The sequence below is a fragment of the Mesorhizobium sp. M1273 genome (genome assembly GCF_040318195.1).
GTDB lineage: Bacteria > Pseudomonadota > Alphaproteobacteria > Rhizobiales > Rhizobiaceae > Mesorhizobium.
Window position 1 is genome coordinate 1 of the sequence record NZ_JAMYLV010000032.1, and the last position, 56,429, is coordinate 56,429.

Annotated in this window: 51 protein-coding genes and 1 tRNA gene (1 of these 52 running past the window's edge); 24 read left to right on the top strand and 28 right to left on the bottom strand. The window is 63.2% G+C overall.

Going from position 1 to position 56,429, the window contains the following annotated elements; genetic code table 11:
- Nucleotides 1-206: 206 nt before the first annotated feature.
- From NKH30_RS25745 to NKH30_RS25765, 5 genes are read right to left on the bottom strand one after another with little or no spacing between them, the layout of a single operon-like run.
- Entirely contained in the window at nt 207-1,262 is a 1,056-nt protein-coding gene (locus NKH30_RS25745) for an aldo/keto reductase (protein ID WP_352997479.1), read from the bottom strand.
- Nucleotides 1,263-1,281: 19 nt separating this feature from the next.
- Nucleotides 1,282-2,229, bottom strand: a complete 948-nt coding sequence (locus tag NKH30_RS25750) for an ABC transporter ATP-binding protein (protein WP_352471355.1) — start codon at nt 2,227-2,229, stop codon at nt 1,282-1,284.
- Nucleotides 2,207-3,205: an ABC transporter ATP-binding protein gene (locus NKH30_RS25755; RefSeq protein WP_352471356.1), complete on the bottom strand. Its 999-nt coding sequence runs from the start codon at nt 3,203-3,205 to the stop codon at nt 2,207-2,209. Before NKH30_RS25755 ends, NKH30_RS25750 begins: the two co-directional genes overlap by 23 nt.
- 2 nt (nt 3,206-3,207) lie before the next feature.
- Nucleotides 3,208-4,206 (bottom strand): ABC transporter permease, encoded by a 999-nt coding sequence (locus NKH30_RS25760; protein WP_352471358.1) that lies wholly within the window; start codon nt 4,204-4,206, stop codon nt 3,208-3,210.
- Nucleotides 4,206-5,192 (bottom strand): ABC transporter permease, encoded by a 987-nt coding sequence (locus NKH30_RS25765; protein WP_352449708.1) that lies wholly within the window; start codon nt 5,190-5,192, stop codon nt 4,206-4,208. Before NKH30_RS25765 ends, NKH30_RS25760 begins: the two co-directional genes overlap by 1 nt.
- A 314-nt stretch (nt 5,193-5,506) precedes the next feature.
- Here NKH30_RS25765 and NKH30_RS25770 point away from each other — a divergent pair, with 314 nt between their 5' ends.
- Genes NKH30_RS25770 through NKH30_RS25790 form a run of 5 tightly spaced genes read left to right on the top strand, consistent with a single transcriptional unit; the run spans nt 5,507 to nt 11,913 of the window.
- Nucleotides 5,507-7,117: an ABC transporter substrate-binding protein gene (locus NKH30_RS25770; RefSeq protein WP_352540160.1), complete on the top strand. Its 1,611-nt coding sequence runs from the start codon at nt 5,507-5,509 to the stop codon at nt 7,115-7,117.
- Between the two features lie 60 nt (nt 7,118-7,177).
- Nucleotides 7,178-8,362 carry an LLM class flavin-dependent oxidoreductase gene (locus NKH30_RS25775; protein WP_352471360.1) on the top strand — a complete coding sequence of 395 codons (1,185 nt, stop codon included), beginning with the start codon at nt 7,178-7,180 and terminating at the stop codon, nt 8,360-8,362.
- Nucleotides 8,363-8,371: 9 nt separating this feature from the next.
- Nucleotides 8,372-9,409 carry an ABC transporter substrate-binding protein gene (locus NKH30_RS25780; RefSeq protein WP_352616954.1) on the top strand — a complete coding sequence of 346 codons (1,038 nt, stop codon included), beginning with the start codon at nt 8,372-8,374 and terminating at the stop codon, nt 9,407-9,409.
- A gap of 18 nt (nt 9,410-9,427) precedes the next feature.
- Nucleotides 9,428-10,645, top strand: a complete 1,218-nt coding sequence (locus NKH30_RS25785) for an acyl-CoA dehydrogenase family protein (protein WP_352997484.1) — start codon at nt 9,428-9,430, stop codon at nt 10,643-10,645.
- A gap of 5 nt (nt 10,646-10,650) precedes the next feature.
- Nucleotides 10,651-11,913, top strand: coding sequence for an FAD-dependent oxidoreductase (locus tag NKH30_RS25790; protein ID WP_352997480.1), 1,263 nt, complete (start codon nt 10,651-10,653; stop codon nt 11,911-11,913).
- 36 nt (nt 11,914-11,949) lie between these two features.
- Here NKH30_RS25790 and NKH30_RS25795 read toward each other — a convergent pair whose 3' ends face one another.
- Complete coding sequence (locus NKH30_RS25795) at nt 11,950-13,041, bottom strand: rhodanese-like domain-containing protein (RefSeq protein WP_352997481.1); 1,092 nt, start codon at nt 13,039-13,041, stop codon at nt 11,950-11,952.
- Nucleotides 13,038-14,399 carry an LLM class flavin-dependent oxidoreductase gene (locus tag NKH30_RS25800; RefSeq protein WP_502893705.1) on the bottom strand — a complete coding sequence of 454 codons (1,362 nt, stop codon included), beginning with the start codon at nt 14,397-14,399 and terminating at the stop codon, nt 13,038-13,040. Before NKH30_RS25800 ends, NKH30_RS25795 begins: the two co-directional genes overlap by 4 nt.
- Before the next feature lie 181 nt (nt 14,400-14,580).
- Here NKH30_RS25800 and NKH30_RS25805 point away from each other — a divergent pair, with 181 nt between their 5' ends.
- Nucleotides 14,581-16,020: an FAD/NAD(P)-binding protein gene (locus tag NKH30_RS25805; RefSeq protein WP_352768024.1), complete on the top strand. Its 1,440-nt coding sequence runs from the start codon at nt 14,581-14,583 to the stop codon at nt 16,018-16,020.
- Between the two features lie 80 nt (nt 16,021-16,100).
- Here NKH30_RS25805 and NKH30_RS25810 read toward each other — a convergent pair whose 3' ends face one another.
- On the bottom strand, nt 16,101-17,696 hold the full coding sequence (locus tag NKH30_RS25810) for an ABC transporter substrate-binding protein (protein WP_352768026.1): 1,596 nt from the start codon (nt 17,694-17,696) through the stop codon (nt 16,101-16,103).
- Nucleotides 17,697-17,793: 97 nt separating this feature from the next.
- A complete protein-coding gene (locus NKH30_RS25815) occupies nt 17,794-19,389 on the bottom strand; it encodes an ABC transporter substrate-binding protein (protein WP_352768028.1) in 1,596 nt (531 codons plus the stop codon).
- Between the two features lie 342 nt (nt 19,390-19,731).
- On the opposite strand from NKH30_RS25815, the gene gcvA reads away from it, so the two are divergent.
- Nucleotides 19,732-20,742, top strand: a complete 1,011-nt coding sequence (gene gcvA / locus NKH30_RS25820; RefSeq protein ID WP_352471368.1) for a transcriptional regulator GcvA — start codon at nt 19,732-19,734, stop codon at nt 20,740-20,742.
- Between the two features lie 31 nt (nt 20,743-20,773).
- Here gcvA and NKH30_RS25825 read toward each other — a convergent pair whose 3' ends face one another.
- The 9 genes from NKH30_RS25825 to NKH30_RS25865 form a co-directional block, all read right to left on the bottom strand.
- Complete coding sequence (locus tag NKH30_RS25825) at nt 20,774-21,634, bottom strand: NADPH-dependent oxidoreductase (RefSeq protein ID WP_352768032.1); 861 nt, start codon at nt 21,632-21,634, stop codon at nt 20,774-20,776.
- A gap of 68 nt (nt 21,635-21,702) precedes the next feature.
- Nucleotides 21,703-22,779: an LLM class flavin-dependent oxidoreductase gene (locus NKH30_RS25830; protein ID WP_352768035.1), complete on the bottom strand. Its 1,077-nt coding sequence runs from the start codon at nt 22,777-22,779 to the stop codon at nt 21,703-21,705.
- A gap of 73 nt (nt 22,780-22,852) precedes the next feature.
- Entirely contained in the window at nt 22,853-24,208 is a 1,356-nt protein-coding gene (locus tag NKH30_RS25835) for an LLM class flavin-dependent oxidoreductase (protein WP_352683050.1), read from the bottom strand.
- Entirely contained in the window at nt 24,205-25,386 is a 1,182-nt protein-coding gene (locus NKH30_RS25840; RefSeq protein WP_352616976.1) for an acyl-CoA dehydrogenase family protein, read from the bottom strand. Before NKH30_RS25840 ends, NKH30_RS25835 begins: the two co-directional genes overlap by 4 nt.
- A gap of 4 nt (nt 25,387-25,390) precedes the next feature.
- Nucleotides 25,391-25,732, bottom strand: coding sequence for a DUF3088 domain-containing protein (locus NKH30_RS25845; RefSeq protein ID WP_352540173.1), 342 nt, complete (start codon nt 25,730-25,732; stop codon nt 25,391-25,393).
- Between the two features lie 7 nt (nt 25,733-25,739).
- Nucleotides 25,740-27,095, bottom strand: coding sequence for an LLM class flavin-dependent oxidoreductase (locus tag NKH30_RS25850; protein ID WP_352471376.1), 1,356 nt, complete (start codon nt 27,093-27,095; stop codon nt 25,740-25,742).
- 13 nt (nt 27,096-27,108) lie between these two features.
- Entirely contained in the window at nt 27,109-28,284 is a 1,176-nt protein-coding gene (locus NKH30_RS25855) for an acyl-CoA dehydrogenase family protein (protein WP_352540175.1), read from the bottom strand.
- 24 nt (nt 28,285-28,308) lie between these two features.
- A complete protein-coding gene (locus NKH30_RS25860; RefSeq protein WP_352768041.1) occupies nt 28,309-29,748 on the bottom strand; it encodes an FAD-dependent oxidoreductase in 1,440 nt (479 codons plus the stop codon).
- 645 nt (nt 29,749-30,393) lie between these two features.
- Nucleotides 30,394-30,478: transfer RNA gene (locus tag NKH30_RS25865), tRNA-Leu, on the bottom strand.
- A 456-nt stretch (nt 30,479-30,934) separates the two neighbouring features.
- On the opposite strand from NKH30_RS25865, the gene NKH30_RS25870 reads away from it, so the two are divergent.
- Together NKH30_RS25870 and NKH30_RS25875 are read left to right on the top strand one after the other, a co-directional pair.
- Nucleotides 30,935-31,522 (top strand): YqaA family protein, encoded by a 588-nt coding sequence (locus NKH30_RS25870; protein WP_023677958.1) that lies wholly within the window; start codon nt 30,935-30,937, stop codon nt 31,520-31,522.
- Nucleotides 31,523-31,551: 29 nt separating this feature from the next.
- Nucleotides 31,552-32,070 carry a disulfide bond formation protein B gene (locus NKH30_RS25875; protein WP_352768045.1) on the top strand — a complete coding sequence of 173 codons (519 nt, stop codon included), beginning with the start codon at nt 31,552-31,554 and terminating at the stop codon, nt 32,068-32,070.
- A 151-nt stretch (nt 32,071-32,221) separates the two neighbouring features.
- Here the strand turns inward: NKH30_RS25875 and NKH30_RS25880 are convergent, their stop codons facing one another.
- Nucleotides 32,222-32,779, bottom strand: a complete 558-nt coding sequence (locus tag NKH30_RS25880; RefSeq protein WP_023677956.1) for an HNH endonuclease — start codon at nt 32,777-32,779, stop codon at nt 32,222-32,224.
- 129 nt (nt 32,780-32,908) lie between these two features.
- On the bottom strand, nt 32,909-33,550 hold the full coding sequence (locus NKH30_RS25885; protein ID WP_352471385.1) for a DNA-3-methyladenine glycosylase family protein: 642 nt from the start codon (nt 33,548-33,550) through the stop codon (nt 32,909-32,911).
- Between the two features lie 122 nt (nt 33,551-33,672).
- Here NKH30_RS25885 and gluQRS point away from each other — a divergent pair, with 122 nt between their 5' ends.
- The gene (gluQRS, locus tag NKH30_RS25890; protein ID WP_352768048.1) at nt 33,673-34,548 is read left to right on the top strand and encodes a tRNA glutamyl-Q(34) synthetase GluQRS; all 876 of its coding nucleotides are present in this window, start codon (nt 33,673-33,675) and stop codon (nt 34,546-34,548) included.
- A gap of 127 nt (nt 34,549-34,675) precedes the next feature.
- Nucleotides 34,676-35,566 (top strand): DMT family transporter, encoded by an 891-nt coding sequence (locus tag NKH30_RS25895; RefSeq protein ID WP_352471389.1) that lies wholly within the window; start codon nt 34,676-34,678, stop codon nt 35,564-35,566.
- Here the strand turns inward: NKH30_RS25895 and NKH30_RS25900 are convergent.
- Nucleotides 35,533-36,387, bottom strand: a complete 855-nt coding sequence (locus tag NKH30_RS25900) for a YihY/virulence factor BrkB family protein (RefSeq protein WP_292656768.1) — start codon at nt 36,385-36,387, stop codon at nt 35,533-35,535. The two genes, NKH30_RS25895 and NKH30_RS25900, sit on opposite strands and share 34 nt — an antisense overlap.
- Nucleotides 36,388-36,444: 57 nt before the next feature.
- Between NKH30_RS25900 and NKH30_RS25905 the strand changes: the two genes are divergently transcribed.
- The 7 genes from NKH30_RS25905 (at nt 36,445) to NKH30_RS25935 (ending at nt 41,999) form a co-directional block, all read left to right on the top strand.
- On the top strand, nt 36,445-37,311 hold the full coding sequence (locus tag NKH30_RS25905) for an SDR family oxidoreductase (protein WP_352768051.1): 867 nt from the start codon (nt 36,445-36,447) through the stop codon (nt 37,309-37,311).
- A gap of 23 nt (nt 37,312-37,334) precedes the next feature.
- Entirely contained in the window at nt 37,335-37,526 is a 192-nt protein-coding gene (locus NKH30_RS25910) for a twin transmembrane helix small protein (protein ID WP_023677950.1), read from the top strand.
- Nucleotides 37,527-37,551: 25 nt separating this feature from the next.
- Nucleotides 37,552-38,133: a cob(I)yrinic acid a,c-diamide adenosyltransferase gene (locus NKH30_RS25915; protein WP_352621660.1), complete on the top strand. Its 582-nt coding sequence runs from the start codon at nt 37,552-37,554 to the stop codon at nt 38,131-38,133.
- Nucleotides 38,134-38,158: 25 nt separating this feature from the next.
- Nucleotides 38,159-38,962, top strand: a complete 804-nt coding sequence (locus tag NKH30_RS25920; protein WP_352540182.1) for a rhomboid family intramembrane serine protease — start codon at nt 38,159-38,161, stop codon at nt 38,960-38,962.
- Between the two features lie 208 nt (nt 38,963-39,170).
- Complete coding sequence (locus NKH30_RS25925; protein WP_352615988.1) at nt 39,171-39,920, top strand: electron transfer flavoprotein subunit beta/FixA family protein; 750 nt, start codon at nt 39,171-39,173, stop codon at nt 39,918-39,920.
- Nucleotides 39,921-40,076: 156 nt separating this feature from the next.
- Entirely contained in the window at nt 40,077-41,006 is a 930-nt protein-coding gene (locus NKH30_RS25930; protein ID WP_023677946.1) for an electron transfer flavoprotein subunit alpha/FixB family protein, read from the top strand.
- A gap of 114 nt (nt 41,007-41,120) precedes the next feature.
- The gene (locus NKH30_RS25935; protein ID WP_023677945.1) at nt 41,121-41,999 is read left to right on the top strand and encodes a 3-hydroxybutyryl-CoA dehydrogenase; all 879 of its coding nucleotides are present in this window, start codon (nt 41,121-41,123) and stop codon (nt 41,997-41,999) included.
- A gap of 8 nt (nt 42,000-42,007) precedes the next feature.
- Here NKH30_RS25935 and NKH30_RS25940 read toward each other — a convergent pair whose 3' ends face one another.
- Nucleotides 42,008-42,646, bottom strand: a complete 639-nt coding sequence (locus NKH30_RS25940) for an NrsF family protein (RefSeq protein ID WP_352471395.1) — start codon at nt 42,644-42,646, stop codon at nt 42,008-42,010.
- Between the two features lie 7 nt (nt 42,647-42,653).
- Nucleotides 42,654-43,196: a sigma-70 family RNA polymerase sigma factor gene (locus NKH30_RS25945; RefSeq protein WP_352997482.1), complete on the bottom strand. Its 543-nt coding sequence runs from the start codon at nt 43,194-43,196 to the stop codon at nt 42,654-42,656.
- Between the two features lie 202 nt (nt 43,197-43,398).
- Between NKH30_RS25945 and NKH30_RS25950 the strand changes: the two genes are divergently transcribed.
- The 3 genes from NKH30_RS25950 to NKH30_RS25960 all read left to right on the top strand — a co-directional run bounded on the left by NKH30_RS25950 (nt 43,399) and on the right by NKH30_RS25960 (nt 47,238).
- The gene (locus NKH30_RS25950) at nt 43,399-44,406 is read left to right on the top strand and encodes an iron ABC transporter substrate-binding protein (RefSeq protein WP_352768057.1); all 1,008 of its coding nucleotides are present in this window, start codon (nt 43,399-43,401) and stop codon (nt 44,404-44,406) included.
- Between the two features lie 169 nt (nt 44,407-44,575).
- Nucleotides 44,576-46,159, top strand: coding sequence for an ABC transporter permease (locus NKH30_RS25955; RefSeq protein WP_352768060.1), 1,584 nt, complete (start codon nt 44,576-44,578; stop codon nt 46,157-46,159).
- The gene (locus NKH30_RS25960) at nt 46,156-47,238 is read left to right on the top strand and encodes an ABC transporter ATP-binding protein (RefSeq protein ID WP_352615997.1); all 1,083 of its coding nucleotides are present in this window, start codon (nt 46,156-46,158) and stop codon (nt 47,236-47,238) included. Before NKH30_RS25955 ends, NKH30_RS25960 begins: the two co-directional genes overlap by 4 nt.
- A 22-nt stretch (nt 47,239-47,260) precedes the next feature.
- Here NKH30_RS25960 and ugpC read toward each other — a convergent pair whose 3' ends face one another.
- The 4 genes from ugpC to ugpB form a co-directional block, all read right to left on the bottom strand.
- The gene (ugpC, locus tag NKH30_RS25965) at nt 47,261-48,328 is read right to left on the bottom strand and encodes a sn-glycerol-3-phosphate ABC transporter ATP-binding protein UgpC (RefSeq protein WP_352489430.1); all 1,068 of its coding nucleotides are present in this window, start codon (nt 48,326-48,328) and stop codon (nt 47,261-47,263) included.
- A 7-nt stretch (nt 48,329-48,335) separates the two neighbouring features.
- Nucleotides 48,336-49,184: a sn-glycerol-3-phosphate ABC transporter permease UgpE gene (gene ugpE / locus NKH30_RS25970; protein ID WP_352570555.1), complete on the bottom strand. Its 849-nt coding sequence runs from the start codon at nt 49,182-49,184 to the stop codon at nt 48,336-48,338.
- A gap of 8 nt (nt 49,185-49,192) precedes the next feature.
- Nucleotides 49,193-50,077, bottom strand: coding sequence for a sn-glycerol-3-phosphate ABC transporter permease UgpA (ugpA, locus tag NKH30_RS25975; protein ID WP_352997485.1), 885 nt, complete (start codon nt 50,075-50,077; stop codon nt 49,193-49,195).
- Nucleotides 50,078-50,158: 81 nt separating this feature from the next.
- Nucleotides 50,159-51,469, bottom strand: coding sequence for a sn-glycerol-3-phosphate ABC transporter substrate-binding protein UgpB (ugpB, locus tag NKH30_RS25980; RefSeq protein WP_352471403.1), 1,311 nt, complete (start codon nt 51,467-51,469; stop codon nt 50,159-50,161).
- 294 nt (nt 51,470-51,763) lie between these two features.
- On the opposite strand from ugpB, the gene NKH30_RS25985 reads away from it, so the two are divergent.
- Nucleotides 51,764-54,196, top strand: coding sequence for a bifunctional diguanylate cyclase/phosphodiesterase (locus NKH30_RS25985; RefSeq protein ID WP_352540335.1), 2,433 nt, complete (start codon nt 51,764-51,766; stop codon nt 54,194-54,196).
- Between the two features lie 2 nt (nt 54,197-54,198).
- On the opposite strand, the gene tlpA is transcribed toward NKH30_RS25985, so the two are convergent.
- On the bottom strand, nt 54,199-54,882 hold the full coding sequence (tlpA, locus tag NKH30_RS25990) for a thiol:disulfide interchange protein TlpA (protein WP_352997483.1): 684 nt from the start codon (nt 54,880-54,882) through the stop codon (nt 54,199-54,201).
- A gap of 35 nt (nt 54,883-54,917) precedes the next feature.
- Between tlpA and argH the strand changes: the two genes are divergently transcribed.
- Both argH and NKH30_RS26000 read left to right on the top strand, forming a co-directional pair.
- The gene (gene argH, locus NKH30_RS25995; protein WP_352540187.1) at nt 54,918-56,318 is read left to right on the top strand and encodes an argininosuccinate lyase; all 1,401 of its coding nucleotides are present in this window, start codon (nt 54,918-54,920) and stop codon (nt 56,316-56,318) included.
- Nucleotides 56,319-56,389: 71 nt separating this feature from the next.
- A protein-coding gene (locus tag NKH30_RS26000) for a hypothetical protein (protein ID WP_023677931.1) crosses the window boundary here: on the top strand, nt 56,390-56,429 show its 5' end (the start). 167 nt of this gene lie beyond the right edge of the window; 40 of the gene's 207 nt are visible here — the first part of the coding sequence; its start codon is at nt 56,390-56,392; the stop codon falls past the right edge of the window.

The following is a 56,429-nucleotide window of genomic DNA, read 5'->3' on the forward strand; positions in this document are numbered from 1 at the left end:
TTACTGTGACAGACAATCTTTCGCGCAGCGCCTCGCCGAGATGATGCGCCAGCGTCCGCGACTTCGACGGCCTGTGGGTGTTGCCCGAAAGCACGACGATGTTCTGGCGCAGCCGTTCGACGTGGAAATTCATGGGCTCTCTCATCTGTCCAAAGCAATTGGAAACGCGGGCGGGGCCGCCGGCCCCGCCATTTCGTCGGCGACCGTCAGGCGGCGCGCAGAGGCCGTGTCAGCGGGATCGGCGCGGCCGGCTCCGAACGCGGCACGCGGCCTTCGACCGGATGGCTCGGATCATTGAACCCATGCGTTGAGGCATGACCGGCAGTGACGAGGCGGTCGACAAAGGCCTCGTCCTCGGCGCTCAGCCTGAAGTCCAATACCTTCGCATAGCTGTCCCACTGTTCCTCGGTACGCGGGCCGGCGATCGCCGCCGTGATCAGCCGGTTGTTCAACACCCAGGCCAGCGCGAAATCGGCGGCCGAGACGCCGCGTGACTTTGCGTGCGCCGCGATCTGCCTGGCGATCTCGATCGATTCCGGGCGCCACTCGGTCTCGGCGATGCGCTTGTCGCCACGGCCGGCCCGCGTGTCGGCGGCAGGCGCCTGGTTCGGCTCGTATTTGCCGGTCAGCACGCCGCGCGCCAGCGGGCTGTAGGAGACGACGCCAAGACCGTAGTAGGCGGCCGCCGGCAGCTGTTCGGCCTCGGCGGTGCGGTTGACGATGTTATAGAGCGGCTGGCTGGCTACCGGCCGGTCGATGCCGAGTTCATCGGCCAGATGCGCGACTTCGGCGATGCGCCAGCCACGAAAGTTGGAGACGCCGAAATAGCGCAGCTTGCCCTGGCGGATCAGGTCGGCGATCGCCCGCACCGGCTCTTCCAGCGGCGCATCGAAGACGGCGCGGTGGAAGTAGAACAGGTCGATATAGTCTGTTCCCAGGCGCCGCAGGCTGTTCTCGACCGTCTGGATCACCCATTTGCGCGAATGGCCGCCGAGATTAGGCCCCTTGTCATGCGAGTTGACGAACTTGGTCGCCACGACCCAATGATCGCGCGTCACCTTGATACCGCGACCGACGACTTCCTCGGACTTGCCGTTGTGGTAGACGTCGGCGGTGTCGATGAAGTTGATGCCTTGCTCGCGCGCCTTGTCGATGATGCGATGCGCGACCGTCTCCTCGGTCGGCCCGCCGAACATCATCGTGCCCAGGCTGAGCGGCGAAACCTTCAGGGCGCTGCGGCCAAGATAGCGGTAGTCGGACATTTTTCTGCTCCGTTGAATTTCAGTTGATGGTTGGTTCGGCGTAGTGGCAGGCGACATGGTGTCCCGGCGCGATCGCTCGGAACGCCGGTTCCTGCGAACGGCACAGATCGGTCGCCAGCGGGCAGCGGGTATGGAAACGGCAGCCGCTGGGGATGTTCTGCGGGCTTGGCAGATCGCCATGGATCGGCGCGGCCTGACGTCGGCGCGCCGGGTCCGGCACGGCATCCATCAGCGCGCGCGTGTAGGGATGCTTTGGCGAGGTCCACAGCGCCGCATTGTCGGCGCTTTCGACAATGCGTCCGAGATACATCACCAGCACCCGGTCGGCGAAATAGCGAACGACTGATAGATCGTGCGAAATGAAGAGATAGGACAGGCCGAGCTGACGTTTCATGTCGACCAGCAGGTTCAGAATCTGCGCCTGGATCGAAAGGTCGAGCGCCGACACCGGCTCGTCGCACACAACCAGTTCCGGATTGAGGATCAGCGCCCGGGCGATGCCGATGCGCTGGCGTTGCCCGCCGGAAAATTCATGCGGGTAGCGGCCAAGCGAATCCCTCGGCAGACCGACACGCTCGATGATGTCCTCGACGATGGTGCGCCGCTCGGCCGTGTTGCCGATGCCATGGACCTTCAGTGGTGCTGTCAGGATGTCGCCGATCGTGTGGCGCGGATTGAGCGATGCGAACGGATCCTGGAAGATCATCTGGATATTACGGCGCGCCGCCTTCAGCCGGCGCGTGTCGAGAACGGTGATGTCGGTGCCGTTGAACTCGATCCTGCCGCTAGTCGGGTCGACCAGCCGCATGATGGTCTTGCCTAGCGTCGATTTTCCGCAACCGCTTTCGCCGACGAGACCAACCGTCTCGCCGCGTCCGACTTCGAGGGATACGCCATCGACGGCGCGCAGCGTGCCGCCCTGGGCGTGGAAATGGGTGGAAAGGTCAGAGACCGAGAGCAGCGCCATGCGCAACCTCCGGAATGAAGCTGTAGGGGCAGGCGACTAGACGATCCTCGCTCACCTCGACGAGGTCGGGTACGAAATGGGCGCAGCTGTCGCGCGCCACCGCGCAGCGCGGGCGGAACGGGCAGCCCTTTTCGCCGGCGGCCGAGACGATACTGCCGGGAATCTCCGTCAGCCTGGCGTCGCGGTAGTGGAGATTGGTCTTCAGCCGCGGCGACGCCGCCAGCAGGCCGCGCGTATAGGGGTGAAGGGGTGTTCTGAACAGTGCGTCCGGCAGCGCCTGTTCAACCTTGCGGCCGGCATACATGACGACGACCTTGTCGGCCCATTGTGCCACGACACCAAGATCGTGGGTGATGAGCATGACAGCCATCGACAGTTCGCGGCGCAGCGTATCGAGCAGGTCGAGCACCTGCGCCTGGATGGTCACGTCGAGCGCCGTCGTCGGTTCGTCGGCAATCAGCAGGCGCGGCCGGCAGGCGACGGCGATGGCAATCATGATGCGCTGGCGCATGCCGCCGGAAAGCTGGTGCGGATAGTCATCGATGCGCCGCTGCGGATCGGGAATGCGAACCAGATTGAGAAGCTCGATGGCACGGTTCCGCGCTGCCTTGCCGCGTATGCCTTCGTGCAGCGTCAGCACCTCGGTGATCTGCCGGCCGATGGTCAGCACCGGATTGAGCGACGTCATCGGCTCCTGGAAGATCATGGCGATCTCGCGTCCGCGCAGGCTCCGCATAGCCTTCTGGTCGAGACCAAGCAGATCCTTGCCGGCGAATTCGATCCTGCCATTGGGTATTTTCGCCGAGCGCGGCAGAAGCTGCATCAGGGCGAGCGCGGTCAGCGACTTGCCGGAGCCTGATTCACCAACGATCGCCAGCGTCTCGCCCTCACCGACCTCGAAGCTCAGCCGGCTGACCGGCTCGGCGGTCGGGAAGCGAACCGTCAGATTGTCGATCCTGAGCAAAGGAGCCGCCATCTCTATCGCTCCTGTGAGAAGCGCGGGTTGAGCGCGTCGTTGAGGCCGTCACCGATCAGGTTCAGCGCCAGCACGGTAAAGACGATCGCCAGTCCCGGAAGCGCTGTCAGATACCAAGCGGTGCGGATCAATTCCCTGCCCGCTCCGATCATCGAGCCCCAGCTGACGACGTTGGGATCGCCGAGGCCCATGAAGGACAGCGCCGATTCCATCAGGATCGCGGTCGCCACCATCACCGACGAGGTCACGATCAACGGCGGCAGCGCATTGGGCAGGATCTCGCGGAAGATAATGCGGACATGGCCGTAGCCGAGGCTGCGGGCGGCCATGACGAAATCCTTCTCGCGGATGGCCCGGAACTCGGCGCGGGTCAACCGCGCCACCGTCGGCCAGGTGATGACGGCGATCGCCACTGTCACGACAGGCGCGGTCGGCTGCGCGATCGCCACCATGACGACCAGCAGCACGAAGCTCGGTATGGTCTGAAAGATCTCGATCAGGCGCACCAGCAGGTCGTCGATCCAGCCGCCGAAGTAGCCGGCGGCGGCGCCGACCAGGATGCCGAAGCTGAGGCCGAGCGCGGTCGCCACCAGGCCGACGAACAGCGAAATCCGTGCGCCATGCAGAATGCCCGAAAGCACATCGCGGCCCATGGAGTCCGTGCCCAGTGGGAAGGCTGGGTTCTGGCCCGGCCACAGGAAGGGCCGCGCCACCATCGATAGCGGATCGGCCGGATAGAGGACTGGTGCCAGCAGTGCGGCCAGCACGACCAGTGACAGGAACACAACGCCGAACATGGCGTTGGGATTGCGCAGGAAAACCTTCAGCGCACGCCCGCCAGCGGCTATCGGCACCGACGCTGCCGAAGCGGAGCGTGCGTCGGGCGCGTGGAGATTGCTCCAACTCTTTGCCTCGGGTTCAGGCGGTGCCGCGGGCCCGCGGGCATCGGCATGGAGACGGCGGGAACGGGCATCGCCCGCGGCGAAATCGGTGGAAGCCATCAGCGTACTCCGATGCGGGGATCGAGCCAGGCGTGCAGAAGATCGACGGTCGCGTTGGCGATGATCACCAGCAGCGACGACAACAGAAGGATGCCGAGCAGCACGGTGAAATCGCGGCCCATGACCGCTTCGAAGGCGAGACGCCCGAGGCCGGGCCAGGAATAGACAGTCTCGACAACCACGGCGCCGCCGAGCATGCCGCCGACATGCATGCCGGCCATGGTGGTAATGGGGATCAGCGCGTTGCGCAGGACATGGCGAATGGTGATGATGGCCGGCGGCAGGCCCTTGGCTGCGGCGGTGCGCACGTAGTCCTGCGACTGGACCTCCAGCATCGCCGCTCGTGTCAGCCGCGCATAGATCGCCACGTAGAACAGCGCCAGCGACAGTGCCGGCAGGATCATGTAGCGCGCCCTGTCCCAGAGCCCGGCAAGGCCGGTCAGGTTGCTGCCGATGGTTCCCGAGCCGCCGCTCGGCAGCCAGCCGAGCTTGACCGAAAACAGCACGATCAGCATCAAGCCGATCCAGAAACCCGGGATTGAATAGAACAGCAGCGAAATAACGGAGAGCACACGATCCGGCAGGCGCCCGGCAAACACCGCCATCACCGATCCAAGGGCGAGGCCGAGCACAATGGCGACGGCCAGAGCCACCGCCATCAGCACTAGCGTGCCGGGCAGCCGCTGGCCGATCAGGTCGGCGACCGGCATGCCGTAGCGCGGCGAAAAGCCGAGGCTGAAATGCGCCAGATTGTAGAGATAGTTGAACAGCTGGACGAGAAGCGGATTGTCGAGCCCGAAGCGCTGGCGAAGCGCCGCCATCGTTTCGACAGTGGCCGAGCCAGCCTCGCCGGCCATGACATCGGCGGCATCGCCGGGCGCGAGCTGCAGCAGGAAGAAGTTCAGGATGACGATGCCCAGAACGGTCGGCACCGCCTGGATGGCGGTGCGCCGGAAGGTTCTGCCAATGCGCGTCAGGGTCGACATCGTTTTCGCTATCCCGGCTGTGGCTGACGATGCGGGTTTGCTGTTTCCCGGAAAGTTCCGCGCTTTTTAGTTGACAAGATTTATAGACATTGTCAAACCTGATTTAAGAAATTTTATCCTGCAAATGGCTTCATTGCAGAATAGAATTTTATTTCATACTACAAACTTAGCTGTTTGAAGTATGAAATCTTAAGCGCGGGAGCAGGTCGGCCAAATCTTTTCGCAAACGGGCCCGCTCTTGGAACGACGGATTTTTAGCCTGGCGGCCGACGATCGGCCGATCGGGTCCGGCAGCAAAAAAGGACCAGGACGCTATGTCTCATTTCCTCAGTCCGAACCGCCGCAGGTTCCTCGGCATCTCGGCGGCCGCGCTCGGAGCGACCCTGTTGCCTGCATCGCGCAGCGCCTACGCCGCCGAGCCGAAACAGGGTGGAACGGCGACGCTGGTGCTCTCGGCTGAGCCGCCTGTGCTGACGACCATCGCCCACACGGCATTCAATTCGGTCTACGTCTCGGCAAAGACCACCGAGGGCCTGCTGACCTATGATTTCGATCTCACGCCGCGCCCATCCCTGGCCAGACAATGGTCAGTCAGTGGCGATGGGCTGCAATACACCTTCAAGCTGCGCGAAGGCGTGAAGTGGCATGATGGCCAGCCGTTCACCGCCGCCGACGTCGCCTATTCGATCACCACGATCAGAGAGGTTCATCCGCGCGGCCGCAACACCTTCCTCAACCTTGTAGACATCCAGACGCCGGATCCGCTGACCGTAGCGCTGGTTCTGTCGAGGCCGGCGCCTTACTTGATCACGGCCCTGGCTGCGGCCGAAACGCCAATCGTGCCGAAGCACCTCTATGACGGCACAAAGGCAGCCGAAAATCCGGTCAACGTCGCTCCGGTCGGCACCGGCCCGTTCGTCTTCAAAGAATGGGTGCGCGGCAGCCACATCGTTTACGAACGCAATCCTGACTACTGGGACGCACCGCGCCCCTATCTCGACCGGTTGATCGTGCGCTTCATCCCGGACGCTTCGGCGCGCGCGCTGGCGCTGGAGACCGGCGAGATCGATCTGGCGCCGGCAACGCCGATTCCGTACAGCGATTTGCAGCGTTTTGAGACGCTGCCGCATATCGGCTTCGAGAAGCAGGGCTACCAATATTCCAATGGCATCAGCCGGGTCGAATTCAACCTGGAGAAAGCCTATTTCCAGGATGTTCGCGTCCGCCGTGCCTTCGCCCATGTCATCGACCGCAACGTCATCCGCGAGACGATCAACTATGGCTATGGCGAAACCATTCCAGGCCCGATCAACCCCAATCTGAAGAAGTGGTTCGTCGCCGACCTGAAGACCTATCCGGTCGACACGGCCGCCGCCGATAAACTGCTCGATGAAGCAGGCTTGCCGCGCGACGCCAACGGTACCCGGCTCAAGCTTGTCCACGACTATGTCCCGAGCGGCGAAACCTACAAGCGCGGCGCCGATTACATCAAGCAGGCATTGGCCGCGGTCGGGATCGAGGTCACCGTGCGCAGCCAGGATTTCGCCACCTACACCAAGCGCATCTACACCGACCGCGACTTCGACTTCACCTTCAACGGCATGAGCAATCTGTTCGACCCGACGGTAGGCGTACAGCGCCTCTACTGGTCGAAAAATTTCAAACCCGGCGTGCCGTTCTCCAACGGTTCGAAATACAGCAATGCCAAGGTCGACGAACTTCTTGAAGCGGCCGCCGTCGAGGTCGACCACGAAAAGCGCTTCGAGCAATGGGCCGCGATCCAGCAGATCCTTGTCGAGGACCTGCCCGATATCGGCATCGTCAGCCAACCGGAAATCACCCTCTACAACAGGCGCATAGCCGGTCACACGGTGGGCGCCGAGGGCAATGCCGGCTCCCTCGCAACCGCCCATATCGTCGCCTGAGCCCTGACCCGTGCGCGGTCCTTCGCACGGGTTCCCTTCCTCCACCCGAGAAAGTTCGCCATGACGCTCGCCCACAAGCCTGGTTCCATCGTCGGCACGCCCTTCTTCAAGGCGCCGACCGACTATCCGGACAGCCCGCTGTCGAAAGCGCTTCAGCAGCCGGTGCTGCTCGGGCTATTCTTGCCGATCCAGGCCGGTGGCTGGACCAACTCGACCTTGCCGCGCTCGACCGACTGGCGCTTCGACTACAATCGCGACCTGACGTTGAAGGCCGAGGAGCTTGGCTTCGACCTCGTCTTCGCGCTCAGCCAGTGGCTGCCCAAGGGCGGTTATGGCGGTGTCTTCAACGGCCAGGCGCTGGACAGTTTCGTCTCCGTCGCGGCCATGGCCGCGATCACCAAGAAGATCATGCTGATCTCGACCATGCATGTTCTCTACGGCCCGTGGCACCCGCTGCATCTGGCGAAATTCGGCGCCACACTCGACCACATCTCCGGCGGCCGCTGGGGCATCAACGTCGTCACCGGCCATCGCGCCGTCGAACATGAAATGTTCGGCTGGAACCGTATCGAGCACGACCGCCGCTATGAACTCGCCGCCGAGTTCGTCGAAGTGCTGCAGCGACTGTGGCAGGACGACGAGAATTTCTCATTCTCCGGAGAATCGAGCTGGAAGCTCAATGGCGGCTTCGTCACGCCCAAGCCGAATTATGGACGGCCGATCCTGGTCAATGCCACCGGCTCCGACGCCGGCATTTCCTTTGCCGGCCGTTATTCCGACATCGTCTTCGTCACCAGCCCGGCCGGCTCCGACATCGCCAGCGCGCTGGAAGCGCTGCCGGCGCATACGAAGAAGGTGAAGGACGCAGCCCTCGGCGTCGGCCGCACCGTGCGCACGCTGCTCAACCCGCTGGTCATCAGCAGGCCGACCGAGAAGGAGGCCTGGGCGGTCGCCGATGAGATCGTCGCCCATGCCGACAGCCGCACGCCGAAAGGCTTCCAGACCTTCAACAGCGATGCCCAGGCCTGGAAAGGACGCGAGGGCCGCGACGATCCCTACGCCAAGGTCGGCGGCAACATTTATCTCATCGGCACGCCCGAACAGATCGTCGACCAGTTCGTCAAGTTGAAGGACGCCGGCATTGACGGCCTGCAGCTGTCCTTCTTCGATTTCAAGCCTGACCTCGAATTCTTCGGCGAGAACATCCTGCCGCTGATGAAGCAGGCCGGCCTGCGCAACACCTAAGGAGCCATCATGACCGCGACTGCGATCTCCGAAATCTGGTACACACGCTGCCCGGTGCCGACGCCTGTCGGGCTCGCCGCACAGCTCGGGCTTCTCGACGAGACCTTTCGCAAGGAGGGGATTGAATTGAAGTCGATCATCGATTCGCCCAATCGCGACATCCGCCAGAGCCATTTCAACCACACGCTCGACTGGTCGTTCCGCCACGGCGGCAACGTGCCGCCGATCCGCGCGCGGTCCGAAGGGCGCAAGACGCGTCTCGTCGGCATCACCTGGACCGACGAATTCCAGGCAATCATCGCCCTGCCCGGTTCCGGCATCAGGACAATCCAGGACCTGAAAGGCCGTCGCTTCGGCATCGCCCGGCGCCCCGAGGGAATCGTCGACTTCATGCGAGCGACGGCGTTGAAGGGACTGGTCTCGGCGCTCTCGCTCGAGGGCCTTGGCTATGGCGACGTCGAGATCGTCGACATAGCGCTGGCCGACAGCGTGCTCGACAGCCAGGAAGGACCGTCGCTGTTCGGCCTCAAGCGCAAGCAGGCCTATGGCGAGGAAGCCGCAGCCCTGATCCGCGGCGAGGTCGACGCCATCTATGTCAAGGGCACGGCCGGCATCAATGTCGCCAATCTGATCGGCGCCATCCAGGTCGTGGAATTCGGCTTCCACCCCGACCCGAACATCCGCATCAATTCCGGTTCGCCGCGCGTGCTGACCGTCGATGAACTGCTGGCGGAACAACGCCCCGATCTGGTCGCGCGACTGATCGAGACCATCCTGCGCGCCAGTGCCTGGGCCGAGGCGCATCCGGAAGAGACGCAGCGCTTTGTTGCCCGCGAAGCCGGGGCCACCGAGGAACAGGTGCTGGCCGCCAATGGCCCGGATGTCCATAAGCATCTCGGCCTCGGACTGCAGCCTGAGCTCGTCGCAGCGGTTTCCCACTACAAGAATTTCCTGCGCGACTGGGGCTTCCTCGCCGGCGATTTCGACGTCGAGCACTGGGTCGATCGCCGGCCGCTCGATCTGGTGAACATTCGGGCCGCCGCCTGAGAGAAAGCCAACGTCATGATGTCGACAATTGCCGAGTTTCCGCAACTCCTCGAGAAAGTGGCCGGCCTCGCCGACGACTTCGCGCTGACCGCCGCGCATCACGACGCGACCGGGGAATTCCCATTCGCCAATTTTGACCGGCTTCACCAGGCGGGGCTGCTTGGCCTGGTCACGGCGCGCGAACATGGCGGCTTCGGTGGCGGGCTGACGGAAGCACAGGCGGTGATCGCCGAGATCGGTCGTGGCGAGCCGTCGACAGCGCTGGTGCTGGCCATGCACTACAACAGCCAGTATGCGATGCGGAAATCCGGAAAATGGCCGCGCCATCTGGTTCAGCGGATTGTCGAGGCCGGGCGTCTTGGCCCTGCTTTGATCAACGCCGCCCAAGCCGAGCCGCGGATTGGCTCGCCCGCCCATGGCAAGCCGCCCGAAACCATTGCCCGGCGCGACGGCAATGTCTGGCGGATATCCGGCCACAAGAACTACGTCACCGGCATTCCTATTCTGAAATGGGTGAACTTGCTGGCGCTGACCGACGAGCCGCAGCCGCGCCTGGCTTCATTCCTGGTGCCGACCGATGCGCCTGGATTGCGTGTCGAAAAGACATGGAACGCCGCCGGCATGCGGGCGACGGCCAGCGACGACATCATTCTGGATAATGTTGCGGTTCCTGCCGAAGACATCACCGAGGCGCAGCCGGCATCCGAGCCGCTGAGGCGCGAGGAAGGCGCGACGGCGTTCTTCTTTTCGCTGATCGGCGCTGTCTACCACGGTGCCGCCCGTGCTGCCCGTGACCGGCTTGTCTCCTTTGTCAGCACGCACGCGCCGGCAAGTCTTGGTGCGCCGCTGTCGACCGTGCCGCACATCCAGGCAGGGCTCGGTGAGATCGAGGTCAGGCTTGCGAGCAGCACGCGGCTGCTGCGTTCGCTCGCCGAAGATGTCGACGCCGGCCGGCCTGTGGGCACCGACGGCATGACGGTCAGGCATGTCGTCATCGACAATGCCGTTGCCGTCACCTCGCTGGCGCTGGAGCTTGCCGGCAATCCAGGCCTTAACAGAGATTTCCAGCTTGAGCGCCACCACCGTGATGCGCTGACCGCCCGTTCCCACGCACCGCAGAACCACATGATCCGCACGATCGCCGCCAAGGCGACGCTCAGCCGCCATATCGCCCGGCAGTTGGCCGAGACACCGGCTATTGCCGCGGGCAAGCCCAAGCTCGCGGCGGTCGGTTGAGCGCCATGACAACAGAACATGTCGAAGTCGCCATCATCGGCGGAGGCCCCGGCGGCCTGACACTGGCGCAAGGCCTGAAGAAGAACGGCATCAGTGTCGCGGTCTTCGAGAAGGACCGCGCCCGCACCGACTATGTCCAGGGTTTTCGTCTGCGCATCCGCCAGCGCGGCATCGATTCGCTGATCGCCAATTTGCCGCCGGAACTCTACGACGCTTTTGTCGCCACGCTCGGCCAGGCGCCGGATCGCAACATCCTGCTGGACGAGAATTTCAACATCCTGGGCGAGGATGCCTGGGGCGGCGGCAACGCGCCGGGCGAGGCCGACGACACGCATATCGAAAAATCGGTAAGCCGTATCACGCTGCGCCAGGTGCTGTTGTCCGGCCTCGACGGCATCATGCGCTATGGCAAGGTCTTCTCTCGCTACGACGAGCAGCCGGATGGTTCGGTCGTCGCGCATTTCGAGGACGGCTCGGCAATCCATGCCGACGTGCTGGTCGGTGCCGACGGCGCCCGCTCGCGGGTGCGCCAGCAACTGGTGCCGCATGCGCGAAGCTTCGACACCGGCGTCAGGCGTCTGGCCGGCAAGATGACGCTGCATGCCGCAGCCCTTCACCAGATCTCGCCGCTGCTACTCGACTACAATGCCGGCGTCAGGCCAACCGAAGGTCATGGGCTTATGGTCACCAGCCACAGGGTCAATGTCGAGGCATTCCGAAAGCATGGACTGATCGGGCTGGACGACGCCACCCACAAGGATTTTTCCGGCTTCCATTTCAACAACACCACCAGCTATGTCTGGTGGAACACCGCCTATGAAAAGGACGAACTTGCCACAGACGACGCGCTGGCAAAGCTCTCCGGTTCAGAACTGATTGACCTGCTGATCTCGAAGATCGCCCACTGGCACCCGGAAATCCTCAACCTCATCCGCTACACCGACCCATCGACGGTGGCGCTGCTTCATGTCCACAGCTCCGAGCCTGTCGATCCCTGGCCGACGAAACCGGTGACGCTGCTTGGCGATGCCATCCACGCCATGACCTATTTTCGCGCGCTTGGCGGCAACACCGCGATCTACGACGCCGGGCTGCTGGTGCCGGAGCTGGTGGCCGCCAAACGCCGCGACAAGCCGCTTCTCCAGGCGCTGTCGGAGTATGAGGCCAAGATGCTGGAGCACGGCGCCAAAGCCGTGCGGTCTTCGCTGACGGCGATGCAGAAGAACGTGCTGGCGGGCCGTCGCCGCCAATCGGAAGCCGCCGAATAGTGGCCCCCGAAAAAATCGCCTGACAGTGCTCCTGCCCTACGCCGCTTCCACCAGGCTGGTCGACTGGAAGTCATACAAGAGGATCGCGATCTCGAAGCCGCGCCGCTGCAGCCAATGCGCCGTCGTCGCCGCGCGGACACCGAGCAGATCGTCGATCAGCACGACGCGGGCGCCGCGCACCGCGATGGTGCGATAGGCGACACCGAGCAACTGCCCGCCCTCAGACGCGATCGACCCCGGAATATGCGCTTCGGCGAACTCGTCGGGCGTGCGCACGTCAAGCAGGTAGGTCGTCCGCTTTTCGTCCTTCGCCCAGTTCGCGGCCGTGGCCGCATTGATGCGGGGAAAGCTGTCGCCTTCGGCAAGCTTTGCGATGTGCTCCCCGGCGAAACGCTTGGCATCCTCGCTTGCCGGACCATAGATTGCGGTCTTGCCGGTTTCGAGTGCAAGACCGGCCTCGCGCCATGCCCTGGTGCCGTCGTGCAGATAGGCGACCCGGTTGGGCACGCCGGCATCGATCAGTGTCTGCGCCCCGATGATGGCGCGCGGCAGGCCGGCGCAGGAGACGACAACCTGCGTCTCCGGTGACGGCACCAGGTCGGCGAAGCGCAGCACCAGCTCGGCGCCCGGCACGCTGATGGCGCCCGGCACATGGTCCTTTTCGAACTCCGCCACCGTGCGGCTGTCGAGCACCACCACGTCGGCGCCTCGGCCTCTGAGCACCGCGAGCTCTTCAACGCTGACGACCGGGGTTCCCTTCTCGTCGCGGATCGCCAGCGAAAAATCGACGCCCGGCGTATCGAAGGTCGGCAGGTCTTCAACGCCGCTTTGCGTCCATTCCGGAATTCCACCGTTCAGCGAAAACAGCTGGGTACGGCCATACCCCACCAGTCGTTCGACAAGTTGCTCGGCAACGCCGCTGCCGTCGTCCGCCAGCACGGTGCGCACCGATTTGCGCGGGATGAAGCGGTCGATCTCGGCCTCGACCTGAGCCGCGGGCAGGTTGGTGGCGAACAGCGGCGATGCGTATCCGACAGTCGCGCTGTCGCGAATGTCTAGCACCGCCAGTTCTTCGCCATCCGCCAGCCATTGGCGAAACATTTTCGAATCGATCGTCCTGTCGCTCATGATGCTTTCCTCTCTTGCTGTTCAGCGGCGCCACGGATCGGGCGCGCAAGGCCGAGGTTCTCGCGCAACGTCCCGCCTTCGTAAGCAGTCCGGAACAGACGCCGCCGCTGCAGCTCCGGAATGACGAGGTCGACAAAATCGGTGAGGCCCGTCGGCAGGATCGGCGGCATGACGTTGAAGCCGTCCGCCGCGCCACCGGCGAACCACTCCTCCATCATGTCGGCCACATCCTTTGGCGTGCCAACGATCTGGAAATGGCCGCGCGCGCCGGCAACGGCGAGATACAATTGGCGGATGGTCAGGTTCCGGCTCGCGGCCAATTCGGAAACGACTTTCAGGCGGCTCTTCACGGCATCGGAACTGCCCAGTTCCGGCAACGGTCCGTCGAGTGAATGGCCGGAAAGATCGACACCGCCGAGCAATCCTGAAACCAGCGCCACACCAACCACAGGATCGACCAGGCGCTGGATCGCATCGAACTTGTCCTCGGCCTCCGTGCGCGTCGGCGCGACGACCGGGAAGACACCGGGCATGATCTTCAAGCTGTCGGCGGAGCGGCCAAACGAGCCCAGCCGGCCTTTCAGTTCGCCGTAAAAGCCGCGCGCCGATTCGATGGTCGGGTGGGCGGTGAAAACCACCTCCGCCGTCCGCGCCGCCAAGTGCTGGCCGGCATCGGACGAGCCCGCCTGGACGATGACGGGATGGCCCTGCGGTGGGCGAGCGACGTTGAGCGGTCCCTTGACGCGGAAATGCCGGCCGGCATGGTCCGGGGCGTGGATGCCGCGCCGGTCGATGGCGATCCCCGAAGCCTTGTCGGCGACGAAGGCATCGTCGTCCCAGCTGTCCCAAAGCTTCTGCGCGACAGCGACGAATTCCTCGGCGCGGGCGTAACGGTCGGCATGAACGGGATGCTGGTCGAGGCTGAAATTCGCCGCCGCCGGCGCATCGGCTGAGGTGACGACATTCCAGCCTGTCCTGCCGCCGCTGAGATGATCGATCGAAGCGAACAGCCGCGCCAAGTGGAACGGCTCCCAATAGGTGGTCGAGGCGGTCGCAACGAGCCCGATCCCTTGCGTGATGGTCGAGAGCGCCGACAAAAGCGTCAGCGGCTCGAAATGCACGACATGGCCGGTGCGCTCGAAGGTGTCGATCGGCTGCTCGCCATTGCGCGCGCTGAGGCTGTCGGCCAGAAACACCATGTCGAACAGGCCACGCTCGGCAGTGCGCGCGGCGTCCGCATAGTGCTGGAAGCTCAGGCCCGGATTGGCAGGCACATCGGGATGGCGCCAGGCAGCGACATGATGGCCCGGTCCGCGAACAAAGGCTCCAAGCCTTATCTTTCGATTTTCAGTCATCAGCGGTTCTCGGGCTGGTCGCAAAGGGCGTTCCTATCTAGCGCCTGCCAAACCCGCTGAGTGAAAGAATGCCTTTCGTCAGCTGGCAATTATTGTTTTTTGACATCGGGTTACGGGAAAGCACGATGATCGTTGCCGGGGCGATGGGCTGGAGCCACGACCACCGGCATCGCAAAGGTTCTTGATGCTTCATACCCCTTCCTCCCCGCTACGTTCGATCCCTCGTTCAATCATCATCGTTGGCGGCGGCTTTGCCGGCGCGGTTACCGCGATCAAGCTGCTCGACCGTTCAACTGAGCCGCTGGCAATCACCATCATCGAGCGCCGGGCCGAGCTCGGTCGCGGCGTTGCCTATAGCACCGTCGATCCACAACACCTCGTCAACGGCGCGGCGCGCATCTTCTCGCTGCATCCGGACGATCCCGATCACCTCGTTCGCTGGCTTATGGCGAATGGGCCGGAGCACGGCTGGACACCGCCCGAGGATGTCCCGGACTCAAGCCCGCCGCGCTGGCTGTTCGGCAGCTATGTCCAGTCGGAACTGACAAGAGCGATCAGAGAAGCAGATCCGCGTTCTTCGCTGCGCCACATCAAGGCATCCGCCGTCGACATGCTGACGGGTCCGTCCGGGGTATGCGTCGGCACCAGCGATAGCCAGCAATTGCTGGCGGATGAGGCGGTGCTGGCAACCGGGGTGTTCCAGAGCCAGCCGTCCACCACGGAAGCAGCCGTCGTCAGCGATCCCCGTTATGTCGCCAATCCCTGGGATTCGGCGGCGCTCGATCGGCTCGCCGGCAGCAAGGAACTGCTGCTGATCGGCTCCAGCCTCAGCATGGTCGACGTCGTCGCCAGCATGGAAGCGCGCGGCTTCAACGGCGGTTATCGCGTCGTGTCGCGGCGCGGACAGATCGTCGAACCTCGGCGCAACGCGGAAGCGTGGCGCGATTTCCTCGCCGGGCGGCCGCTGCCGAAAACCACCAGGGCGCTTCTCGCACTGGTCAAGGCCGAACGCCGGGCAATCGAAACCACCGGCCTGGACTGGCAAGGGCTGCCGCTGACGATCCGGCCGTGGATCCTGGCATTGTGGCAAGGCGCCACCGACAAGGAGCGCTTGAAGTTCGCACGCCATCTGCGCGCCTTCTGGGATGTCACCGCGCACCGCGCGGCGCCACCGAGCTTTGAGCGCGTGGCACTGGCGCGAAGCCAAGGCCGTTGGACGGGTCGAGCGGGACGGGTGCTGGCACTCCATCCGCAGGCAAATGGCATCGTCGCTGAAATTCGCTGGCGCGATACCGGCGCAGTCGAACGGCTGCGCTTCGACGGCGTCGTCAACTGCCGCGGCCATCAGGAGCATGATTGGCGACGGATCGCCGATCCGTTCGTCCGCAGCCTGCTCGAGAACGGCATCGTCAGGCCGCATGCGACCGGCTTCGGCATCGACGCGACGCATGACGGCCAGGTGATTTCTCGTGATGGCGAGACCCATGGCAATCTGTTCGCCATCGGCCATCCGCTGCGCGGCGTCGCCTGGGAATCGAGCTCCATCGGCGAACAACTGGCGCAGGCCATAGCCCTTGCCGGCCTTCTGGTCGGCGCCAGCCGAAGGCTGGGTGCTTTGGCCTGAAGTCACCAGCTTTGCGAAATGGAAGAAACGAAAACGGCCGCAGCTCTATGCGGCCCTTCTCTCATGATTGCCCGGCAGATTTAGGCGTTCGGGTCGAGATAGGCGTCGGCGAAATTCGCTGACAGGCCTTCGGCGCCAGGCGCGTAGTTCTTGACGGTTTTGCGGGCGATGATGATGGTCGGTGGCGCGATCAGATTGATGATCGGCAACTCGTCGGCGATGATCTCCTGGAACTTGAAGAAGAGTTGCCTGCGCTTGGCCTCGTCTAGCTCGACCGATGCGGCTTCCAGCAACCGGTCAACCTCCGGGTTCTCATAATGCGCGCCGTTGGAGAACGGCAGCCCTTTCTTGATGTTCTTTGACCAGTAGAGCCGCTGCGCCCCGGCGCTCGGGTCGAAGATGTTGCCGCAAGATTCGGTCGACAGGTCCCAAGTGCGGTCGGTGTAGATGGTTTTGACATAGGTGCCGAAGTCGAACTTCTGGATCTCGGCGTCGATACCGATCTTGGCCAGCGCCTGCTTGAGGAAGTCGGCATAGCCCCACGGATTGTAGGGATTGTTGGTGAGCCTTAGCTTGAAGCGGATGCCGTCCGCTCCTCGCTTGAAACCGGCCTCGTCTAACAGTTTTTCCGACAGCGCCGTATCGACGGTCGCGGCCTTCACGTCGGGATCGAAATACTTCTTGTTGACGACGCTGATCGGTGTCGGCGACACTTGGCCATAGCCGTAGAACACGATGGCGTTGACCGCATCGAGATCGATCGCATGTGCGATTGCCTGGCGGACTTTTTTCTCCTTCAGGATCGGGTTTTCGAGGTTGATGATCAGTTGGTGCAGCGGGCCGCTATAGGCGAAGACCGTGCTGTCGACGACGAATTGCGGCAGCGCCTTGAAACGCTCCAGATCGGCGAAGGCCACCGGGTTCGGTCCGATGTCGACCTCGCCCGTTTCGAGCGCCGCGGCGCGCGCGCCCGGATCGGTGATGAAGCGGAAAATGATCCGGTCGAGATAGGGTTTAGGCGCATCCCAATAGGTCGGATTCTTTTCGACGAGGATGTGGCTGCCCTTTACCCATTCCTTCAGCACGAACGGCCCGCTGCCGATGATCTGCTCGAAGGACGGATCGTCGGCCGGCTTCAGCTTCTCGTAAATGTGTTTGGGCACGACAGGCGATTCCGTCGCGGCCAGCCCCGAGATCAGGGCGGCGGACGGCTTCGACAATTTGATCTTCACGATATACGGGTCCGACGTGTCGATGTCGGTGACGTTCTGGAAGGTGATGCGACCGCGCGGATGCGCTTCGCGCAGCCGGGAGATAGAAAAGGCGACGTCCTCGGAGGTCAAATCATGGCCATCGCTGAACTTCACCCCCTGGCGCAGCTTGAAGACGTATTCGAGCCCGTCGTCGCTGATCGACCATTCGGTGGCCAGTTGCGGTCGGGGATTGAGATCGTAGTCGTAGGCGAGCAGGCCGTCGAAAATCTTCGGACCGATGGTGGCCGGTCCGCCAGCGCTGGTGTTGATGGAAACGATCTGGTTAGGCTCGGGATAGTAGACGAAGTTGAGCGTGCCTCCGGCCACCGGCTTTGCGTCTTCTGCGAATGCCCCGGCGGGAAGTGCAGCACTCGCGCCGGCCAGCAGCAGGAACTGATTGAACAGGCGTCGGTTGATGGTCATGGTCGGTACTCCGAATTGGCGCGATTTATCTTTCATGGAGAAAAGTCGGGATCGTCGTTTTCACGCGCTGGTCCCAACCAGAGGGCTTGCAGAACGCTTAGGCGTTTGGCGCGAGCCATATCTGCGCGAAGCTGTTGTTGATCCCCTGAGCGCCGGGCGCAAAACCCCGGACCTTCTTGTTGGCGACGATCTGGGCGCCGGCGGCGACCAGATCGACCGACACCACGTCGTCATGGATGACGTGCTGGAATTTGTACCAGAGCTCGCGCCGCTTGGTCTCGTCGGGCTCGATTGCCGCGGATTCGAGGATCTGGTCGACCTCGGGGTTTGCGTAGTGGCTAGCGTTGGAGAAGACGAGGCCGATCTTGAAGTTCTTCGACCAGTAGGCGCGCTGGACGCCGAGCGTCGGATCGAAGGTGTTCGACAGCGACTCGACCACCAGGTCCCAGGCGCGGTCGGTGTAGACGGTCTTCAGGAACGTCGACAGGTCAAGCTTGAGGATCTCGGCATCGATGCCGACCGTCGCCAACGACTGCTTGATGAAATCGGCATAGGACGCCGGCAGGAACGCGTTGTAGGCAAGCCGGAGCTTGAAGCGCGTCCCATCGGCGCCACGCGGATAGCCGGCGTCGTCGAGCAGCCTCTCCGCCAGTTTGGTATCGGGTTCGCGCGCCTTGATGCTGGGGTCATACCATTTGGGCAGCGCCGTGCTGATCGGGCTCGGCGATACCTGCGCATAGCCGTAGAGCGCGATGTCGACCAGCTTCTGCAGGTCGATTGCGTGGGCGATGGCAAGGCGCACATCGCGCTTGGTCAGGATTTCGTTCTCGTAATTGAAGAACAATTGCTGCTGTGGGCCGGAATAGGCGTAGGTGTTGGTGTCGACGACCAGAGCGGGGTTTGCCTTCAGCCGTTCGATGTCGGCCAGCGGCACGGGATTGGCGCCGATATCGATCTCGCCGGTTTCAAGAGCCGCCGAACGCGCGGCCGGGTCGAGGATGACGTGCAGGACGATGCGGTCGAGGTAGGGCCGAGGCGCGTCCCAATAATCCGGATTGCGGTCGAAGATCAGATGGCTGCCGGGCACCCATTCCTTGAGAATGAAGGGACCGGTGCCGATCGTCTGTTCGAGCTTCGGCTGTTCCGCCGGCTTGAACGTTTCGTAGACGTGCTTCGGCACAATCGGTGATTCCGAGCTGCTCAGTGCCGTGATCAGATAGGGCGCCGGCTTTGAAAGCACGATGATGGCGGTGTGCGGATCGGGCGTCTCGACCGCGGTCACGTTTTGGTAGGTGATGCGGCCGCGCGGATGCGCCTCCTTCAGCCGGAAGATGGTGAAGGCAACGTCTTCCGACGTGAAGTCCTTGCCGTCATGCCATTTGACGCCCTCGCGCAGCTTGAAGGTGTAGCGCAGGCCGTCATCGCTGATCGACCACTCCGTCGCCAGCAGCGGTTTCGGGCTGAGGTCATAGGCGAAATCGAGCAGACCTTCATTCACCTTGGGACCGATCGCCTGGCCGGTGCCCGACGAGGTGTTGATGGCAATCAGCGACGTGGGGTCGGGATAGTAGGCCCAGTTGAGCGTGCCACCCTGAACCGGCGTTCCTTCGGCAGCGAAGGAAACCCCGGGCAATGCGAAGCTCGCACCGCCAAGCAACAGCAGCTGGTTGAAATGACGACGATTGACAGACATGGCCTTGAGCTCCGGAAAACGGCTACGATGGCATCCGGCGGCCGAACACACTCCGGCGCCTCGACGCGATGATCCCTGCCACGCGGCAAAACCGGAAGAATGATTTTCTATCGTCTGCCGAAAGCACTGCTTCGCACGACCGTTTCATTCCAGGATCTGGCAAAGCTGCTCGACGCCCAAATCAGCGCTCCGATCTTATTTCTACAAGAATTGTAGACATTACGATTTTTTAGATTTCCGTTCCCGCTGCCGCGACGCTGCGGCAAACGAAATTTTCCACCGGGCACTTTGGCGCAAAGCCCGCCCTCGTCGCGCCCGGCCTGAACGTGTTGAATGCGCTCCATGGTCGATCTCATTCGCGCAAAATCAAGGAAGCTGCGGCCGACGCTGGCGAGGCTTCCGCCGCTGACGTCGCTTCGAGCTTTTGTCGCAACCGCCCGCCACCTGAGCTTTACGCGGGCGGCCGAAGAACTCCATGTGACGCCTGCCGCCATCGGCCAGCAGATCCGCCTGCTCGAGGATCACCTCGGTCAACCGCTGTTCCATCGCAACCGTGGCGAGCTTCTGCTGACGTCGGCCGGCCAGGCGCTGATGCCCGGCCTCACCGAGGCTTTCGACGTCGTTGTCGAGTCGGTCGCGCGGATTTCCGGCGACGAGGAGGATGCGCCGATCAAAGTGTCGGTTGCGCCCTCCTTCGCCAGCAAATGGCTGATCCCGCGCCTCGACGCACTGCGCGACGCGGTACCCGGCCTAGAAGTGCTGGTCGACGCATCAACCAGGCTTGCCGACTTTGCCAGCGAAGACGTCGACTGCGTCATCCGCTACGGGTCGGGCGCCTATAGCGGCCTGCTGACGGAACGGCTGTTTTCGGAAGCGGTGCTGCCCGTCTGCAGCCCGGAATTTGCTCGCATGCACGGTCTCTATCGCGGGCCGGAGGGGCTGCGTGACGCACCGATCCTGCATGAGGACGGTCCGGAACGCGATCCAAGCTGCCCTGACTGGAAGGGCTGGCTGAGATCCAACGGCCTGTCCGGCCGCTTTGTCGAGGGCGGTATACGGCTTAGCCAATCGTCACTGGTGCTCGACGCAGCTGCTGCCGGCAAGGGCATCGGTCTCGGCAAATTCCGGCTGGCCGAGCCTGACCTCGCCGCGGGGCGTCTGGTCAGTCCATTCGGCTCACCGCAGCCGGTCGAGTTTTCCTATTATTTTGCGACGACGCCGCACAAGGCGAAGCTGGAGACGGTCGAGCGCTTTCATGGCTGGCTGAAGGCCGAGGCGCGCCAGCTCGGCGCTCTCGACGTCCCACCGCCGGCGGCGCTTCCGGCGCGCATCGCCATTATCGCGGCCGAATAGCCTCGCCGCGGTCTCGCGAGCAGGCGCGCGCCTATTTGAGCTTGAAGCCCAGCGCTTTGAGCACTTCGCCCAGGCGATCACGGCCTTTCAGCGCTGCTTTGCTGCCGATGCGGTTCGAAACCAACTCTGTCCAGTCCACCACAGGCATCGCCTGCTCCTGCTGGAATAATCGAAGCCTCTGGTTGTAGGCTGCAAGATCGTCCGGATCGGGCTCTGATCGATAGCGCTCGCGGTGCAGCACCGCAGCCTGCGGCAGTCTGGGCTTGATGTCAGTCGCAGCCAGGAGATCGGGATAGCCGACGGTCAGGCCGAACACCGCCACGGTTTCCGGCGGGAGGCCGAGTTCGCGCGCCACCTCCTGCGGATGATTGCGCATCGCGCCGATGTAGCAGGAGCCGAGCCCGAGCGCGTCGGTCGCCACCACGGCGTTCTGTGCGGCAAGTGCGGCGTCGATCACGGCCAGCAGAAAGCTCTCCTGATAATCGAGCCCCTCGCCCACCCGGCCGTTTGCCTCGGCAATGGCGCGCAGCCGCGACAGGTCGGCCAGCCAGACCAGCAGCAGCGGCGCCTGCTCGATATGGCGATTGATCGCCGCCAGTTCGGCAAGCCGCGCCTTGCGCGCCGGATCCTCGACTGCGATGACGCTCCACGCCTGGAGATTGGAAGAAGTCGGCGCCGACTGGGCGGCGGCGACGATCAGTTCCAGCGTCCCTTCGGGAAGAGGCTTGGCGAGATAATTGCGGACCGAGCGATGCGAAAGGATCGCCTCGAGGGCTTCGTTCCAGGTTCCGGTATGCGCGCTTTGCGGCGCTCGATAACGCCGCCGTAGCGCCGCTTCACCACGCAGGTCAGCGTCGGAAGGGCGGATGCTGAAGGCGGCCGGCTGTGACATCGTCTTCCCTACTGGCAATCTGGCTTATCCGGTGTTCTGACGACCCCAGGTCATTCAAGAAGCGCGGCTTAGGCCCCGTTGCGCAAAAGCGGAAGCAACTGATCGCCTTGCCGCTTGATCTCGGAAAGATACGGCGTGTCCGAGAGCACGAAATGCGTGATGCCCAGATCCCGGTATCTGCCGAGCGAGCGGGCGACGTCGGCGGCCGAGCCGACCAGCCAGGTGGTGCCAGCGCCGCCGCCGCCATATTTGCCCGGCGCAGTATAGAGATTGTCGTCCAGCACCTCGCCGCGTGCGTGCAGATCGAGCAGACGCTGCTGGCCCACCGCTACCGCCCGACCGTGATCGTTCCAGCCGGCTCCCTGGCCCTTGGCCATCTCGTCGACCTTCGCTTCTGCATCCGCCCAGGCCTGCCCAGCGGTGTCGCGGACCAGCGTGGTGACCCGCAACCCGAACTCCAGAGGCGGGAGGTCTCGGTCGAGTTCCCTGCTCAAGGCTTTGAGCCGCTCGATCCGCTCCCGGACGCCGTCGAGCGGCTCACCCCAAAAGAGCTGGACATCCGCCTCGCTGGCCGACACCCGCTCCGCCGCCTCCGACGCGCCGCCGAAGTAGAGCTTGGGATGGCGACGATCGCCACGGACATGGATGCGGGGCATCACGGTAGAGCCAGTGACCTGGAAGTGCTCGCCCGCAAAGGTCACGTTCTCTTCAGTCCAAAGTCTGCGAACCAGGCGCATGAACTCTCTGGTACGGGCATAGCGATGTATCTGGTCACCTTCGCTGTCGCCATAAGCAGCGAGGTTGTCCTTGCCTGACACTATGTTGATACGCACGCGACCGGCGGTCAGCTGGTCGAGCGTGGCTACGGCGGATGCGAAGTGCGCCGGCCGCCAGTACCCCGGGCGGATCGCGATGAGCGGCTCGAAGGAGGTGGTCCGCGCGGCGAGCGAGGCCGCGACAGTAAAAGTGTCGGGCCGACCCCAGCCGGTACCGATCAGCGCGCCCTTCCAGCCGTATTCCTCAAGCGCCTTCGCGTGGCTGGTCAGCGTCTCCAGGCTGTTGTGGTCCTCGACGGCCGGCTCGCCGCGGTGACCGGGATCGACCTGGTTCGGGATGTACCAAAGAAACTCGGTATCAGCGCTCATTGTCGGGCCTGTATTTTGGCCGGGCATGAGGTCAATGGCAGGACCTTCCCCTCCGTTGTATTTTGATGACCATTCAATGGGTGGCCTCATGCAGCGCTGGCGCCTTGTGCGGCTGCGGTGCAAAGCGGCTTTCGGGTCTGGCAAGCCCGAGATGGTCGCGCAGCGTGCGCCCCTCATAGTCGGTGCGGAACAGGCCGCGCCGGCGCAGGATCGGCACCACCGTATCGACAAAGACCTCCAGTCCGGTCGGCAGCACGTCCGGCATCAGGTTGAAGCCGTCGGCGGCGCCGGCGACAAACCATCTTTCGATATCGTCGGCGATCTGCTCGGGCGTGCCGACGATGGTGCGGTGGCCGGTGCTGCCGTTCAGCGCCCGGATCAGCTGGCGAACGGTGAAATCGTTGCTGCGCGCGAGCGCGAGCGTGGCCTTGAAGAAGGTGTGGCCGCCATTGGGGGGCAGTTGAATCCCTTCTGGCAGCTTCTCGTCGAGCTTCAGCCGCTCGCGATCGATGCCGAGCACGCCGGACAGCCGGCCAAGGCTGTAGTCGAGCGGGATGCGGTCCCAGAGCTCTCCTTGCCGCCGCTCCGCTTCGGCCTCGGTGCTGCCGATGATGGTGGCTAGGCCGGCGAGGTTGAGCGGCACGCCGCCGGTGCGGCCATAGGCGACGGCACGCGCCTTAAGTTCCCGCGCATAGCCGAGCGCTTCCTCGAAAGACTGCGATGCGGAAAACACAGCTTCGGCGTGGCGGGCGGCGAGGTCCTTGCCGTCATCGGACCCGCCGGCCTGGACGACCACCGGATGCCCTTGCGGCGAACGCGGCACATTGTGCGGCCCGTGCACCGAGAAATGTGCGCCCTTGTGGTCGATGGCGTGAACCTTGGTGGCATCGACGAAGCGCCCGCTGGCGACATCACCGATGAAGGCATCGTCCTCCCAGCTGTCCCACAATGCCTTGACGATGTCAGCGAATTCCGCCGCCCGCTCGTAGCGCCGGCCATGATCGATGGCACCGTTGAGGCCGAAATTGCGGGCCGAGGCGGGATCGGCCGTGGTGACGATGTTCCAGCCGATGCGTCCGCCGCTGACATGGTCGAGCGTCGCGAAGCGCCTGGCGATATTGTAGGGCTCGTTGAAGCTGGTTGAAGCGGTGGCGATCAGGCCGATGCGCTCGGTTGCGGCGGCTACCGTCGCCAGCACGATGGTCGGCTCCAGCGACGTGATCGGACGATAGTCAATGCGGTCCGATATCGCCGCCTGGTCGGCAAGGAATACGGCGTCGAGCTTTGCGCGCTCTGCGATCTTCGCCACCTGCACATAGTGGTCAACGGTGAAGGCGGCATAGGGGTCGACGCCGTCCATCCGCCATGCCGCCGGCGAGAAGCCGGCATGCAGGATGTTGACGTTGAGATGGAGCTGCCGGCCGCTCATCGAAAGACGCCGGGCTCGGGATAAGCGCCGGTCAGATACCAGGTGCCGACAGTGCGGGTCTTGTATTCGGCAGGGTTGTGCAAGGTGTGAATGCGTGCGTTGCGCCAGAAGCGGTCGAAGCCGTATTTGCGCACTGCGGAGCGGGCACCCATCACCTCGAATATCTCGGTCGTGACTTCGAGCGCAACATCGCCTGCCAGCACATTGGCCGCGGCGACGGCAACCGCCGCCTCACCGCGTTCTTGCTCGGTCAGCGCCTTGCCGCGCGCGATCGCATGATCGATCGCCGCCGCCGCGCGATCGGCCAGCGCCGTCGCCGCCCGCGTCTTGACCCAGAGCTCGCCATACTGCCGCTTGATCCATGGATCGTCGATATGGCGCTCGACGCCGGAATACATCCACGGCCGCGAACTGTTGAGCGTATAATCTCGCGCCGCCAGCAGCGCGCCCTGGGCCGTGCCGACAAAGACATTGAGCAACACGCTCTGCTGCTGCAGCGGGCCGATGGTGCGGATTGGCAACGACGCGTCGACCCAACCGCGCACCAACTCGCTGTCGTGGATCCTGACGTCCTTGTAGGCGACCTTGCCGCTGCCGGTCTGCGTCTGGCCGATGCCGTCCCAGTCGTCGAGAACGGTGATGCCTTCGCGATTTGCGGGGATCGCCGCGAATTTCCTCTCGCCGCTGACCTCGTCTTCCCACGAGGTCGAAAGATAGTCGGCGACATGCGAGCCGGAGGCGAAGGGTTTGAAGCCGTTTACGATCGTCCACTCGCCATCTTTGCGGCCGAACAGCGTTTTGGAAAAACTGTTGCCGGTGTTGCCCCAGAACCAGTCGCCGGCAGCCGAACGCCGCAGCAGATCGGCTGAGCGCGGTTCGTCCGAATTGAGCCTGGCGGCGATCAGTGCGCTGAAATGGTAGCCGTAGATATGGCCGATCGAGCCGTCGACCTTGGCGAACTCGCGCCCGATCTTCAGCGCCGTCGAATAGGGTTCCCCGGCGCCACCGAATTCCTTGGGGATCACGATGGTGAGTAGGCCGCTTTGCTTGAGAAGACGTATCTGTTCGGTAGGCCTGCCGCCAAGCTGGTCGCGCTCGACCGCATCGCGGGCAAAGATGTCGCGCAGCTCGACCGCCTTGGCGATCCATGGATTGGACGTATCGGGATCGAAGGTCATCGTCTCACTCATGCAGCTGCGGGAAGCCGTGGCGCTCGGCAAGCAGTGCAAGAATGCGCCTGGTGTCATCGGCGAAGACCTTGCCCTTGGCCGTCGGCAAGTCGGCGGGCGGATTGCTGCCGATGATCAGCACCGGCAGCGACTGGTGCCGTTCGCCGAGCGCGTCGATCACCTTGCCTCTCGGCCTCGAAAACGGCACGCGCTCAACGTCGAGTCTGGCGGCGAGATCGGGAAAGGCTGCGAGCAATCCCTCAACCTGGTTGCAATAGGGGCAGACGAACGTCTGGCCCGGCTGATTTGGGTCGGCGAAACCCGGCTGGATGAGAAAGAGCGTGTCGCGCGCCATTGCCGGCCTATTCCGCAGCTGCCGCGGCATGCCGCGAAAAACGGTTTGCCGGTCGCTTCAGGCCGAGATTGTCGCGCAAGGTGCTGCCCTCATACTCGTCGCGGAAGAGGCCACGGCGGCGCAGTTCCGGCACCACCAGCTCGATGAAATCCTTCAGGCCGCCGGGCATGATCGGCGCCATGATGTTGAAGCCGTCGGCGCCGTAATTCTCGAACCGCTCTTCCATGGTGTCGGCGATCTGTTGCGGCGTGCCGACCACCTGCCAGTGGCCGCGGGCGCCGGCGATGCGCAGATAAAGCTGCCGGATCGTCAGGTTCTCGCGCCACGCCAGATCGATCACCAGCGCTTGCCGGCTCTTGCCGGCATTGGTCTCCGGCAAATCCGGCACCGGCCCGTCGAGCGGATAGGCGCTGAGGTCGAAGCCGCCGGCCAGCGCCGAGACCAGACCGAGGCCGACTTCCGGCTGGATGAGATCCTGCAGCTGTTCGAACTTCCCCCGCGCCTCGGCTTCAGTGCGGCCGACGACCGGGAAAATGCCTGGCAGGACTTTCAGGTCATCCTCCGAGCGGCCATATTTGCCGAGCCTGCCCTTGACGTCGGCATAGAAGGCGGTGGCTTCGTCGAGCGTGATCTGCGCGGCGAAAATCGCTTCCGCGGTACGAGCCGCCAGCTCTTTGCCCGGACCCGACGCGCCGGCCTGGACCACGACCGGACGACCTTGCGGCGTTCGCGGCGTGTTCAGGGGACCACGCACCTTGAAGTGCTGGCCCTTGTGGTTCAGCACATGCAGTTTGTCCTTGTCGAAATAGCGCCCGCTTGCTCTGTCGCGCGGGAAGGCGTCATCCTCCCAGCTGTCCCACAGGCCGAGCACGACATCGGCGAATTCCTCGGCGCGGTCGTAGCGCTCGCCATGCTGGATATGCGTCTCGTGACCGAAATTGAACGCTGCCTCCGGATCGGAAGAGGTGACCAGATTCCAGCCTGCGCGCCCGCCGCTCAGATGGTCGAGCGACGCGAACTGGCGGGCCAGATTGTAGGGATCGGAAAAACTGGTCGACGCCGTGGCGATGAGGCCGATGTTCCTGGTCACAGCCGACAGTGCCGACAGCAGCGTGATCGGCTCGAACGGATAGACGCCGCTATGCGCCTTGCGGCTGGCGGCCTCGAGGTTGCTCAGCCGCGCCGCGACGCCATCGGCAAAGAAGATCGCGTCGAATTTGGCCGCTTCCGCCAGCCGGGCAAGTTCGACGTAGTCGCCGAGGCTGGTCCCCTCGCCTGCCGCTGGATGGCGCCAGGCCGCCACATGGTGACCGGTGAAGAGCAGAAACGCTCCCAGCTTGAGCTTGTCCTTGCGCCTGGCCATTTTTTTCGCCTCCTCAGCGGTACAGTCCGCCGGCCGGGAATTCCCCGGTCAGCAACCAGGTGCCGATCGTGCGCTTCTTGTATTCGGCCGGATTGTGCAGCGTGTGCGTGCGCACGTTGCGCCAGAACCTGTCGTAGCCGTTGGCCTTGGTGGCTGAGCGGGCGCCCATCACCTCGAAAACCTCGCTCGACGCGTCGAGGCCGACTTGTCCGGCGTAGACATTGGCGGTGGCGAGATCGATCGCCGTCTGCCCGCGCTGCTCCAGGGTCAACGCCTCGCCCTGGCCATAGGCGGCATCGAGGCTGCATGCTGCTATATCGGCCAGTTCGGCCGCGGCGAGCGTGCGGATATAGAGGTCGCCATATTTGCGTTGCACGAACGGATCGTCGGTATGTTTCTCATAGCCGGAATAGACCCAGGGGCGCGATTGCGAGACCGTATAGTCCCGGCCTTCGCTCAGCGCTCCTTGCGCGCTGCCGACGAACAGGTTGAGCAGGACCGCCTGCTGGAACAGTGACGTCAGCGTCTGGAACGGCGTCAGCGGCACCGCGGGCGAGCCAATCAGTTCGTCGTCGCCGACATGCACGTCCTTGAACGTCACCTTGCCGCTGCCGGTCTGCCGCTGGCCGACACCATCCCAGTCATCCTCGATGACGATGCCCTCACGGTCAGCCGGGATCGCTGCCGCTAGTCTATCCTGGCCGTCCTCCCAGGCAACCTGGATGTAGTCTGCGATGTGGGAACCGGAGGAGAACGGCCGAAAGCCGCTCAGGATCCAGCCCGTGCCGTTGCGCCTGGCCGTCGACGTCTTCGACATGGCGTTGCCGGAATTGCCCCAGACCCAGTTCTCCCTTGCCGAGCGTGTCAGCAGCCGGTCCCTCTGCGCCTGCGTGCCACGGAACAGCACGCCATTGAGCGGCAGATGATGGTATCCGTAGAGATGGGCGAGCGAGCCGTCGGTGCGGGCGAATTCGCGCACGACGCGAAGCACCGACAGCCAGGGTGCGCCCTTGCCGCCATAGCGCTTGGGAATCTGCGCCGACGGCAAACCACTTTCCTTCAGCAGGCGGATCTGTTCGACGGGCCGGCCGCCGGCCTTGTCGCGCGCCACGGCATCCCGATCGAAGATTTCGCGCAGTTCGACCGCCGTGGCGACGAACGGGTCGGAAAGGTCAGGGCTGAAGGTCATCGGCGTTTGTCCATGGAAATGCGTCTATTCCGCCGCGATGGTCTGCGCCGGCCGCGAGACGGAAGCGGCATAGGCGTCTTCGCCGAACTCGGCCGGATGGCTCCCGGTTATGCGGCTCTCATGGCTGTCGAGATCGGCGAGGAAGAGATCGCGGCTGATGCGCGCGACAACGGCCGGCACATCGCGCCTGATCGACGGCACATCGCCGATCGGCAGGCCGAAACTGACAAAGCCGCCGGGATTGAAGACATGGATATTCCTCAGGAATGGCGCCTCCCCCGGCGCCTTCTCGAGAAATTCATGGCCGAGGCCGAGATAAGGATGGGCGCCGAAAAATTCATCCAGCTCTGCTTCCGGCGGCGCGTACTGGTCGCGCCATAGCCGGATGGTGGCGGCGAAATCGGCGAACTCAGGCTTGCGCGTCGGGTCGGCGAAATAGCCGGTGCCGGCGACGACGAAGTCGAACGCAAACGTCTCGCCTGCGATATCGGTGACGACCTTGCCGTCTTCGACATCCGCATTTGTCCAGGGGGCACCGAGATGGAGATGAAAATTCTGGTGCCGCACCGCCCGCTCCACCGCATCGAGCGGCGGCGTTGAACCGGCCTCGCGGAAGCGCAATGCCTGGCGCCAGCGCACCGCATCGGGCAGCCGAGGATAATTGTCATAGGCGCCGGGATAGCCGCGCACGCGGTTGATCGGCACACTGGCAATGCTGTTGCGGCGGGCAAAGAGACGCACCGATTTCGCGCCGGCCTCAAGGGCAGCTCCGGCCGCATCGAATGCCGAAGCCGCCGACCCGACGACAGCCATTGCCTTGCCCTTGAGCGAGGCAAAATCGATTGCCGCCGAACTGTGTGCGACAAGGCCCCGCGGCAAGGCGGCAAGTACCGCCGGTATCACTGGACCGCCGCTGCCGCCAAAGCCATTGGCCAGAATGATCTTGCGCGCCGTTTCGACCGATGGCGTGCCGTCGGCTTCGAGGTGGAGGCGAAAAAGCCCGCCGGCCGGCTCGATGCGAATGAGACGCGTGCCGTAACGGATGCCGATACCGAGGAACGCGCGATACCATTTCAGGTAGTTCGCCCAATCCGTCCGTGCGATGCGGTCGAATCCGGCATAGGCTTCCGCACCGTGGCGGGCTTCGTACCAGGACTGAAAGCTCAAGCCCGGCAAGCCGAGTTCCGGCCCCGGCAAGCCCTTTGGCGTTCGCAGCCGGTTCATCCGTGCATGAGTGAGCCAGATGCCGGCCTTGCTCTCATCCGGTGCCGCGTCGACGACAGTGACCTTGCCAATGCCGGCACGCCTCAACGCGAAGGCAAAGGTCGCCCCCGTCTGCCCACCGCCAACGATGAAGACATTGTGGTCGATGCCTTCCCGGTCCGGCACCCAGTTCTGCGGATCGGGGCCGATCAGCCGGAGCGTTTCCCGGGCGTGGTGATCTGGATCGGTCGGTAAGGCCATTTCGGTCCCGGCTGAAGTTGAGCCTCGTCAAACTCCGCCTCGGGCGGCAAACAGTCCAGAAATGTTCGCTTTGAGTGGCCGGTAGTTTTTTTCACTTGCATTGCAACGACGCGCTTTCACAGCCGACGAATGGGCGGTGCGTGTGGCCTCCCTGAAGCCGGAGCATCTTTTTCGATATTGCAGCGGGCGCAAGCGCACTGGTCATTTTTATTTCTTACGGCTCACGCGCAATACGCCGATGCAGTCGGGCATTGGTGTCGAGCACATCAGCGGCGTCGCGTGGTCAGCGGGATCAAGCTTAATCTTGGTCGACCGACATGTGTGGCGTCCGCCATCTGACAGACGGCAGGTCGCGGATACACCAGCAACGGTCCTCGCAGGATAGGACAGCGCAGCTATTCAACAGGCGTCCCAAGAGGCCCGTCGGCTACGCCATCGCAGGAACGAAAACAGAAGAGTAGCGGCACTTTCGTGTGCAGTTTTTGCACACGATCTCTCATAACATATTGATTTTATGTATTTGATCTGTCCCATCCATCACCGGACATTGCGGAGTATCCTGGTAGAGGTGGGCGGCAGACACGATTCGAACTCTGGCGCGACAAGTGAAATGACCGCCGTTCTCAAAGTTTGTCGGCCGATAGTTGGTGCGGGTGGTCGGGCTCGAACCGACACTCCTTTCGGAACTGGATTTTGAATCCAGCGCGTCTACCAGTTTCACCACACCCGCAAGGCGCTAACTCATTTACCTCTCAACGCTCTCATGCTGCACCTACGTAGAGGGTGGCAGTTCGAGAATTAAGCGGCCCTTAACTCCTAACCTATTGACCTCCAATCCTATTACCCTGCGGGCTGACGGTAGACGCATCCTGATTTTGAGTCGAGCGCGTCTACCAATTCCGCCATAGGGGCTCAGGCCGGGCGGCCTGGATGGGCGCGGACTATACGGTTGGAGGCCTGTTCGTCAACTGGCCAAATCCCAACATCTGGGCTCGCTCAAGCCTCAGCCTTTCGATTTCGTGAAGCAGCTGCCATTGTGCAGCGCGGAAAATCTTTCTAGAGAGGCGGCGCATGTCATTGAAGCGCACCTTGTCCGACGAGGTTGATGCGGGGCGCTTCCAAGTCTTGTTTGTACATGTCGTGATCCCAAGACCGCTTCTGGTTTGGGCGTGCATTAGGAGTGCCGATGCTTCGCGGACTTTACGACTGGACCTTGTCGCTGGCGGCGAGCAAATCCGCCGAATGGTGGCTGGCCTTCATCGCCTTCGTCGAGAGCTCGGTGTTCCTGGTGCCGGCCGACGTCCTCTATCTGCCGATGGCGCTGTCGCGGCCGGATCGCGCCTATCGTTACGCGCTGGTCGCCACCGTCGCCTCGGTGCTGGGCGGCATCGCCGGCTGGTTCATCGGCCATTATGCCTATGATGCGGTGGCGCGGCCGATCCTCGAATTTTATGGCAAATATGACGAGTTCGAGGCGATGCGCGTCTCATCGGGTGTCGGCTTCATCATCCTGATGCTGGTCACCTCCGGCCTCGCCCATCTGCCGCCGATCAAGGTTGTGACGATCCTGTCGGGGGTCATCGGTGTTCCTTTGCTGCTGTTCATCGTGCTGGCAATCGTGGCGCGCGGTGCTCGCTTCCTGTTTCTCGCGTGGCTCTTGCGCCGCTATGGCGAGCCGATCCGCCACTTCATCGAAAAGCGCCTCGGCCAGATTGCAGGCGCCGCCGCCGCCGCCCTGATTTTGCTCTATATCGTCGTCAAATACGCCGTCTGAACGGCATCGAACCGAATGGACTGAGCCCGATGACAGCGACCGTGAATGCCGATACCGGACGACAGCGGCTGCGCACCGCCCTGTTCCTTGCTGTCGCCATGGCCGCCACGGTCGGCTCGGCGCTGGCCTTCCAGTATCTCGGCGGCTACATCCCCTGCAAGCTCTGCCTCGAGCAGCGCACGCCTTACTACGTCGGCGTGCCCTTGATGCTGCTGGCGGTGCTTGCGTCGGCTCTTCAGGCGCCAGCCTGGGTAAGCCGTGGCCTGCTGGCTATTGGCGGCCTGCTGATGCTCTACGGCGTCTATCTCGGCGTTTATCACTCCGGCGTCGAATGGGCGTGGTGGCCAGGCCCGACCGATTGCACCGCAGCCGCCGGGCCGGTGGACACCGGCGGCAAGGGCGTGCTCGATGCGCTCGACAAATTCGTCCCGCCCTCCTGCGACAAGGCGGCGCTCCGCATCCTCGGCCTGTCGCTGGCCGGCTGGAACGCCATCGCCAGCTTTGTCCTGGCAGTCGTAGCCTTCCGCAGCGCCTTCGCCCGCGACTGATTTAGCGCGACACGAGATCATCCAAGAATTCGGCAGGCTGAGTCGGGTGGAGTGATTGCCGAGAACCGAAGCGGAGCGGACATTGGTCCGTGAGCATCGGAAGCGCAGAAAATCGCTTCAGACGGCCAGCCTCCCGAATTATCGGATGATCTCACGGCTCGAGTTCGACATCCCAGTACAGATAATCCATCCAGCTTTCGTGTAGATGGTTGGGCGGGAACAGCCGGCCGTTATTATGCAAATCATGCACCGTCGGCTGGTAGGGCTTCTGCAGCGGCCACATCTTGGCGTGGGCCGGCATCATGCCGCCCTTCCTCAGATTGCAGGGCGAGCAGGCAGCGACGACATTCTCCCAGGTCGTGGCGCCGCCGCGATGGCGAGGAATGACATGGTCGAACGTCAGATCGTCCGGCGTGCCGCAATATTGGCATTGGAAACGGTCACGCAGGAAGACGTTGAAACGGGTAAACGCCGGATGCCTCGACGGCTTCACGTAAGCCTTCAGGCTGACGACGCTCGGCAGCTTCATCGAAAAGGTCGGTGAAGAGACGGCGTGTTCGTATTCGGCGACGATGTTCACCCTCTCGAGGAACACCGCCTTGATGGCATCCTGCCAGGACCAGAGCGACAGGGGGTAATAGCTGAGCGGACGGTAATCCGCGTTCAGCACCAGCGCTGGAAGCCCATCCGGAGATACGGCAACCGTCACGTCGTTGACCTCCTTCACCCTAGAACCGGTCGGCGCGGATACTGTAAGCCCGACATGACAGGGATGTGAAGCGGATTGTCGATCATGCCGGGTCTCAAAAACGCATGATTTCAATGCTTTTTTGCGGATTCAGGCCGGAGGCGCGGCATCCCTGCCCTTCAATTCGCGATAATAAGCCCAGAAAAGCCGCGATGCGACACCGCGCCACGGGCTCCATGATTCGGCAAGCCGGATCAGCATTTTCTCCGGCGGACGCGGGTCGATGCCTAGTGCATGGCCGACCGCGCTCTGCAGTGCAACGTCGCGCGCCGGAAAGATGTCCGGGTGTCCGGCGGCAAACAAAAGGTAGACTTCAGCCGTCCACGGGCCGATCCCCGGCACCCTGGTCATGGCCGCGATCGCCTCGCTTGCATCGAGCCGGCAGAGGTGATCGAGGTCGAGCCCGTCGGCCACCGCCCGGGCGACGGCAAGCAGGCCGCGCTGCTTGGGTCGCGACAGCCCGGCCTCGCGAAAGATCACCTCGTCGGCGGCAAGTATCGCCTGCGGCGTCAGCGGATCGAGCAGTCTCGTCAGCCGGCCGAAGATGGCGTCGGCGCTCGCGCGGGACACTTGTTGCGAAACGACGATGGAAGCAAGGCTCCTGAACCCCGGCTCCGATAGCCTGAGCGGCACCTCGCCGGCCATGCCGCGCACTCTTTCCAGGCGTGGGTCGAGTAAGCATAGCCTATCCAGCCCTTGCGCAATGTCGTCGAGACTGGCGATGCGTTGCATGTCTGCTTGTTCCAAAATCAAAAGTGCCGCACGCTTCGTCACGTGTCCCTCTGGACGCACGACGCCACCGGCGCAAAGTAGCAATTGGCGAAAGCGCCACACAACCCGATTGCCGCCGGACAATGACACTGCTGACATTCCGCTTCGCGCCGAGCCCGAACGGCGAACTGCATCTCGGCCATGCCTATTCGGCGCTGCTCAATCAGAAATTGGCAAAGGCGACGGGCGGACGCCTGCTGCTGCGCATCGAGGATATCGACACGACACGCTGCACGCCGGAATTCGAGGCAGGCATTTTTCGCGACCTGAAATGGCTGAGGCTTGGCTGGGAGGAACCGGTGCGCCGCCAGTCCGAGCATTTTGCCGAATATCGGGCGATGCTCGAGCGGCTGATCGAGGAAGAACTTGTCTACCCGGCCTTCATGAGCAGAAGTGAGATCCGCGCCTTTATCGCCGACAGCGAGAAGCGTGGCCGCGACTGGCCGCGCGACCCGGACGGCGTGCCGCTCTATCCTGCCGCCGACAAGGCGTTGACGGCGAGCGAACGCAAGCGGCGCCAGGCCGAAAATGTGCCATTTGCCTGGCGGCTGGACGTCGATGCGGCAATAGCGCGCGCCGGCAAGGACCTGTCATGGGCCGAATACACGAACGAGACGCTCTCCGCGACGCGTCGTGTCGAAGCCCATCCGCAGGATTGGGGCGACGTGGTCGTGGCGCGCCGCGAAATCCCGACCAGCTATCACCTCGCCGTCACCATGGACGACGCGCTGCAGGGCGTCAGCCATGTCGTGCGCGGCCAGGATCTCTATTCCGCGACCAGCGTGCAGCGGCTGCTTCAGCAACTGCTTGGCCTGCCGCAGCCGGCCTATTTTCACCATCGCCTGATCCTCGGCCCGGACGGACGAAAGCTGTCGAAGAGTCTTGGCGATACCGGCCTTGCCGCCCAGCGTAAGACGGGCGCATCGCCGGACGATGTGAGGCGGCTGGTCGGTCTCTAGCGGCGCCAAAGGCATTCCTTGAATGGAATTGAGCCTATGGATCAACGGTTTGGTTTTGCCTTCCGCTCGGAACGGCATTAGAGCAAGCGCGACAATCAGTCCTCACCGACGCGTGGCCTCCGGAAAAATGCACAGCCTCAAGCGGTTCATCCCCGCCTCTTTCGTCGTCCTGTGGGCGACCGGCTTCATCGGCGCGCGCTATGCCATGCCGTGGGCGGAGCCCTTTACTTTCCTGGCCGCGCGCTTTGTCCTGGCCGCAATCCTGCTTGTCGCTTTGATGGCCGCACTTGGTTCGAGCCGCGCCACCCGCGACGAGGCGCTGCACGCGACCGGCGCCGGCATCCTGATGCATGGCGTCTATCTCGGCGGCGTGTTCTGGGCCATCCACCGGGGCATGCCCGCTGGGCTTTCAGCCCTGATCGTCGGCCTGCAGCCGCTGATCACGGCAGTGCTCGCCGGCAGGCTTCTCGGCGAGGCCATCCTGCCGCGCCACTGGGCCGGTCTCGGCCTCGGGCTGATCGGTGTGGTGATCGTGCTCTGGCCGAAGCTCGGCGCGCTCGGCGGCGGGGTGACGGCCGAAACACTGGGCGCCTCACTTGTCTCGGTGCTCGGCATGAGCGCCGGCACGATCTGGCAGAAGCGCTTTGCTTCCGGCGGCGATCTGGTGGCTGCCACGTTCTGGCAATATGTCGGCGGCGCATCTGTAATGGCCTTGGCCTCGCTAGCCTTCGAGACGCGAACGGTCATCGTCAATGGCGAACTGATCTTCGCCATGGCCTGGCTCGTGCTGGTGCTGTCGATCGGCGCCATCTTCCTGTTGATGGTGATGATCCGCGACGGCGAAATGTCGAAGGTCGCCTCGCTGTTTTACCTCGTGCCGGCCGTCACCGCGGTCATCGCCTGGGCATTGTTCGGTGAGCACTTGAGCCCGCTCCAGATCGCCGGCATGGCGATCGCGACGCTCGGCGTCGGGCTGGCGACGGCTCAGCCGCCGACGCGGGCACGCGCCTCTAAATAGCGGCTGATCGCGGCGTTGAGCTCGCCACCGAGGATGAAGATCGCTGATACGATGTAGAGGAAGACGACGGCGATCATGATCGAGGCGAGGCCGGCATAGGTCGTCACATAGGACGAGAAATGATCGAGATAGGCGGCGAAGATGGTCGACCCGATGAGCCAGCCGACCAGCGTGAAGATGATGCCAGGCACGATCGAAACGAAGCGGCGCTTGCCGGCCGGCAACCAGAAATGCACGGCGAACAGGCCGCCGATGATGACGACCGAGGCGATGACGTAACGCCACAGCGTGATCGTGCCCATGTAGGGCTTTATCCATTCGAAATGCGACTCGGCCAGCCGTGCCAGCAACGGCGCGAAGACCAACAGCACGCTGATGGCCAAAAACCCGGCCGTCGCGATCAGCACGAAGATGATGCTCTGCACCCGCCGGTAGATGATGCCGCGCGTTTCCGAGACACGATAGGCCCGGTTGAGCGAGGTGCGCAGCGCCTCGATGCCGTTCGAGGCGAAATATCCGGCAAGCACGATACCGTAGGTCAACAGGTCACTGCGCCGGACGGTAAGCACGTTGAGCACCTCGCGCGCGATCGGTTTGGCGATCTGCTCGGGCCATGTGTCGAACACAAGGTGCACGGCGGTGTCGGCGAAAGCCTGCGCGCCGAAAAAACTCGCCAGCGTCGTAGCGAAGATCAGGAAAGGAAAAAGCGCCATCAGCGCGGTGATCGCCAGATGGCTGGCCATTGCCCAGCCGTCGTCGGTGTTGAAATGGCCGAGCGCGTCGTAGAGGACGCGTTTGAGGGCTACGATCTTCCGCAACAAGAACCGCGTTCCCTTCGATTGTCCCGACGCCGCGAATATGGGAAGGGTTTGCGGTAAATGACAACCCTAGGTCAAACCACCATTCCTCCCGGAGAAGAGTTGCGCACCATCATTGTCACAGGTGCCTCTTCCGGCATAGGCGCCTATTGCGCCCATGCTCTTAAGAGGGAAGGCTGGCGGGTGTTCGCAACGGCCCGAAAGCCCGAAGATATCGCCGCGCTCGAGGCCGACGGCATCGAGGCCTTTTATCTGGACTACACCGAGCCCGGATCGATCGAGGCGCTGGTGGCGTCGGTGCTGGAACGGACCGGCGGCCGGCTCGGTGCGCTCTTCAACAATGGCGCCTACGGACAACCCGGCGCCGTCGAGGACCTGCCGGTCGAGGCTTTACGGCAGCAGTTCGAAGCCAATGTCTTTGGCTGGCATGATCTCACTCGCCGCGTCGTACCGGTGATGCGCCGTCAGGGCCATGGTCGTCTCGTTCATTGCTCATCGATCCTCGGCCTCGCGCCGGTGCCTTTTCGCGGCGCCTACTCGGCATCGAAGCACGCTATCGAAGGGCTGATGCTGTCCCTCTATCAAGAACTCCGGGGTAGCGGCATCCATGTTTCGCTGATCGAGCCGGGGCCGGTGAAATCGAAGATCGCCAGCAACAGCCTTGCGTGGTTCCTGGCAAATATCGATCACGAGAATTCCGTTCATCGCCTTGCCTATGCGGCGCAACTCAAACGGCTGCGGGCCGGCGGCAGCACATCGCGGCTGAAGCCCGGGGCGGAGGTGGTTTATGCCGCCTTGCGCCATGCGCTTCTGTCGCGGCGCCCGCGCCCGCATTATGTGGTAACAGTGCCGGCCAGGATCGGTGTGATCCTTAAACGCATCCTGCCGGCTTCTGCACTCTACTGTCTGCTCGCCAAACGCGCCTGAACGCAATTCAACTGGAACACACCATGGCAACCGTCTTCAACATCCTCGCCGTTCTTGTCATGGTCGCAGTGGTGATCGTGCTGATCCGCGGCCTCATCAACATGATGCGCGGCGGCTCCAGCATGACCTCCAACAAGCTGATGCAGACGCGCGTGCTCTTGCAGTTCGTGGCCTTGGTGCTGATCATGCTGGCGGTGTATTTCACCCGTAAGTGACGCAGCACCAGCCGGGAGGTACCCCGTGGTCAAACTCAACAAGATCTACACCCGCACTGGCGACGATGGCACCACCGGTCTCGGCTCCGGCGAGCGGCGGCTGAAATCCGACCTTCGCATCGACGCCTACGGCACGGTCGACGAGGCCAATGCCTGCATCGGCATGGCCCGCATTCATACCGCGGCAGTAAATCCGGCGATCGATGCGATGCTCGGCCGCATCCAGAACGACCTTTTCGACCTCGGCGCCGATCTGGCAGTCCCCGATAATGGCAAGCCGCTCGACTACGAGCCGTTGCGCATCATCGCCTCGCAGACCGACCGCATCGAACAGGATATCGATCTCCTCAACAAGGACCTTGAGCCGCTCAAATCCTTCGTGCTCAACGGCGGTACGCCGGCAGCGGCTGCCCTTCACCTCGCCCGCACGGTGGCCCGCCGCGCCGAGCGCGTCATGGTTGCGCTGTCGCAAGATCCAGACGAGCACGTCAACCGCGAGGCGATAAGATACATCAACCGTGTCTCGGACTTTCTGTTCGTCGCCGCACGCGCGGTCAATGACAACGGAAATGCCGACGTGCTATGGGTTCCCGGCAAGAACCGCTGAATCTGCCGGAACCGGGAGAGGCCTGATGTTTATCCCGCTTTATGACACCAACCGGCTGCGGCACATCAAGCTGCAATATGTGACGATCAGCCTGATCGCGCTCAACGTGCTGATCTACTTTGTCACCACATTGGGCGGCGAGGATTTCGCCAACGCCGCGGTGATGGGCCTCGGTTTCATCCCGTCGGTTGTGCATGACAGCGTCGAGCTCGCTCCGCAATTTGTCGTCATTCCGGAGAGCCTGAGCTATCTGACCTATTCCTTCCTGCACGCGGATATCTTCCACCTCGGCGGCAACATGCTGTTCCTGTGGGTGTTCGGCGACAATGTCGAGGATGCACTTGGCCATGTCCGCTACCTCGTCTTCTACCTGCTTTGCGCCATCGCCGGCGCTTTCCTCCAGGGTCTGGTTGCCTGGGATTCGCGGGTGCCGCTGATTGGCGCGTCGGGCGCCATCGCCGGTGTGGTCGCCGCCTATCTGATCCTATATCCGCGGGTGAAGGTATGGGTGCTGGTCTTCGCGCGCATCCCGTTGCGCATCCCGGCGTTCATCCCGCTGATCCTGTGGATCCTGTTCCAGATCTTCATGTTCTCCCAGGGGGGCGAGGATCAGGTTTCCTGGGCCTGCCATATCGGCGGCATCATCGCTGGAGCCGTGCTGGTGCTTGTCTTGCGCAGCCGCGGCGTACCGCTACTCGCCGGCGCAGACGAGGAGCCAGCCGTGGTCGCCGGTCCGGCGCCCGTAGCCGGGGAGCCGGCGCCAAGCGACCCACAACCTGCGCAGCCGGCGCCGCGCTGGGGCCGGGGAAGCGTTTCCGGTCCGGACTGAACCGATTTGAGTGCTTCGCAGAGGATCCGAGTGCGCCCCGGATATTGACGCGCGGGGTCGCCGCAACTACGGAAGCGCCACCCTACTGGCGTGGCGAAGACCAGAATTCCGTCCGGAATGTCGGCTTTCGACAACTATGAAGAGGTGCACGCTGCTATAGCGCGCCCGACGAGCGTGAAGAGACTATCGTGAAAGAGGTGACAGGCAAATGAAGATCCTTGTGCCCGTGAAGCGGGTTGTGGATGCGAACGTCAAGGTCCGGGTGAAGGCGGACGGTTCGGCGGTGGAACTCGCCAACGTCAAGATGGCGATGAACCCGTTCGACGAGATCGCGGTCGAAGAGGCGATCCGGCTGAAGGAAGCTGGCAAGGCCGAAGAGATCATCGTCGTGTCGATCGGGCCGCAGCAGGCACAGGAGACCTTGCGCACGGCGCTCGCCATGGGCGCCGACCGCGCCATCCTGGTCAAGACCGACGAGCAGACTGAGCCGCTGGGCGTCGCCAAGGTGCTGAAGGGCGTCGTCGAGGCAGAACAGCCCGGCCTTGTCATTCTCGGCAAGCAGGCGATCGACGACGATTCCAACCAGACCGGCCAGATGCTGGCCGCACTTCTCGGCTGGGCGCAGGGCACCTTCGCCTCCAAGATCGTGCTCGACGGTGACAAGGCCACGGTGACGCGCGAGGTCGATGGCGGCCTGCAGACGCTGGAACTGAAGATGCCGGCGATCGTCACGGCCGATTTGCGGCTGAACCAGCCACGCTACGCGTCTCTGCCCAACATCATGAAGGCCAAGAAGAAGCCGCTCGACGAGAAGAGCCCTGCCGATTACGGCGCCGACGTCAAGCCGCGGCTTAAAGTGCTCAAGACCGAGGAGCCGGGCGGCCGCAAGGCGGGCGTCAAGGTCAAGAGCGTCGCCGAACTGGTAGACAAGCTGAAGAACGAAGCCGGCGTGCTCTAAGGAAATCCGATGAGGCCCGGCCTGCAAACGGCCGGTTTCTCCGCTTCCGGTGCTCACGTACTGAAGTACGCTCCGCTCCGGTTCTCGAAACCAACCGTTTTCGACTCGGCCTGACCGGATTTCAGGAGCCTCGAAGACGAAAGTCAGGAAAACATCATGGCTATTCTTCTGATTGCCGAACACGACAACGCTGCGCTTTCCGACCAGACCGCCAAGGCGCTTTCGGCGGCGCTGCAGATCGGTTCGGACGTGCATGTGCTGGTTGCCGGCAAAGGTGCCAAGCCGGCAGCGGACGCCGCCGCCAAGCTCAAGGGCGTCACCAAGGTGCTGCTCGCCGACGCCGACGAACTGACCGAGCGTCTCGCCGAACCGCTGGCGGCACTCGTCGTTTCGCTTGCTGAGCCATACGAGACGATCATCGCGCCGGCGACCTCGTCGGGCAAGAACGTCGCGCCCCGCGTGGCGGCGCTGCTCGATGTCGCCCAGATATCTGAAATCATCGAAGTCGTGTCGCCCGACACCTTCAAGCGGCCGATCTATGCCGGCAACGCCATCCAGACGGTGCAGTCCAGTGACGCCAAGAAGGTCATCACGGTGCGTACCGCTTCCTTCCAGGCAGCGCCCGAGGGCGGTTCCGCGCCGGTCGAGACGGTCCAGGCGGCGGCCAATCCCGGCCTGTCGAGCTTTGTCGAGAACAAGCTCTCCGAGACCGACCGTCCAGAGCTGACCTCGGCCAAGATCATCATCTCGGGCGGCCGTGCGCTGGGCTCCTCCGAGAAGTTCCAGGAGGTCATCCTGCCGGTCGCCGACAAGCTCGGTGCGGCGGTTGGCGCATCTCGCGCCGCCGTCGATGCCGGCTATGCGCCGAACGACTGGCAGGTCGGCCAGACCGGCAAGGTGGTAGCGCCCGACCTTTATATTGCCGTCGGCATCTCCGGTGCCATCCAGCACCTTGCCGGCATGAAGGATTCGAAGGTGATCGTTGCCATCAACAAGGACGAGGAAGCGCCGATCTTCCAGGTCGCCGACTACGGTCTCGTCGGCGATCTCTTCGTCATTCTGCCGGAACTGCAAAAGGCGCTTTGACGCCTTCTGCCAAAGCGTATTAAATTCTGAGGGGTGGGGTAGACGAAGTCGCCCCGCCCTTTTAGTTTGCACTGCACAAAAAACGGGCCGCAAAGGCCTCGACGGGATCGGGTAATGAGCAAGATCGAAACGATCGGCATCATCGGCGCGGGCCAGATGGGTGGCGGCATCGCCCATGTGTCGGCGCTGGCGGGCTATAAGGTGCTGGTTTACGATATTTCGCCCGACCGCATCGAAAAGGGCATCGCTACGATCAGCGGCAACATGGCCCGTCAGGTCGGCTCCGGCAAACTCGAGGAAAAGCTGCGCAATGAGGCGATGGCGCGCATTTCCGCGGCACCGGCCATGGCCGACCTTGCGGGCGCCGATCTGGTGATCGAAGCAGCGACCGAGGACGAGACGGTCAAGCGCAAGATCTATGCCCAGCTCTGCCCGCAGCTCAACCCCGAGGCCATCCTGGCGACGAACACGTCATCGATCTCGATCACACGGCTGGCTTCGCAGACCGACCGGCCGGAACGCTTCATCGGCATACATTTCATGAATCCGGTTCCGGTGATGAAACTGGTCGAACTGGTGCGCGGCATCGCCACCGAGGACCAGACCTTCGAGGCGGCAAAAACCTATGTGAAGCAGCTCGACAAGACGATCACCGTCTCGGAGGATTTCCCGGCCTTCATCGTCAACCGCATCCTGCTGCCGATGATCAACGAGGCGATCTACACGCTCTATGAAGGTGTCGGCTCGGTCGACGCCATCGATACCGCCATGAAGCTCGGCGCCAACCATCCGATGGGGCCGCTGCAGCTTGCCGACTTCATCGGGCTCGATACCTGCCTGTCGATCATGCAGGTGCTGCATGACGGGCTGTCGGATTCGAAATACCGCCCCTGCCCGCTGCTGGTCAAATATGTCGAGGCCGGCTGGCTCGGCCGCAAGACCGGGCGCGGCTTCTACGACTATCGCGGCGAGCATCCCGTTCCGACACGCTGATCACCTCGCTACCAGCGCACAAAAAGTCGTCCGCCGAGCGCCCCGAGCACGGCAAGGATGGCGACCGCGATCGTATACCAGGTGCCGACGAAAAGCGGCGAATCGTCGAAGCAATGCGCCGCATAGAAGGTCGCCGCCAGCCCGCCGGCAAGCAGGCCCGCGGCCGCACCGGCAAGCACCGGCCTTGTCGGCGCGCCATGGCGCAGCACCGCGAGAAAGACGGCAAGCGGGCCGATCCCGATCAACGGAATGAAGGTCAGGCAGATGACCATGTTCGTGCCGACCAGGCGCGTGCCCCAGTCGGACGCAGGCACGGCGAAGAGTTCGAAAATCACAGCCACAATCACCAGCAGCGGCGCGGCGATCATCCAGCTCACCGCCCGGCCGGTCGATGCACCGGGCGTCGACAGCCCACGCACCAGGACAAAGGCGCTGACGGCAAGAGCAATCGTGAAGACGAATTTGGACAGGAACCGCATCGTGTGCATGGCGATCGCAATGTCGGGGCGCGGGCCGATCGTCAGCCAGAAAACCGCGGCCGCGATCACGATGGCCACGCCGGCGGCAAGCCACCAGGCGGTGCCTAGCGGCAGCGCCTTGCTGCGGGCATCGGCGTCAAGCGCCCTGATGAAATCTTCGGTCCTCATGTTATTCTTATTCCCGCCCCGCCCTGAACCGTTTGGCAATGGCGGCAAGCCCGCGGTGCAGTGACACCCGCACAGCCGTCTCGCTGATGCCGAATTTGGCCGCGGTCTCACCGATTGACCGGCCTTCGACCGATACGGCCGAGACGACGGAACGCTGTGCCGGCGACAGGCTGTCGAGCGCCCGGTTGACGTCGCGCTCGCTCACCGTCTCCGATTCCGGCTCGGCAAAGGTCTCGGCGATTTCGTCGATCTCGATCTCGATCCGCCGACTGCGCCGCCGGAACGCATCGATCAGCTTGAAGCGGGCTATTGCATAAACCCAAGGCAGCACCGGCGCATCATGGCGCCAGGTGTGTCGTTTCACATGAATGGCCAGCAAGGTTTCCTGCACTACATCCTCGGGATCCACCCCGCCCTGCACGATCTTGCGCCGGGCAAAGCCACGAACGAGCGCGGCGATCCGGTGCAGAAAGTCGGCATAGGCTCTTTCGTCTCCGGCGATCGCGGCCCGCAGCAGCCGTGAAAGCTCGGCTTCGTCCTTGCCGCTCACAAGAGTTCACTCCCCGATATTCGCGTCTCGGCGCTGATTTGTTACGTGGCCGGCGAAATAATGTCCAAGGCAAATTAGCTGAGCATCACGAAAGTTTGCTCCTTTTGAGCGATTGAGTGGGCCAGCAATGTTGACTGCGCTAGTCATGTATTGATAGGTGCAGCGTGCCAAGCCAAAGCCAATCGAAATCGAGGACGACGCCATGAAATATGCTCTTTCCGCCCTTGCCGGTGCGACAGCACTTGCAATCAGCCTGATCGCCGGCCCGGCAATGGCAGAGGACGAGGGCATCGTCGTCTACAACGCCCAGCACGAAAACCTGACCAAGGCTTGGGCGGAGGGATTCACCAAGGAAACCGGCATCAAGGTTACCGTCCGCAATGGCGGCGACAGCGATTTTTCCAACCAGATTGTTGCCGAAGGCACCGCTTCGCCCGCCGATGTATTCCTGACGGAGAATTCGCCGGCCATGGCATTGGTCGAGGCGGCCGGCCTGTTCGCACCGGTCGACACCGAGACGCTGGCCCAGGTTCCGCAGGAGTACCAGCCGGCGAGCGGCAAATGGGTCGGCGTTGCCGCGCGCAGCACCGTCTTTGCCTACAACAAGACCAAGCTGAGCGCCGACCAGCTGCCCAAATCGCTGCTCGATCTCGCCGATCCGAGCTGGAAGGGCCGCTGGGCCGCTTCGCCCTCCGGCGCCGATTTCCAGGCGATCGTCAGCGCGCTTCTGCAGCTCAAGGGTGAGGCGGCGACGGCCGAATGGCTGAAGACGATGAAGGAGAATTTTACCGCCTATAAGGGCAACAGCACGGTGATGAAGGCGGTCAATGCCGGCGAGGTCGAAGGCGGCGTGATCTATCACTATTACTACTACGGCGATCAGGCCAAGACCGGCGAGAACAGCAAGAACGTCGAGTTGCACTATTTCAAGCATCAGGATCCCGGTGCTTTCGTCTCGATTTCCGGCGGCGGCGTGCTGGCCTCGAGCAAGCACCCGAAGGAAGCGCAGGCTTTCCTGAAATGGGTCACCGGCAATGGCGGCCAGGACGTGCTGAAAACAGGCGATTCGTTCGAATACGCAGTCGGCAAGGGCGCCGAGTCCAATCCGAAGCTGGTGCCGCTGGCCGATCTGCAGGCGCCGAAAGTCGACCCGACGACGCTGAACTCGAAAAAGGTGACCGACCTGATGACGGCGGCCGGCTTGCTTTAGCCGGCGTTCGTCCTAAAAGGGCAACCGACTGCGCTCCTGTGGGAATTCGCTTTCCACAGGAGCGCTCTGTTTTCAAGATGGCATTTGCCTATGACCACAAGCTACCCGCGAGATTATCCGCCGCCGATCGTTTCCGCCTCCGGGCGGAGCTGGCGCAACGTCTGATCTGATGCAATCCGCGATCGATCTCGCACGCCCAGGCTTGCCGGCCGACGCCACGGCCGTGCGGGCACGTCGTTGGTCGGTCTCATGGATTGCGTTGGCTGCCGTCTTTGTCTCGCTTTTCGCGCTGCTGCCGCTTGCCTTCATCGTCTGGGTGGCGGTGCAGACCGGCTGGGAAACGGTGGCGGCGCTGGTGTTCAGGCCGCGCGTCGGCGAGCTTCTGGTCAACACCAGCCTGCTGGTGGTGCTGGCGGTGCCGATCTCGATCGTGCTGTCGGTCACGCTGGCCTGGCTGACCGAGCGCAGCGATCTGCCGGGTGCCCGCCTATGGGCCTGGCTGTCGGTGGCGCCGCTCGCCATTCCGGCCTTCGTCCACAGTTACGCCTGGGTCACCATGGTGCCCAGACTGCACGGCCTGTGGGCCGGCGTGCTTGTGTCGGTCATCGCCTATTTCCCCTTCCTTTATCTGCCGGTGGCGGCGGCATTGCGCCGGCTCGATCCCGCTCTCGAGGATGCAGCGGCAGCCCTTGGTCTCGGCCCGTGGCGTGTGTTCAGGCGTGTCGTGCTGCCGCAGCTCCGGCTCGCTATTTGCGGCGGCTCCCTGCTGGTCGGCCTGCATCTCCTGGCCGAATACGGGCTCTATGTCTTCATCCGCTTCGACACCTTCACCACCGCGATCGTCGACCAGTTCCAGTCGACCTTCAACGGTCCCGCCGCCAACATGCTGGCCGGCGTGCTGGTGACCTGCTGCCTTGTGCTGCTCGGGCTGGAGGTGCTGGTGCGCGGCGAGGAGCGCTATGCCCGCGTCGGTTCGGGTGCTGCGCGCCAGCAGCAGCGCACGAGCCTTGGGCGCGCCACCATTCCTTGCCTGCTGCTGCCTGCCATTACCACGCTGCTGGCGCTCGGCGTGCCGTTCGCCACTATCGGCCGCTGGCTCATGGCCGGCGGCGCCGATGTCTGGCGGCTCGACGAGATCGGCCTGGCGCTTGGCCAAACGCTGTTCCTGGCAATTGCCGGCGCGCTGCTCGCCACCGTCGCGGCAATGCCGATGGCGTGGATTTCGATCCGCGCGCCGGGGCGGCTGCAACGCGTCCTGGAGGGCTGCAACTATATCGTCGGCGCGTTGCCCGGCGTTGTCATCGCCCTGGCGCTGGTCACCATCGCCGTGCGTATCGCCATGCCGCTCTACCAGACCCTGTTCACCATCCTGGTCGCCTATGCGCTGATGTTCCTGCCGCGCGCCCTGATTAGCCTCAGGGCGTCGATCGCACAGGCGCCGGTCGAGCTCGAACGCGCCGCCTCCAGCCTCGGCCGGTCGCCGCTCAAGGCGCTGTGGTCGACGACCATCCGCCTGTCGGCGCCCGGCGCCGCAGCCGGCATGGCGTTGGTCGCTCTGGGTATCATGAACGAATTGACCGCAACCCAGATGCTGGCGCCCAACGGCACCCGCACGCTGGCCATGGCGTTCTGGTCCTATAGCGGCGAGATCGACTATGCGTCGGCGGCGCCTTACGCCCTGATCATGGTGGCGATGTCGCTGCCTTTGACCTGGTTGCTCTACGTCCAGTCGAAGCGGATGGCCGGGCGATGAGCTTTCTCGAGCTGAGCGGCATCCACAAGCACTACGGGCCCGTCGCAGCACTTGCCGGCGTCGACCTCAGCGTGGCCAGCGGCAGCCGTACGGCAATCGTCGGGCCGTCCGGTTGCGGCAAGACCACCTTGCTGCGGCTGATCGCCGGCTTCGAGGCGCCGGACCAGGGCCGTATCGTGCTTGATGACGAGGTGCTGGCCGATGGCGACACGGCCGTGCCGGCGCATCGCCGCGGCATCGGGCTGGTGGCGCAGGACGGCGCTCTATTCCCGCATCTGAGCATCGCCGCCAATATCGGCTTCGGCATGGGCCGTCACGAGGAAAAGCGCAGCGAGCGCATCGCCGAGCTCGCCTATGTCGTCGGGCTGGACAAAGGAATCCTGAAACGCCGTCCGCACGAACTCTCCGGTGGCCAGCAGCAGCGCGTCGCGCTCGCCCGCGCCATGGCCATGAAGCCGCGGCTGATGCTGCTCGACGAGCCGTTCTCGGCGCTCGACACGGGCCTGCGCGCCTCGATGCGCAAGGCCGTGGCCGAGCTCCTTGAAACCGCCGGCATCACCACCATCCTGGTCACCCACGACCAGGCCGAGGCGCTGTCATTCGCCAGCCAGGTCGCGGTGATGCGCGACGGCAAATTCTCGCAGGTCGGCACGCCGCGCGAGCTCTATTTCAAGCCGAAGGACAGGATGGTCGCCGAGTTCCTTGGCGACGCCATCGTCCTGCCGGCAAGGATCGCCGATGGCTTCGCCATCTCGCCGCTCGGCCGCATCGCTGTCGACAGCTCGGAGCGGCGCGACGTCGCCCGCATCATGCTGCGGCCGGAGCAGGTGTTGCTGAAACGCACATCGCGTGAAGGCATGTCCGGCACGCCGGACATGCTGTTCGGCGAGGTGACAGAATCGGAGTTCGCCGGCTCGATGTGCACCATCGCGGTGCGTCTGTTGAACAGCCCCGATCCGCCCGACGCCGCCGCTATCGGCAATACGCCGTTGATCCTGCGCAAGCCGGGCATGGACGCGCCGGCGATCGGCGAGATCGTCCGGCTGACCGTGTCGGGCAAGGCGCATGTGTTTGCCTGAACGGTTTTGCGCAAGGCCGACTTCAATCGACCCGTTTGCCCGCCTGATCGAACCAATGCAGCTTTTCGGACCTGGCCACGACGCGCAATTGGTCGCCTGGCTTGGCGCTGGCGCGGCCTGAGACGCGCACGACGATGCGGCTGCCGGCTGCCACGCAATGGAGAAAGCTTTCGGCACCGACCGGTTCGACCGCTTCCACTGTTGCCGGCAGCGCGAGCGCGCCGGCCGGCGCCTCTGCCGCGAAGGTGATGTCGGCGTCCTCCGGACGAAAGCCTAGCGTCACTGCCTTGCCCTGTCGAGGCGCCAAGCCAATCACAGTACCGTCCGCCAATACCGAGCTTGGGGAGGCCTCTGTGAGCGCCAGCAGATTCATCGGCGGTGCGCCTATGAACGAAGCGACGAAGGTCGAGGCCGGTTTCTCGTACACATCAAGCGGCGCGCCGGTCTGCTCGACCAGGCCGGCGTTCATGACGACGAGGATGTCGGCCAGCGTCATCGCCTCAAGCTGGTCGTGCGTGACATAAACCGAGGTGACGCCAAGCGAGCGCTGCAGATTCTTGATCTCGATGCGCATCTGCCCGCGCAATTTCGCATCGAGGTTGGACAGCGGTTCGTCGAACAGGAAGACCTTCGGGTTGCGCACGATGGCGCGACCCATGGCGACGCGCTGGCGCTGACCGCCGGAAAGCTCGCGCGGGCGCCGGTCGAGCAGCGCCGAAAGCTCCAGCACCTTGGCAGTCGAGCGTACCCTGCTGTCGATCTCGTCATTCGGCGTGCCGCGGTTGCGCAGGCCATAGGCCATGTTGTCATAGACCTTCATATGTGGGTAGAGCGCGTAGTTCTGGAACACCATGGCGATGTCGCGCTCGGTCGGGCCAATGGCGTTGACCACCTTGCCGTCGATGGCGACTGTACCGGCAGAAATCGTCTCCAGTCCGGCGATCATCCTCAGCAGCGTAGACTTGCCGCAGCCGGACGGGCCGACCAGCACGCAAAGCTCCTTGTCGGGAATGGCGATGGAAACGCCCTTCACGGCCTCAACGCCGCTGGGATAGATTTTCCTGACATCCTTCAGATCCACGGTCGCCATCGGCTTCTCACTTTTCGGATTCGACCAGACCGCGCACGAACCAGCGTTGCATCAGCACGACCACCAGGATCGGCGGCACGATGGCCAGCATTGCCGTGACCATCACGAGGTGCCATTGGGTGTCGGCATCGGCGAAGGAAACCATCTTTCTCAGCGCGATGACGATGGTGTTCATGTCGTTGCTGTTGGTGACGAGCAGCGGCCAAAGATACTGCGTCCAGCCATAAATGAAGAGGATCACGAACAGCGCGGCGATGTTTGTCCGCGACAGCGGCACCAGAATATCGAAAAAGAAGCGCCATGGCCCGGCACCGTCGACACGCGCCGCCTCGACCAATTCGCCCGGTATGGTCATGAAGAACTGGCGAAACAGCAGCGTTGCGGTGGCCGAGGCGATCAGCGGGACGATCAGGCCGGCATAGGTGTCGATCATGCCGAGATCGACCATCACCTTGTAGGTCGGCAGGATGCGCACCTCGACTGGAAGCATCAAGGTGATGAAGATCAGCCAGAAGAAGGTCATGCGCAACGGAAAGCGAAAGAACACGATCGCGTAGGCCGACAGGATCGAGATGAAGATCTTTCCCACCGCAACGCCGAGCGCCATGATCGTGGTGTTGAGGAGCAGCCTGCCGACGCTGACCCCGCCGATACGACCGATGCCGCCGAACAGCGCCTCGCTGTAATTGTTCCATAGCTGGCCGCCGGGCAAGAGCGGCAGGGGCGGCCTGAGGATCGTTTGCAGCGTGTGCGTCGAGGCAACGAAGGTGTAGTAGATCGGAAAAGCCACGATCAATATGCCGAGGATGAGCACGGCATGGGCGATGAAGGTGCGGAGCGGGGACTGGCCGATCATCGCTGCCCTCAGCCGTCGTGGACTTTGCGTTCCACATAGCGGAACTGGATTGCTGTGAGCGCGATGACGATGGCCATCAGGATGACCGACTGCGCCGCCGAGTCGCCCAGGATCAGATTGACGAAGCCGTCATTGTAGACCTTGTAGACCAGCGTCTCTGTCGTCTTGCCCGGCCCGCCGCCGGTGACGGCATGAACGATGCCGAACGTGTCGAACAGGGCATAGACGGTGTTGACGACCAGCAGGAAAAAGGTTGTCGGCGCAAGCAGCGGGAAGACGATGGTCCAGAAGCGCTTGGTTTCGCCGGCGCCGTCCATGGCCGCCGCTTCGATCAGCGTTTTCGGCACCGCCTGCAGGCCGGCGACGAAGAACAGGAAGTTGTAGCTGATCTGCTTCCAGGCAGCAGCCGACACCAGCAGGATCATGGCGTGGGTGCCGTTGAGCAGCGGGTCCCATACGACGCCGAGGCTTCTCAGCAAATAGGCCAACGAGCCGATCGAGGGATTGAACAGGAAAAGCCAAAGCATGCCGGCAATCGCCGGCGCCACGGCGTAAGGCCATATCAACAGTGTGCGGTAAAGGCCTTTGCCGCGCACGGCCTTCTCGGCCATGACCGCGAGCAGCAGGGCCACAACCATGGCAACGATCGCGGTCGCAAGAGAGAACACTACTGTGACCTTGATCGAGTTGAGGTAGGCCGGATCGGCCAGCACCTTCCGGAAATTGGCAAACCAGACGAACCTGCTCTTCAGCCCGAACGGGTCTTGCCTGAGCATCGACTGGTACAGCGCCTGACCGGCCGGCCAGTAGAAGAAAACCAGGGTGATGGCGAGTTGTGGCGCCACCAGCAGGTAGGGCAGGATCTTGTTGGGAAAGACGACGCGTGGAGACAGGCTGATTTCCCTCGCTATCCAGGTATCGCCCGCGCGAGCTCGCGTGGGCGATATTCCAACCGACTAACTGAGATAATCCCGTCAGTTCTCCAGCGCTTCCTTGATCGCCGCGTTGCCGCGCGCAACCGCATTGTCGAGTGCCTGCTGGGCGGTTTGCTGGCCGGCCAGCATCTTCTCCAGCTCCTCGTTCTGGATATCACGCACCTGCGGCAGATTCGGCAGGCGCACGCCCTTCGAATTGTCGGTCGGCGACTTGCCGATCATCTGCAGGATGGGTGTCTCGCGGCCGGGGTTCTTGTCATAGAAGCCTGATTTCTTAGTCGCCTCGTATGCCGCAAGCGTCACTGGCAAATATCCCGACTTCTGGTGCAGATATTCCTGCACATCGGTCTTGGACAGATAGGCAAAGAAGGCCGCGACGCCCTTGTATTCCTCGTCCGACTTGTTGCCGAACACCCACAGGCTGGCACCGCCCGGCGTCGTGTTCTGCGGGGCACCCTTGGCGTCACTGTCGTAAGGAAGCTGGCCGATGCCATAGTTCATGCCGGACTTGACGATATCGCCGAGGCCGCCCGACGATTCGGTGAAGATGCCGCATTCGCCGGCGAGGAATATCTGCTTGGCTTCGGAGGTGCGCCCGCCATATTTGAATGTGCCGTCCTTGGCCAGGTCAGCGAGCGCCTGGAAGTGGTTGACGAAAATCGGCGCATTGATCTTGAGTTCGACATCACCGCCGGCCAGGCCATTCTGCTGGGTGGCCCAAGGCACGTCATTCCACGCCGCGAAATTCTCCAGGTGGATCCAGGTCAGCCAGGTCGAGGTATAGCCGCAAGGGGCGGCGCCGCTCGTCTTGATCTTCTTGGCAGCTTCCCACACCTCGTTCCACGTCTTGGGCGGATTGTTCACGTCGAGGCCTGCCTTCTGGAAGATGTCCTTGTTGTAATAGAGGATCGGCGAGGAAGAGTTGTAGGGGAACGATAGCATGGTGCCGTCCGGCTTCGAATAATAGCCGACGATGCCGGGCAGATACTGGCTCTTGTCGAAAGTCATCCCGGCGCCGGTCATCACATCGGCCACCGGCTTTATCGCACCCTCGGCCGCCATCATCACGCCGGTGCCGACGTCGAACACCTGGAGGATATCTGGCGCTTGCCCGGCACGAAAGGCAGCGATGCCGGCATTCAGCGTCTCCGGATAGGTGCCCTTGAACACCGGAACGAGCTCATAGTCGCTCTGGCTGGCGTTGAAATCCTTGGAGATCTTGGCGACGACCTCGGCGTTGGCGCCGGTCATGGCGTGCCACCAGCTGATCTGCGTGACGGCGAAGGCGGAGGTGGTGGAAAGCAGGGTCACGGTGGCGGCGATACCGGCCGCAAAGCCGAAGAACTTCATGTTTCATCTCCCGTTTGTCATTGGCGAAAGGGGGCACCTCCGCAAAGCCAATATGTGGCGCTGATGACAATGGGACAACGGTTTTGTTGCGGATCAATGAACACCATTTCTTCCTAAAGTGCACTCGCTACCGAAAGCGCGGCGTCAGAAACGACATCACCGCCTTTTCGGCGCGGCATCGGTTTTCCCCCGAAAAGACCCGCCTCATGGCCCGCGGGTTAACCATTCGTTAAAATCTCCAAGAGCTAATCCGTCACACCTCCCCTGTTAGTTTTGGCAGACCGAGTGAACAGGATGCTGACGGTCTATAATTGTATCGTAAATCAGCACGACCTGAGACTGGTTGCGCTCGCTGCACTCGTCTGTGGAATTTCTTGTTTCTCAGCAGTTAATCTCCTTAAGCATGTCGGCCGATCGACCGAGCGAAACCGGCTTGTCTGGCTGATGATCGCCGCGGCCTCGACCGGGTTCGGCATATGGGCGACGCATTTCATCGCCATGACCGCGTTTACGCCGGGAATACCGAACGCATACAATCCGGGATTATCCGCCTTTTCGCTTGCCGCCGCCGTTATCATGACCGCGCTTGGGATGTGGGTCGCCACCTTGCGCCGCGGCATCGACCATTTCCTCGTCGGTGGCGCCATTCTGGGCGGCGCCATCGCGACGATGCACTACATCGGCATGGCAGCTTTCGAGGTCGAAGGCCGGCTCGTTTGGAACCTGCTCCTTGTCGCGATATCGCTTCTGGCCGGCGTAAGCCTCGCGGCACTGGCGCTTCTTGTCGTCTTGCGCCGCCCGTCAGCGCTCGCGACTCTCGGCGGCGCCGCGCTTTTGACGCTGGCCATTTGCAGCTTGCATTTCATCGCGATGGCCGCGGTGTCGATCATTCCGGATTCCTCGATTGAAATATCCGAACATTCCATCGAGCCCATTTCCCAGGCCTTTGCCGCAGCGGTCGCCAGCCTGGTAATCCTTGTGCTGTCGGGTGCCGCGCTGTGGATCGATCTGCGCTTTCGCCACCAGAAGCTCGAGGCCGATCGCATGCACGATCTCGCCAATGCGGCGGTGGAAGGTCTGATCGTTTGCGATGGCACCCGCATCGTCAGCGCCAATGACAGTATGGCGAAGCTGACCGGAACAGCGACAGCCACCCTGAACACGATGCAACTCGGCGAGCTTTTCGACGGACAGAGCGCAGCCGATATGTCCGGCTTCGGCGAACAGGCGCAGGAAGCGAAGTTAAGGGGCAGCGACGGCGCGAGAATTCCTGTCGAGCTGATCGCCAGGAGAATCACCTACTGCGGCAGGCCTCATACGGTGCTTGCCGTTCGCGACATCCGTGAGCGCAAGAAGGCAGAACAAGAGATCCTCCGCCTCGCGCATTTCGATCCGCTTACCGGGCTTGCCAATCGGCGGAGCTTTTCTTCCCGGCTGGAAGCAGAATTCGCGTCGATGGATCGTGGCGGCAAGGATGGATATCTGGCGCTCCTGCTGCTTGACCTCGACCGGTTCAAGCAAGTCAACGACCTCTACGGCCACAGCGCCGGCGATGCTATGCTGCAGAAGCTGGCGCACTGCATTTCCGGCATCCCGCGCAACGGACAGATGCTCGCGCGTCTCGGCGGCGATGAATTTGCCATCATAGCTCCGAACCTCCCCGACCCCCTGGCCGCAGGCCGGATAGCCGAGGACTTGCTGGCGGCGATCCGGGAGGAAAACAGGGTTTCGGTCGGCTCCGGCCTCGTCTCGGCCAGCATCGGCATTGCCTTCTTTCCGCTGGATGCCGAAGACCAGGCCGGCCTGATCAGCCATGCCGACACGGCACTCCATCGCGCCAAAACCGAAGGCAGGGACACTTATCGGTTTTTCGAGATGGCCATGGGCACCGCGGCCCGCGACAAGCGCGTGATGGAGCATGAATTGCGCCAGGCGATCGCCCGCAAGGAGTTCCACCTCGTCTATCAGCCGCAGAAGGAGATCCGCGGCGGCAGGATGATCGGCTTCGAAGCCCTGGTCCGTTGGCAGCACCCTGAGCGGGGTGACATTTCTCCGGCCGTTTTCATCCCGGTGGCCGAGGACAGTGGCGCTATCGCGCAGATCGGCGACTGGGTGCTGACGACGGCTTGTAACGATGCTGTTCGCTGGACAAACCCGCTGATGGTCGCCGTCAACGTCTCCGCCGTGCAACTTCACAATCCGAATTTCAGCCGCAAGGTGCACGACGCATTGACGAGATCCGGCCTGGCCCCCGGCAGGCTCGAACTGGAGATCACCGAAACGGCCCTGGTGAAGGACATGCCGCGCGCGCTGGCAACCTTGAGGCAGGTCAAGGCGCTTGGCGTGCATGTGGCGATGGACGATTTTGGCACCGGCTATTCTTCGCTGTCCAACCTCAGCGCCTTTCCCTTCGACAAGATCAAGATCGACGGGTCGTTCATCAAATCGGTCGACAAGAACGCCCAGTTCGCGGCGATCGTTCGCGCCGTGCTGGGGCTTGGACGCGGTCTCGGCCTACCGGTTCTGGCAGAAGGCATCGAGACGCCGGGTGAATTGCAATTCCTAGACGCCGAGGCTTGCGAGATCGGGCAAGGCTACTACCTCGGCAAACCGGCTCCGATCGAGACATTCGGGGAACTGACGGGCGTGGCCGCTCCGGCAATCCGCACCGCCAGCCGACGCGGCGCAAGCATTGCCGTGCTCAAGCCGCGCCTGCGCACGGTCTGAGCCTATCCCGGCTGAAGCGCCGCCTCGACCAGACGCTTGGCATCCGGCCCCGACCATTCGGCCGGGCCATTCATATGGGCGATCAGGCAGCCTTGCCCATCGATCAGCATGGTGACCGGCAGACCGAGCGCCAGGCCGCGCGTCTTGACGTCGTTGAACAGCGCCATCGTGGCATCGCGATAGTAGCCGAGCGACTTGACGCCGGTGTCCTCCAGGAACTTCTTCGGTTTGGCATCGTCGCCGGCATCGACGTTGACGGCAACAACCTGAAACGCATCGCTGCCCATCTCCTTCTGCAGCGCATCGAGCGCGGGCATTTCGGCGCGGCAAGGTGCGCACCATGTCGCCCACAGATTGAGCAGCACCGTCTTGCCGGCATGATCGGCGATCGTCGTCGGCTTGCCGTCGGGGCCGTTGAAGGCAAGGCTTTTCAGCGATTGCGGCGGATCCGCCGGCAAAAGCGCGGCAACCTGGCCGGTGGCAGCGGCGGCGATCTTCTTGGCACGGTCGGTCTTGGCGGCGCAGGCGACGTCGTCCTTGCCGCCGCCGGCGGCCACTTGCGCGGGCGCCTTGTTGCCAGAACTGCTTTCCCTGACATATACCGCGACCGCGCCGGCCAGCACGCCCGCAACCAAAGCGGCGAGGATGAGACGCAAAGCCGGGAAATATCTATTGCCGTCTGCCATTTTTCAAAAACTGCTCCGGAGCACGGGTTATAGCGATGAACGACAAGAAGGCCAGCAACCAGATGTGGGGCGGACGTTTTGCCTCGGGTCCGGCCGCAATCATGGAAGCGATCAACGCATCGATCTCGTTCGACCGCAAACTCTATGCGCAGGATATTCGCGGCTCGATCGCCCATAGCCAGATGCTGGCGCAAACGGGCATTATTTCGGCGGCCGACCAAAAAAAAATCGCTCACGGGCTGAACACGATCCTGGCAGAGATCGAGGCTGGTACATTTGAGTTTTCGACCAGGCTGGAAGACATCCACATGAATGTCGAGGCCCGTCTGGCCGAGCTGATCGGCCCCGCCGCTGGCCGCCTGCATACCGCCCGGTCGCGCAACGACCAGGTGGCGGTCGACCTCAGGCTGTGGGTCAAGGACGAGTGCTTTCGCGTCACCGAGGCGCTGAAGGGCCTGATCACGGCGTTCCTGGATCGGGCCGAGGAGCATGCGGCAACGGTGATGCCGGGCTTCACCCACATGCAGGCGGCGCAGCCGGTGACCTTCGGCCACCACTGCATGGCTTATGTCGAGATGTTTGCACGCGACCTGTCGCGCGTCCGCGATGCGATTGAGCGGATGGATGAAAGCCCGCTCGGCGCCGCCGCCCTCGCCGGCACCAGCTTTCCCATCGACCGGCACCAGACGGCGAAGGCGCTTGGCTTCCGCGAGCCGATGCGCAATTCGCTCGACAGTGTTTCGGACCGCGATTTCGCGCTCGAGTTCCTGGGCTTGGCGGCGATCTGCGCGACGCATCTGTCGCGGCTGGCCGAAGAGATCATCATCTGGTCGACGCCGCAATTCGGCTTCGTCAGGCTATCGGATAGTTTCTCGACGGGTTCGTCGATCATGCCGCAGAAGAAGAACCCGGACGCTGCCGAACTGGTGCGCGGCAAGACCGGCCGCGTCACCGGCCATCTCGTCGGCCTGCTGACGGTGATGAAGGGCATGCCGCTGACCTATGGCAAGGACATGCAGGAAGACAAGGAATCCGTCTTCGACGCGGCCGAGACGCTCGACCTGATGCTGGCGGCGATGACCGGCATGGTGCGCGATATGACGGTGAACACTGCCGCGATGAAGAATGCGGCCGGCGCCGGCTATTCGACTGCGACCGACCTCGCCGACTGGCTGGTGCGCACGCTCGGCCTGCCGTTCCGCGAGGCGCACCATATCACTGGTCGGGCGGTGGCGCTGGCCGAGGAGAAGAAGGTCGGGCTCGACAGGCTTTCGCTGGAGGATCTGCAGTCCATTCACCCCGGTATCGGCGCCGACGTGTTTTCGGTTCTTGCCGTGCAGAATTCTGTAAAGAGCCGCACGAGCTTCGGCGGCACCGCGCCGTCCGAGGTGCGCAAGCAGATCCGCTACTGGAAAAAGCGGCTCGCCAAGGCGTAAGACGCGGGGTGCAATGGCCGCAAAACTCGGCTAGAAGCGGCTGCGGGCAACAGTTTCGGACGGATGGCACGATGACCGGAAGCAGGATTTTGGTGACGCTGACGCTGCTGG

Excerpts from the sequence above, each read along its gene's own strand:
- NKH30_RS25745 (WP_352997479.1), bottom strand. The coding sequence starts at position 1,262 with ATGTCCGACTACCGCTATCTTGGCCGCAGCGCCCTGAAGGTTTCGCCG.
- NKH30_RS25750 (WP_352471355.1), bottom strand. The coding sequence starts at position 2,229 with ATGGCGCTGCTCTCGGTCTCTGACCTTTCCACCCATTTCCACGCCCAG.
- NKH30_RS25755 (WP_352471356.1), bottom strand. The coding sequence starts at position 3,205 with ATGGCGGCTCCTTTGCTCAGGATCGACAATCTGACGGTTCGCTTCCCG.
- NKH30_RS25760 (WP_352471358.1), bottom strand. The coding sequence starts at position 4,206 with ATGGCTTCCACCGATTTCGCCGCGGGCGATGCCCGTTCCCGCCGTCTC.
- NKH30_RS25765 (WP_352449708.1), bottom strand. The coding sequence starts at position 5,192 with ATGTCGACCCTGACGCGCATTGGCAGAACCTTCCGGCGCACCGCCATC.
- NKH30_RS25770 (WP_352540160.1), top strand. The coding sequence starts at position 5,507 with ATGTCTCATTTCCTCAGTCCGAACCGCCGCAGGTTCCTCGGCATCTCG.
- NKH30_RS25775 (WP_352471360.1), top strand. The coding sequence starts at position 7,178 with ATGACGCTCGCCCACAAGCCTGGTTCCATCGTCGGCACGCCCTTCTTC.
- NKH30_RS25780 (WP_352616954.1), top strand. The coding sequence starts at position 8,372 with ATGACCGCGACTGCGATCTCCGAAATCTGGTACACACGCTGCCCGGTG.
- NKH30_RS25785 (WP_352997484.1), top strand. The coding sequence starts at position 9,428 with ATGTCGACAATTGCCGAGTTTCCGCAACTCCTCGAGAAAGTGGCCGGC.
- NKH30_RS25790 (WP_352997480.1), top strand. The coding sequence starts at position 10,651 with ATGACAACAGAACATGTCGAAGTCGCCATCATCGGCGGAGGCCCCGGC.
- NKH30_RS25795 (WP_352997481.1), bottom strand. The coding sequence starts at position 13,041 with ATGAGCGACAGGACGATCGATTCGAAAATGTTTCGCCAATGGCTGGCG.
- NKH30_RS25805 (WP_352768024.1), top strand. The coding sequence starts at position 14,581 with ATGCTTCATACCCCTTCCTCCCCGCTACGTTCGATCCCTCGTTCAATC.
- NKH30_RS25810 (WP_352768026.1), bottom strand. The coding sequence starts at position 17,696 with ATGACCATCAACCGACGCCTGTTCAATCAGTTCCTGCTGCTGGCCGGC.
- NKH30_RS25815 (WP_352768028.1), bottom strand. The coding sequence starts at position 19,389 with ATGTCTGTCAATCGTCGTCATTTCAACCAGCTGCTGTTGCTTGGCGGT.
- gcvA (WP_352471368.1), top strand. The coding sequence starts at position 19,732 with ATGGTCGATCTCATTCGCGCAAAATCAAGGAAGCTGCGGCCGACGCTG.
- NKH30_RS25825 (WP_352768032.1), bottom strand. The coding sequence starts at position 21,634 with ATGTCACAGCCGGCCGCCTTCAGCATCCGCCCTTCCGACGCTGACCTG.
- NKH30_RS25830 (WP_352768035.1), bottom strand. The coding sequence starts at position 22,779 with ATGAGCGCTGATACCGAGTTTCTTTGGTACATCCCGAACCAGGTCGAT.
- NKH30_RS25835 (WP_352683050.1), bottom strand. The coding sequence starts at position 24,208 with ATGAGCGGCCGGCAGCTCCATCTCAACGTCAACATCCTGCATGCCGGC.
- NKH30_RS25840 (WP_352616976.1), bottom strand. The coding sequence starts at position 25,386 with ATGACCTTCGATCCCGATACGTCCAATCCATGGATCGCCAAGGCGGTC.
- NKH30_RS25845 (WP_352540173.1), bottom strand. The coding sequence starts at position 25,732 with ATGGCGCGCGACACGCTCTTTCTCATCCAGCCGGGTTTCGCCGACCCA.
- NKH30_RS25850 (WP_352471376.1), bottom strand. The coding sequence starts at position 27,095 with ATGGCCAGGCGCAAGGACAAGCTCAAGCTGGGAGCGTTTCTGCTCTTC.
- NKH30_RS25855 (WP_352540175.1), bottom strand. The coding sequence starts at position 28,284 with ATGACCTTCAGCCCTGACCTTTCCGACCCGTTCGTCGCCACGGCGGTC.
- NKH30_RS25860 (WP_352768041.1), bottom strand. The coding sequence starts at position 29,748 with ATGGCCTTACCGACCGATCCAGATCACCACGCCCGGGAAACGCTCCGG.
- NKH30_RS25870 (WP_023677958.1), top strand. The coding sequence starts at position 30,935 with ATGCTTCGCGGACTTTACGACTGGACCTTGTCGCTGGCGGCGAGCAAA.
- NKH30_RS25875 (WP_352768045.1), top strand. The coding sequence starts at position 31,552 with ATGACAGCGACCGTGAATGCCGATACCGGACGACAGCGGCTGCGCACC.
- NKH30_RS25885 (WP_352471385.1), bottom strand. The coding sequence starts at position 33,550 with ATGCAACGCATCGCCAGTCTCGACGACATTGCGCAAGGGCTGGATAGG.
- gluQRS (WP_352768048.1), top strand. The coding sequence starts at position 33,673 with ATGACACTGCTGACATTCCGCTTCGCGCCGAGCCCGAACGGCGAACTG.
- NKH30_RS25895 (WP_352471389.1), top strand. The coding sequence starts at position 34,676 with ATGCACAGCCTCAAGCGGTTCATCCCCGCCTCTTTCGTCGTCCTGTGG.
- NKH30_RS25905 (WP_352768051.1), top strand. The coding sequence starts at position 36,445 with ATGACAACCCTAGGTCAAACCACCATTCCTCCCGGAGAAGAGTTGCGC.
- NKH30_RS25910 (WP_023677950.1), top strand. The coding sequence starts at position 37,335 with ATGGCAACCGTCTTCAACATCCTCGCCGTTCTTGTCATGGTCGCAGTG.
- NKH30_RS25920 (WP_352540182.1), top strand. The coding sequence starts at position 38,159 with ATGTTTATCCCGCTTTATGACACCAACCGGCTGCGGCACATCAAGCTG.
- NKH30_RS25925 (WP_352615988.1), top strand. The coding sequence starts at position 39,171 with ATGAAGATCCTTGTGCCCGTGAAGCGGGTTGTGGATGCGAACGTCAAG.
- NKH30_RS25930 (WP_023677946.1), top strand. The coding sequence starts at position 40,077 with ATGGCTATTCTTCTGATTGCCGAACACGACAACGCTGCGCTTTCCGAC.
- NKH30_RS25935 (WP_023677945.1), top strand. The coding sequence starts at position 41,121 with ATGAGCAAGATCGAAACGATCGGCATCATCGGCGCGGGCCAGATGGGT.
- NKH30_RS25940 (WP_352471395.1), bottom strand. The coding sequence starts at position 42,646 with ATGAGGACCGAAGATTTCATCAGGGCGCTTGACGCCGATGCCCGCAGC.
- NKH30_RS25950 (WP_352768057.1), top strand. The coding sequence starts at position 43,399 with ATGAAATATGCTCTTTCCGCCCTTGCCGGTGCGACAGCACTTGCAATC.
- NKH30_RS25955 (WP_352768060.1), top strand. The coding sequence starts at position 44,576 with ATGCAATCCGCGATCGATCTCGCACGCCCAGGCTTGCCGGCCGACGCC.
- NKH30_RS25960 (WP_352615997.1), top strand. The coding sequence starts at position 46,156 with ATGAGCTTTCTCGAGCTGAGCGGCATCCACAAGCACTACGGGCCCGTC.
- ugpC (WP_352489430.1), bottom strand. The coding sequence starts at position 48,328 with ATGGCGACCGTGGATCTGAAGGATGTCAGGAAAATCTATCCCAGCGGC.
- ugpE (WP_352570555.1), bottom strand. The coding sequence starts at position 49,184 with ATGATCGGCCAGTCCCCGCTCCGCACCTTCATCGCCCATGCCGTGCTC.
- ugpB (WP_352471403.1), bottom strand. The coding sequence starts at position 51,469 with ATGAAGTTCTTCGGCTTTGCGGCCGGTATCGCCGCCACCGTGACCCTG.
- NKH30_RS25985 (WP_352540335.1), top strand. The coding sequence starts at position 51,764 with ATGCTGACGGTCTATAATTGTATCGTAAATCAGCACGACCTGAGACTG.
- tlpA (WP_352997483.1), bottom strand. The coding sequence starts at position 54,882 with ATGGCAGACGGCAATAGATATTTCCCGGCTTTGCGTCTCATCCTCGCC.
- argH (WP_352540187.1), top strand. The coding sequence starts at position 54,918 with ATGAACGACAAGAAGGCCAGCAACCAGATGTGGGGCGGACGTTTTGCC.